Raw genomic sequence first — 51,313 nt, 5'->3', positions numbered from 1 at the left:
AATCCACCACTCATCCGGATGATTTTTTGGTACATATTGAGTTCAATTTTATTGTGGGGTAGTACATGCGGGGATATTTTTTTTGCTAGGGTTTAGTGTCAGATAAAAATACTCCTGAGAAAAAATCAGTGTTTGTGATTTATTTTTATATGAAGTTCGCTTTGTGCTGTATGTATCCTTGGCTATAAAAATATTTAAATAATATACCCCATCTTTTTGTTGTGTTTTTTACGTTGTAACCAACATTTCATCGTTTTTTCATCAGGATTGTGTGGAAGTGGGGCGTTATATTCCCCAAATGCAGCAAGGCTTTATGATCCGGTAGTGAATGGATGCTGAATGTCTATGGTGATTTGTTGGGAACATATTTTTTCTAAAAGGGTAATTCAATATGAAAGCTCACTTAGCGACATCTGTTGTAGTTATTTTGACTTCGATTGGTGCATTTGCAAATCAGGGATCTGGTGTTGTCAATTTTCAGGGGACCGTTATCAACGCACCTTGCGGTATTGATCCAACATCTGTCGACCAGTCGATTGACTTTGGTCAGATTTCTAAATCTCATCTGGCAGCTGGCGGCACCTCTCTGCAGAAAAGTCTGGATATCAAACTGGTAAACTGTGACGTCAGCGCCCTTGCAACGAAAGGAGTTGCCGTCACGTTTAGCGGTAATACGGTGACAGGAACGGCCACTGAGCTGCTTACTGCCGGAACCACAAATACAGCGGTGGTGATTAACGGCTATGGCGCAGATATTATCTACGGATCCCCGACCGACAATATTAAGTTGAACGATGGTAATAACACACTGCATTTTACGTCATGGACCAAACAAGCCACTGGTATGGCTGTAGCGGAAGGTGACTTCAGTGCTGTGGCTAACTTCAACCTAACCTACCAATAAGACTTCTCAACGTAAGACGGGAATCAGAGGGCCTGGCTATGAGGGGATACAGAGGATGCCTGAGTCGTGTTATGTGGGGGGCTTCTCTCGGGCTGGTATTTTGTACCGCACTAGCCGCTCAGGCAGCCACGCCATCTTTCCCCACTCCGGGTATGTCAATACCGGACTATTGGGGGGAACCAAATGTGTGGTGGGATGGGAGAGCTACTTTTTCTGGGCAGGTGGTGGTACCGGCTTGTACCCTTGCAATGGAAGATGCTTGGCAGTCCGTGGATTTAGGGGAAACACCGGTTCGGGATTTGCAGGTGGCGTCAGCTGGACCTGAGAAGCATTTTCAACTCCGGCTGATGGATTGTGAGTTGGCTGGAACCGGTAAGTCAGTGCTGGCAGGTAGCCGTGTCCGCGTCACGTTTGATGGAGTCCAGGGCTCAGAACCTGACCATTTCCGGGTAGTTGGGCAGGCTACAGGGATCGATCTTCAGGTTATAGATAATCAAGGATACTCAGCCCGATCCGGAGAACCTTTGCCCGCACAGCCGCTATATGGCGATGGCCAGGGGCTTGAATACCGGCTGCGGGTGGTCCGTAACGGCCAACCGTTGAACGCTGGTAATTATTATGCTGCTCTGCGCTTTCGAGTGGAATATGAATAACATTATTGATTTTTATGTAGTAACCAAAATAAAAAAATAGTGTTAGTGCTGGGTAAATAAAATATTCAGCAGTTTGTGAATGACTGGCTATACCGCCAGGGGATTTTCTTACCTTGCGACAGATGGCGGACGAATGAAAATAATAAACAGTGCTTCTTTTATGACTGGAAAAATAACGACAGCAGTATTGATAGCTCTGTCTGTCGGAGACGTTTTCGCCGTGGATTTTAATACTGACGTATTGGATGCAGCAGACCGAAGAAATATCGATTTCTCTCGCTTTTCCCAGGCGGGTTACGTCATGCCCGGTCAGTACCAGTTGCAGATGATGGTGAATGGGCAAGCCATTGCGCCAACTCCCTTCATGGTCAGTTTTTCTGAGCGGGGTGACACGGTTGTCTCACAGGAAGACTCGTCTTTGCCGCAACCCTGCCTGACTCCAGAGATGATAGACAAGATGGGATTAACGGCTGATTCCCTGAAAAAAGTTGCCTGGTGGCAGGATGGGCAGTGTGCGGATTTTAGCTCCCTGCCGGGTGTGACCATCCGAGCGGATGTCTCCACTGGCAATCTGAATATCAATATGCCCCAGGCGTGGCTGGAATACTCCGACGCGACCTGGCTGCCACCATCCCGTTGGGACAGCGGTATTTCTGGTCTGCTACTGGATTACAATCTGAATGGTAACGTCACAAAACCGTCCCAAGGACAGCAGTCCCAGTCCCTGAGCTATAACGGTACCACCGGCGCAAACCTCGGAGCCTGGCGTCTGCGTGCTGACTATCAGGGTTACCTGAACCATACGACAGGAAGCAACATGGGAACGCAGAGCCAGTTCGACTGGAGCAGGTTCTACATGTACCGGGCAATACCTCGATGGCAGGCAAATCTCTCGCTGGGGGAAAACTACATCAATTCAGACATCTTCAGCACCTGGCGCTATACCGGAGCAAGCCTGGAGAGCGATGAACGGATGATTCCACCGAAACTGAGGGGCTATGCCCCTCAGGTTTCCGGAGTTGCTGATACCAATGCTCGGGTAGTGATTTCCCAGCAGGGCCGTATTCTTTATGACTCCACTGTTCCCGCCGGACCCTTCTCCATCCAGGATCTCGATAGCTCTGTGCGAGGGACTCTCGATGTGAAGGTGATTGAGCAAAATGGTCAGACTAAAACCTTTCAGGTGACTACCGCCTATGTCCCATACCTGACGCGTCCGGGTCAGATACGCTACAAGCTGGTCAGCGGCCGTTCACGCGGTCTGGATGCCCACGATACGGAAGGGCCGGTATTTGCTGGAGGAGAGGCCTCCTGGGGAATAAGCAACAGTTGGTCTTTGTACGGCGGGACGACAATTGCCGGGGACTATAACGCGCTCGCGGCAGGGGTGGGACATGATTTGAACCAGTTCGGCACGCTGTCGGCGGACGTCACACAGTCATTAGCTAAATTTTACGGTGTAGCCGGAGCCCCCCATGAGCGAATGCAGGGTAAGTCCTGGCGTCTGAGCTATTCCAAGCGCTTTGATGCACAAAATGCAGACATAACCTTTGCAGGTTATCGCTTCTCTGAACAGAACTACATGACGATGCAGCAGTATCTGGACGCCCGATACCGCAACGACTGGAGCGGGCGTGAGAAGGAATTTTATACCGTTACGCTGAACAAGAATATCGAGGATTATCAGACTTCAGTAAATCTGCAGTACAGCTACCAGACCTACTGGAATCAGGTATCGGAGAACTACTATACCCTGTCAGTGAACCGCTACTTTGAAGCATTCGGTTTTCGCAATGTGTCGGCCGGATTGACAGCGTCCCGCTCACAGTACCAGGGGCGGAGTAATGATTCAGTCTTCATGCGCCTGTCGATTCCGTGGGGAACGGGGAACGCAAGTTACGGTGGCAATCTCAGTGACGGCCGGTTCACCCAGACGGTGGGTTACAGTGACAAACTCAATAATGGACTGGACAGCTACAGCATCAATGCCGGGATAAATACTGGCGGAAACAGCGGGCAAGAGGATGGCGGGCAATTCAGCGGTTACTACAACCGCAACAGCCCTATAGCGAATCTGTCAGTGAATGCATCGACGGTACAGAACAGTTACAGCTCACTTGGAATAAACGTGGCTGGTGGGATGACCCTAACTGCGAAAGGCGCAGCACTCCATGCGGGGGGAATGAATGGAGGAACCCGATTGCTGGTTGATACCGATGGCGTTGCAGAGGTACCTGTCGATGGAGGGCGCGTTTATACCAACCAGTGGGGGATCGGGGTGGTGACGGATATCAGTAGCTACTATCGGAACACCACCTCGGTAGACCTTAATCGCCTGCCGGATGATATGGAGGCGACCCGTTCGGTAGTTGAATCGGCATTGACTGAAGGTGCGATTGGTTACCGAAAATTTGAGGTACTGAAGGGCGCGCGGGTGTTTGCGGTACTGAATCTGGCTGATAGCCGTAATCCACCGTTTGGTGCAGTTGTCACCAGTGCAAAAGGACGGGAACTTGGGATGGTGAGTGATGGTGGTCTGGCATGGCTGAGTGGGGTAAATCCCGGCGAGCGGCTTAATGTGAGCTGGGATGGCCAGACACAGTGTGCCGTAGACATCCCAACGGAGGTGGCTACTCAGCAGCAATTGCTGCTGCCATGCCAGACGGTGATGACGAAATGAAAAGAACAGACATACAGAGTACAGACGCGGAGATGAAGACAATATGTTAATGAAACAGGTATTCGTAGCGGCAGCGTGCCTGAGTACCGTGCAGATTGCGCATGGTGCCGTATCACTGGATCGTACTCGGGTGATTTATAACGGTGGTGACAAGTCTATGACACTGAACATTGCGAATGACAATAAACAGTTGCCATATCTGGCCCAGGCCTGGATTGAAAATGCGCAACAGGAAAAAATCACCGCGGGTCCTTTGGTAGCAACCCCTCCAGTTCAACGTCTGGAGCCTGGAGCCAAAAGCATGGTGCGTCTGATGTCCACGCAGGATATCAGCAGCTTGCCCCAGGATCGGGAATCCCTATTTTACTTTAATTTGCGTGAAATTCCTCCAAAAAGTGACAAGCCCAACGTGCTGCAGATAGCACTGCAAACCAAAATCAAGCTTTTCTATCGCCCGGCGGCGATCAAAGCGAAGCCCAATGAAGTGTGGCAGGACAAGCTAGTTCTAAACAAAGACGCTGGCGGCTGGCGTATAGAGAACCCGACCCCGTACTACGTGACGGTGATTGGTCTAGGGGGAAGTGAGAGGGGGGCTAAAGAAGGGCTGTTTGACGCAGTCATGCTGGCACCAAAGTCAACACAAACGGTGAAGGCCGGGGTATACGACTCGCCATGGCTAAGCTGGATTGATGACTACGGCGGCCGACCAGCCCTGCAATTCATGTGCGAAGGCGGCCGCTGCACGGCGCTGAAAAAATAATACCGTATTCAAGAGCAACCGTCGGTACCGGGGGAGAACAGATGAAAAAAATGACAACGGTGCTGGCAATGGCAGCGGTGGTTCTGGGGGCAGGAATAAACAGTGTAGACCTGCTTGCCGATGAGCTGCTAACCCGTCAGCAGGTGTCAGTGCCAGACACCCGGTCCCAACAGTGGATTAATGAGCGTAATGGCCATGATGGTGTACTTGAGGTGCACGGTGCGTTGTTATCGTCACCCTGTACGCTACAGACTAATGAGATAGCACTGCCGTTAGCAGCCTCAGTCACGGGAGAGCGAGTGCAAACTCTGCTGAGCCTGATGCTGACGGGGTGCGGTTATGGTGATGACCTGACGGTCATGAATGCGCCAGAGGCTCAACGTTCGGTCACCGTTCTGGGCTACAGCGCCCTGCTGACAGGGGACAAAGGAGGACAGCTGCAACCAGCCCAGCAGAGGCCAGCAATGGTACGGCGCGGCGGTTCGGTAACGTTAACCTGGCGACTGACTGACGCGCAGCGCCAGTTTCTTACCCCCCCTGTACTGGGCACGCTACTGCATCTGAGGCTGAACTATGAGTAAAGAAGAGCATATGTGGGAGATTCGTGGGGCGCGAGCCTTCGGGGTTATCCGGACGGTAATGCTGGGGATTATAATGATTTTGCCACTGGAGGTACGGGCTGACGTGATGTTTCAGGGCAATCTGCTGGACCGGCCCTGTAAAGTTGATCCGGCATCACAGATGCAGGACGTAACATTTCTGGATACCGCGACACCACTGTACTGGGTTTGGCCGGGGAAAAGCGCACTGAAAACGTTTCAGGTGACACTGGTTAACTGCTATGCCTCGACTGTCGGAAAAGTGGTGAAACTGACCTTCAGTGGCGCGGAAGAGCGGGCGCTACCGGGTTATCTGGCGACCACAGGAGCGAATGCAGGGCGTCTGGCAATTGGTTTTCTTGACACAGATGGCAGTACGTTACTAAGACTGGGAACCTCCCACCATAATGGTGCCGGTGATGTAGTGACAGGTAGCTCACTGACGCTGAAATTCAAAGCATTTGTACAGGCAACACCGGATGCCATTTCGAAAAAAAGTGTGGTACCGGGTGACTACAGCGCTACCGCAACCTTTGAAGTGAACTACCAGTGAGGAACAGACAATGACAGCAGTAAGATCTGGTATTTCAGCGGCAGTCATCGTGTTGACAGGGGGATTGTGCACTCTACCGGCGCTGGCGGATACGACGATTAACTTTCACGGTAACCTGGTTATTCCAGAGTGTGTTGTAAACAGCAATAACGATATTACTGTGGATTTCGGTGACGTGGATATCCAGGCGTTGCCAGTGTCCAACACGCTGTATGAATTACAGATGTTCTCCGTACCGTTGGAATGTCCGTATACCCAGGGTATTCCGAAGCTGGCAGTGACGGCAGTTTTAGCAACCGGCAGCCAGGCCCGGGACGGGACTATCAAAACCAGCAAAGACAATGAAGGCTTGGTGGTGTACTTGCGTGAACAAGATGGCATCACGCCAGTTCAGCTAAATTTAACCACCGGAACGGATATAAGTGGTTCAATATCCGGCAGCGGCACAAGCAGAACGCTGAGTCTGGGAGCCGGGATTGGTCAGATGAATGGTGTAAGCAAGCTGACGGCGGGTAGTTTTACGGCCACTGCGAGCCTGCAGGTGCGTTATGAATAATGCAGGGGAACCCTCTGGAATGAAAATATACTTATTACTGTTTACCGTGATGCTGGTATCAATGAGGCCGGTAAATGCGGAGGACGTAAATATCACCATTACTGGCGAGATTGTCATCCCACCATGTATTGTGAATAACGGTGGCAATATTGATGTCGATTTTGGCAGCGTGTCTGTGACGGATGTGACGAATGCACGAAATGTAAAAACCCTGAGTGTGCCAGTGACCTGTACATATTACCAGGGCACACCATACGTCCGGGTAAGAGGAACGCAGTTGAGCGGAGCCGCGAGCAATATTCTGGCAACTGACGTCAGTCGTTTCGGGATAGCCTTGTATCAGGGAACCAGTGCAGATCCTTCGGCAGCAATGATGCTGGGGGATGGACAATCCGGTAGTAACGGCAGTTATCTCGGTTACCCAATACAGTCAGGTTCTCTGTCTGGTGTCAATCAGGCCAACGGGCAGTTCACCTTCACAGCCGTACCTTTTCAGTTGGGTTCCACTTTGCTGGCCGCTGGGGCTTTTTCCGCATCGGCCAGTATGAGTATCAGTTATCAATAAAGGAATAATTTACGTGCCTATTTTAACCAGTATGCGTAACCTGTTTAAATACCTGGGACCCATCACACTTGCTGTCTTTTTTTCTTCATCTGCACACAGTGCAAATACATATTCATACCTGTGGAAAACCACTACATCCGCAACGGGAAGTCTGAATTATTCAGGGAACGCTTTTGGCATCATTAGCGGTCAAATTGACCAGCTCAACACGGGCACAATGTCTGTCGCATACGTAAGCTGCAGCAGACCTAGCGACGGTTGGGTGAATTTCGGTTCATCAGACTCTTGGGTATTTATTTCTACTTCAATCAACGTGGGTGGAAAATCAGTGCCACTGACAGTATCGACACCTGTTGGATACGTCAATGCAGGGACTATGAATGGGTACACTATTTTGGTCAGACGTGGTGGAATCAATGCGGGCCAGACATGGGGGGGGTGTTCCACAGTCGGTAGGACATACCCCATCAACTACATATATCCGAATATCGACATCACTATTGCTGCATCAGATATTCCCGTTGGATTATCGGCAGGAACTATTCCTATCCGCTTCGCATTTGCTGAATATTTTGGTGTTAACGCTTCAGATATAACGAAGTTTAATGATAGCCTTGCCTTTAATTACGCTACACTCGACGACATTCCCTACAACATTAACATACTAAATAAATGTTCACTGATATCGTCATCTGATATCACTATCGCACATGGTCAACAATCAATAGCGTTGGCCAATAATAGTGTGCAGTCTGCTATGGTGACAGTAAATTGCGATCAACCGGCGTCTGTCAGTCTCTCGCTAACCGCCATGACACCACCCACTAACAAATACACGGACGGGGTCGGAGTGGGTTTGGGGCATGGCTGGGATTCCTCTTTGACTGTCAGCAACAGCGGTATTTCTGATACATCATCATCAGGCATCGTCAATATCCCCTCAGGTAGTAGTAATTTAATGGTTACCTCAACGCTGAAAACCACTAACGTCGCTGCCGCAGGCCTGTTACAGGGAAGTGCAGTGCTCACTGCTACAATTCAATAAATAGTATTCAGGCCCACCTCCATGAAAGCAATATCGATTGCATTATGGAGGTGGGCACCCGGGGGTACCGGCTAGTACCAATATCAGTCATCAGTAAGGATAATCAAAATTAAAGATAAGCATGAGTCATATTCTGTTTCTGGGGCTTTTGGGTGCCTATCTCCTGTTAAATTCATGGATCTAATTACTATTATAAAAATTATGCGCGATGCAAAAGAATGTATAATTATTAGCATCAGCTGTTTTGTGTTCGTTGGTGTCCTTGCAACGTTTATGTTACCGCAAAAATGGACCAGTAAATTGGAATTATTACCCATCAGAAAAAACAGCATGTTGCCTGACTGCATCTTAATGCGACATAACCATCCTTACGGTCACCTTTAATGAGCAATTTTTAAAAGACCAAAAAAATAATTCTGATAGAATTAAAAAACATTAATTGTTATTAAGGATAACTATTAAATGATTTATTCGACTGGTGGCGTTACTTCTAATTATTTAACAAGAACGGTTTCTAACAGTAATGAAGCGCAGGATCAGCGCGTGAATAAACTGTCTGAGAAGGTCGTGTCTGTATTTAATCGAAGTAATAGCTTTCATGAGCTTCGGCAAGTGGCGGTTTTAAAGGATCCTAGGGAAATAGAGTCGCTAAATAATGAAGAAAAGAAACTGTTGCTTGCAGAGGTTATAAACAAGCTTGCTGTAAATGCAAGTCCAAAGGAAAATCCGGTGACGCACATAATAACCGGTCAAATGGGGGCAGGAAAGTCGACGGTTACGCATAATATTTCGGCAAAACTTGAAGGTGATTGTCTTATTATCGACTATGATGAACTCAAAAAGTACATACCGAGATATACAGAAGAAGCATCAAAGGGTTATCCAGGCACTGTACCTGGTTGTAAGGAAGCGGCGCGTTATCTGGTCGATGGTTTAAGGGAATATGGGCTCAATAATAGACTCAATATGGTAATTCAGGAGTCTATAAATAGTCGTGATGCAGAAATGCTTAAGCTGGTTGAGGCCTGCAAAGAAAACGGTTTTCGTGTTTCGCTAACTGTTCTTGCTGTCGATAAGGCTACCAGTAATATAGGGATACTCTCAAGATATGAATCTGCATTAAAAAATATAAATTCTGGGGAGCACACGCCTGGAGGAGCAAGGAGAACGCCTGCGACATATCATGAGGACGCCTATCAGAGCCTAACTAACCCGGCAAAGTTTGAAGAATTGGCATCGAATTTGGATGAAGTGATAGTTAGTGGTAGAAATGGACATTTGTATTATAAGTCTTTTTCCGGCTTTTCGTCAGAAGAAATTGTGAAGGCGATTGAGGCGGGAAGAAAAGATACTCAGAGTTGTCGCGTAGGGTTATTTGAAAACTTATCAAGAGTTGTTAATTTTAATTTAAATTACAGTAACCCAGAGTTGAGATAGTAAAATATCTGTGACCACTATATTTAACTGTAGTGGTCAACTAAAACTGGCCACTGCGAGACTGATAATTAATACGAAACCGTTAACTTGGTAATGGAAGTTGAGTTGTATATTTTATCTCCTCCATGGAAAAACTGGATGTTACATCACTCAACGGTAATGCATCTAATTAGTTGAATTGAGTTATAATGCCCGCTTTTGAGGTTTACTCATGGCCAGTGTTACCGTTCATTGGTAATGATTCCAATTAGTAGAACATGTGTTTTTCAAGAGAGGATGTTATTCGCTTCGGCGCGAGTTTTTTAAGGTGCGAATGACGGTGTTAATGCCGATTTTGAGCATCCTTGCGGTATCCCGGACACCGGCACCGTTGAATGCCATTTCGGTAATTTGTTCTTTGATACCGGGCTTGCGAGCTTCATAAGTATAGGTGAGCAGAAACACGCGGTGGCAATCCCGGTAACGGAATCGCTCATGTCCTTTCGGTTTTTTCCCATGACGATAAACCTGAGTAGACTGACAACGGGGACAATGAACGGTAACGCTGGCCATGAGTAAACCTCAAAAGCGGGCATTATAACTCAATTCAACTAATTAGATGCATTACTATCGTTTACTTGTTTTGTTTAATTTGATATTTATCTTTTTTTAGTTTGTTTTTTATTTTATTACTCTATCATATTTACTCGCATTACACATTAAGGGAGAGGGTATGTTGCGTTGTTCTGGAAATAATACAAGTAAAGGCATGTTGATTTCAGGCGAAACTTTAGTCCATAAACATAGAAGTAATGATTTAACAAATAAGCTTAAATCTGTCAGTAACTCTATTGAGAAATTATTGATTTCACATCCAGTGGATGTAAAGCACTCTAGGGTTCTCTTAAATAATTACAAGGAGGCTTTTATCGTTTCTCCTCATACTGTTGAATTTTGCGGTGGAACAGCGAACAATAAAACACCAGTTGACGCAAAATATATTTATGATTTTTATGGTGATGTCTCAAATAGAAAAGCGGGTAAAGTCCCTGCTGATTCGGCACATACTGCGGAATTTTATGGAAAAGCACGGCATGATACTTATTTCAATGATATTGAAAAAGCTAAGTCAGAAAGCCTATATGCTGCAAAAATAATTCGTAACCCTAAAGAGATTATTAATGTTATTAATCATATTTCCAATAGCTTGCATGGTATCCTTGCTAACTCGAAAAATGCAGGTGATATTGGCGTTAAATTTAATGAGTATCTCACCAGGGTTACCGGTAGAAACGGTCAATTTGGCAAGATATCTGGCGGAATCGAAGAAATAAATAGAATACTTTCTGATAAGAACTCTCTACCTTTAAGCTTTATCCAAAAAGTACTCCTGATCAAAACTTTTGGTGCATATGTTATTGATATTGCGTCAATCTCACCTGAGGAGCATAGTATATTATTGAAAGGTGTAACTAGCGAAAAAATAACAGCGGCTATCGAGAAATACAAACCTGAAGCATTGTTTTCCATAAGAGGTCGAAGTGCCATCATTTCGGAAGAAGTTAGGGAGGATATTGGTATCCTTGATAAGAATACGTATAAAACACTCTCTGATGCAGAACGTCACTTTCTTAAAATTGATGAGCTAGTTAGAAAACGTCCGTTGTTTCGAACTTTCATTAATGAAGTAAAGAATGGTGGTAAAGTAAAATCCCCGTTTATCAACCGTACCTTTGATGCGGATAATCCATTAATAGCCTCAATTTCGGGTAGCGCTGCCTGCATTATGGTTGGAGCAACGCTTCTGTATCCCGGACTAAATAATGATGATAAACTGTCTTTATCTAAAGCAGCTATTGCTTTTCTTGTCGGTGGTGGTTATCACTCTGCAACGGAAGTATTGAATGTTACATATCCGGAATTATCATTTAACAAGTTAGTCCGATCAGACGAATAATGGTTCTGTCGCTTCAATCAACTGGTCAGAAGTGTATAGATTATCCGTGGCGATTCAATGCCTATAATATTCAGGAGGCGTTTAATAAAGATATCTTTCCGTACATTGGTCGGTAGCCCGTCAACGAAATTAAGCCTCTGGTTCTGCTGAATGTACTGCGGCGAATGGAAAGTCGCGGCGCAACGGAGAAGGCTAAAAATGGTGAGTCTGGGCCGCCTCTTTTATCAATGGTTATGCAATTAAAAGACACAACATAGTCATCTTATCAAAGTGGTCAGGATGTGCTCATCACCTGGAACTACCGTCACACCCGCGTCATCAGTAATCGCGGCCTCGATGCAAAGCATGGTGTGATAACCATCGTCGGCCATATCAGCCATAGCGCGCGCACCTTCAAGCCAGGGGGTCCAGACGACCACACTGTCATTGTTGCCATTTACCACCTGAATGCAGCGCTTACCATCGTTGACGATGACCCTATCTTCTGGCTGGTGATAGATACGATCTATGGCACCATTCAACTCCAAAGCCCCCAGTTGTTGCCCTTTCTGAGGAATTAAAATACCGGTGTAAGGCTCCCCTAGCCCAGTCACGCTGACGTTCTCGGGGGCGCTGATTTGTAAATAGGAATGCAGAGCCGCATTGTAGATAATAGGAGTATTGCCGGTGTTGCGGGTGTTCAGTACCAGTGAGAGTGATTGGCCAACCAACACATCAAGCTCCAGTTCGAATCTATGGGGCCAGAGCGCATAAGTCGCGTCGTTATCACGCAGTGAGAGATGCACCAATGTGTTATCTTCGTGTTCTGAAACATCTTCAAGAGTCCACAGGGTGGTACGGGCAAAACCGTGTGCAGGTTTACCCAAGCCAACGCGGGAAGGTGAAGGACCAAACCAGGGCCAGCAAATCGGAATCCCTCCCCGGATAGGTTTACTGCCATCCAGCACAGCCTTGTCACTCAGCCAGATAGAGGGGCTGGCATTGTGGCGCTGGTAGCTCAACACCTGGGCGCCAAACAAGCTTATTTGGGCCCTTGCATAGTTATTATCAATAGAAAGCAGGGGTACTCCAGCTACATCGTGGCTGAGCGAGCAATGTGGAGGAAGCGTCTTTGTCAACGGCATGAGAACTCCTGTTCTCTTTGAGATTTATTGTTATAAGGCGGTTTTGTACAAGTGTAGCCAAAGCAGGGGGGGCTCATGTTTCAATGACGCCACAACCCCTTATTATCTCTGCGTTTATTGGTTAATTTAGAACGTCAGAATTGCTTGTGATTACCACCAGACTTCGGCCTGGGCACCAATTGTCCAGGTATCATCTTGAGGATCGCCATTGGCATTTTCACGGAATACGTCATCTTGTTGCAGATAGCTTGCAAAAATACGGATCTCCGGGCGTGCCCACCAGTCACTGCTTGGGGACCAGGCCTGAGCCAGCGTAATTTTAGAGCCATCCCCTGATTCGGAGGGTGACCCTTTCTCGGTCCAGCTATCTTTGAAGTAGCCGACTTCGAGGTAAGTCTTCATGTGCTGATTCCAGCGATATGAAGGACGAACGACGACCGAAAACGACTGCTTTTCATCAAAATCAGTGGTCTCCCGAGTATCGTTATCGAACTCGCTATAGTTGTTCGCTTTCGCATAAACAATCTGGTGGCCAATCTCAAAACCATTGCCTAATGTGATGGCGCCATGGTTGAGTAAGCGAAAACCATTACCGCCGCCCGAGGTCATTTCCAGGCCACTACCACTGCCATTACCATAATTGACAGCCTGTCCGCTCAAACCATCCTGAAAATATTGCACGGCCGTTTTATTCACCCCGCCCATGACATTCCAGACCACCTGTGCCGTGAGCATATGACCATCGGAAAGGTCATCAAGGTTGGCTTCCTGGGTGTCAGTAGGGTTGACGTGGGCAAAGTTATACCCCAGCTCTAACGTTGCATCCTGCCATACCGGAATGCCTGCATAACGAATATCAAAGGTATTTACGTTAACGTGCTCATCACCCATGGTATCGCCATCGCTATCGAGTTCATCGACTGGATCGTTGCGGATAATAGCCAGCGATAGCTTGCCTGGGCCTGCGTCGATTTGTTCAACCCCGACACCGGCACCAGAAATATCCCAGTAGGCGAAGTCGGTGAGATGCACATCGTGAATCTGGTAATAACGTTTCCCGGCCCAGAACGTTTCATTCGCACCAAACAGGTTTTTAGCCTTCACATTCGCCTGTCGCAATGCAAATTCGGCTTCATTGGTCGAAGCGGCTTCCCAGTCACGCTGCTGGCCAGATGACATTGTCATCATGGTATCAAAGGAGAAAGTCTTACCATCCTGGTTATAGACTTCCTCACCCAGGCTCATTTCCGCATAGGTATCCATTTCATTACCAAGACGCCCGACACGCTGTTTGCTCATGGTTTGCATATCACCATTATCAGATGAGCCGATGCCTGAACGTAAATAGCCATGGAAATCTAAAGATAAAACGGAGAAAGAAGCCAGGCTAGTGGCAACGATTGTAGCCAGCTTTAATTTTTTATTATTCATTAAAATATTCCTTTCACGGATGAGATGTTTGTTTTTGCCTTGTAGGGTAATTAACGGCTGAACGGTGTTGCTAAAAAAAGCGTCTCTGACGCAATGTGTAATAAAATAGATAGAGATAACTCAATAATGGAATTAAAAATCCATATGCCACACCAAAATTATCCGATGCTAACGCCTGGATGGAAGGTATAATGGCACCGCCAAATCCAGCCATTATCAGTACCGCAGAAGCAATGGGTGTTAATTTTGCTATAGTGTTATTGATAACTAGTGCGTATATTGCGGGGTAAATAACTGAGTTGGTCAACCCAATAAATAACAGCAAATAACCACTCTGCCTACTTGACCACAGTATAACGATAAGAATGATTATTGATGGCATGATGGTACAAACTGTCATCAGTTTGGTTAGTCTTATTTTATTTGCAACGCAGCCATACAATAGCCGACCAATCATGGCCCCAGCCCAATACAATGATATTAGTGAGGAAGCGCTTTTTATTGATAAGTTACCCAATGTCGATTCTGTCAGATAGATAACAGTGTTAACAGCAACGGAAACCTCGGCGCCGACATAACAAAATATACCCAGTACGCTCAAGGTAAATAATTTATTGCCGAAGAGTTCTTTGATGTCTTCAAGAAAATTCGATTTATGCTCTTTAGCAATCTCTACATCTGGCAGCTTTATCACATGAACCAGAAATATCAATCCGGTGACAAATACCAGCAGCATTCCATAGATGAGGGTTAGCTTCATGCTCTGTTCTTGCACAGAGAGTTGATAAAATCCCCCCAAAATTAATGCAGCAGATAACGGTGCAACAACAGTCCCAAATGAATTGATGGAAGATGCCAGACTCAACCGACCAGATACCGATGATGCGGTTCCTAATGCCGCGAGGTAAGGGTTTGCTACCACTTGCATTGCCACAACCGCCAATGCAATAAGCGACACCCCAGCACAAAGCATCGGGAAACTGTGGGCCTGATATGCAAGTATTATGATGCCACTGCCTAAGATAGCCAGCCAGTAAGCACTCTTAAGTGCGCCTTTATATCCGAATGTGGTAATTACTCTGCCAATAGGAATTGACGCTAATAATGGAACACAAAAAAATATCAATGATATAAAGCTAGAGCTTGTATTTGTCAGGGAGTAATGTTGTTTAATATAAGGGACGGAAACTGCTGTCAGTGCCGTGATTACACCCCATATAAAAAATGTTGCATTCAATATACACATTGAATAAAAATTGCTTTGTTTTTTCATGTTGCCGTCAATAAAACTTATAAAACATAGTTCAGATATAGAGGAGGCACACCTCCTCTATTAATGGCTTTTACTTGAGTAAGTAAGAGTTGATCTGACCCGGTGTCAATACTGAGATATCACCATCTTCTTCTTGTCCAAGCATATTGGCGGAGGATATGACTCTCATACCATTATCTGACTGTAGCTCACCAACCTTTATGGTGCTTTCTGTACTGTTGTACATTCTCAATAAATAATTACCATCGCGAGTTTTCAATAAAGTGCTGAATGCCGCTTCGGAATCTGTTAATTCACACAGACTGAAATGGTTCGGGACTTTGAAATTCAATGGGTTAGTATGGAAATAACTAATATTGAATTCACCCGTACGCGATAGCAACTGCTCGTGGTAATAACCATCTAACTTGGCGAAGTTGACATAATGATGTCGAATTGCATTAGCCTGATATGACTGACCAAGATGCAGTGCCAGATTAAACGACAGAGTTTTCAGCAGTTGGCTATCCGGCGTTGGGATAATCTTTTCTGCCAAACCGCTGGCACGACCTGGCCTGCGAGATAAATCAGGTAAACCAAAATGTCCACAACTGCGGAATAGCGTGATGGCGAGTGTGTCAAACTCGTCTCCAATGACCTGGTATTCTTTGCAACCGTGCGTCAGTACGCTGATGTAATGGTCGTCACCTATCAATGAAACATAGTTCAGCAACGGCGACGTGGTTGTAGGCTCTTCAACGAATCCTTTCTCACGCCAGTCTTTCAACTCAGCAGGTTGTGTCTCGCGCGATACCTCGAAGAAAGGTGTACCCGCACGGGAGAACAGGCTCGCTATCTGGCTATTGACCCGCATGCGCAGGCGATGGTTCTTGCTCTTATTATCAACCGTGATATTCAGACCGATAAGCTCAGAACCCTTCTTGAGTACCATTTCAATCACAAACGGCAGCGTTTGATCGGCTTTTTGTTCAGCACGGCTCTCAAGATTATCAGGTATTTGCCATTGCCCGCTCAGCGTCATTACCTGAGAGTGGGAATGCAGCACAACATCCACATCAGCTTTGTCGAGAGCCAGCGCGAGGCACCAATCCTGCTCTGGTGGACAGTGATCATAGTTATCACCAGCATCACCGTCATTCTCAAACGACAGGATATTGGTGAATGTTTTGCCAAGACGTAAATCTGTCAGCGCCAGTGCACCATCTTTCATCGCCACTTTATAGAAGGCATTCTCGATAACCTGATCGGGAGTGACCGTCGGCAGAGTTCGGCAATCAGATGCAATATTGTCATCAACTTCCAATACCTTGTAACCAAAGGCAGGAAGATGAATCTCAACTTCTATTTCAGTTAAGAAATAGTATTTATTTTTCTCATGAAGGCTTTCATCTTTACGCCAGATGCCACCATAGTCACGATTTTGATTAATCACGCAATACGGTACTTGCTCATTGTTATACCAAAGGCTGAAATCTTCACCTTTAGTGAATACGCGATATCTGGCAACCAGATTACTGTGTTCTGGTAGGCTATTGAGTACAATAAGCGGCGAACGACCGGCTGGAATATCACAGCTCAGCGCCAACTTGCGCAGCATGTAAACATGCGTGCTTTCAGCAAGTTCGTGCGCCATTTTCAGTCGTTCAAATATCCGGGCATTGGTTCGGTCTGTGTTGGTGCATACACTGTGTGTCTGAGCACGAGCAAGCAAACGCCAGATTTCGTCGATAAGACCCTGTTCCCAGGGCAACCCGAGTTTGTCGGCAATTGCCATCAACGGTTGTACGTTGTAGGTCATCAGACGTTCGATTTTATCGTGCAACTGTTTGATATCGTAACGTACTGAGTTAATCGACTTGTGTACACGTGAGTACTGAGTATCAAGGAATTCACCGTAATAAACCGGCAAGGTGTCTCCGCATACGGCTTGTAGACGCTCAAAATATTGATCAAAGGTCGTCTCAACGAAGTGGTATTCGTCTGATTCGGCATTATATTGAGCCAGCTTCTCTTTGAAATCAGGGCGGATTGGTGTTTGATCATTCCCCATGGTCAGCAGGAACTCTTCAAACGGCGACTTACTGGCGATCAACTCGAGCGGAGTCATGGCGTTTGTTTTGCATTCAGATGCCAGATCTTTAGACAGCAGTTTTCCGCTAAAAAATGGATCATAAGACCAACCGTAGCCATCGATCAGGACATTGGTAATCACCCGGCTATTGCCCGGCCCATTCCAGAAAAACTCTGTCGGCAATTTATGTTTGTCGCCCATACCACGGCGGAATGAAAATTTGGTGATACCGACACCGTTAAAAATTTGCGGGAAATCTACTGGATGACCAAAGCTGTCTGGCAGGTAAGACACCATGGAAGAGCCGCCAAGGCTATTGGCGTATTCAATCCCCAGACGAAGGTTGTTGATCATCGCCTCGCCACTGACAGCAAAGGTTTCTGTCTGTGTGTGCCATGGCCCAATAAACAGATGCTTTGCCTTGATTAAGGCTTCAATCCGGCTTCTGTCCTCCGGACAGACAGAAAGATAATCTTCAACAATGGCAGTCTGCCCATCCAGCAGAAAATGATCAACGGCCCCATTTTCCAGCATCGAAAGCGTTTCACGCATATGGTATACAAGCTGAACCTGGGACTCACGGTCCGTGAAATACCACTCGTTATCCCAGTGAGTTTGATAAACAACGTGGCCAAGCTTCTTCGTCATAATAATCGCCAAATAATTTGTATGGTATTGAGCCCTTTTCGACAGATCGGGGCAATCATCGCTAATTCTCAGAAATCCTGGTGCAATGGGGTTATCACTTATCCCCATACTCAACGGAGCCGGAGCCAGGATTTCTCATTGGATTACGTTACGTCGCTAAATTGTGTTGTACTTGATGACGGGGCTTAGCCCTGAGTCGCGATGTAATCTTCAAGCTTAATTCTCAGTCTATCGACGCTTGCGCCATAAATGGCTTGTACACCGCCTTCCAGCACCACTACTTCCATAGCACCCAACTTCATCCATAGCTTTTTATCGCTATTAACGATTTGGTGATCTTTCACCTCTATGCGCAGGCGAGTGAAGCAGTTGCCAACGGAGATAATGTTCTCTTTCCCGCCGAGTGCTTCGACGATCCTTGCAAACTTGGATTCATCACTACTAACCAGATTGCTCAGCGCACTCTCTTTCGCTGGTTCATCCGTTTCGCCATCCGGCTCGCGCCCCAACACAGTGATGTCAAACTTGACTATCAAATAGCGGAATACAGCGGCATAGACGGTGGTAATGCCCAGGCCAATGACAAACCACAGAGCCAGTTCCCACCAGCGCCCGAGCACGCCACCGACCTGGAGGATGCCGGAAGCAACCACGTTTACCAGACCAAACAATTTCCAGGTGAAGATCTGCTCGCCAAAGAGGGTGCTGAGTAGGTCTGGGATCATCGCAAATGTAGACAGCATCAACACATGCACGCCGTAGAGGATTGGTGATACCAGAACGAACATGAATTCCAGTGGCTCGGCAAAGCCGGTGAAGATAACGGCGGTAGCGGTACTGATGTACAACGCTTTTACTTTCTTGGTGCGCTTCTCTTTAGGAATGGAGAAGAACATGCCAATGGCGGCACCAGGCAGGGCAAAGAGACCCGTGATGTCCTGGGCATAGTAAATATTGCACATGTTCGGGGTATCGAAGACACGTTGTGCCATCGCCGGTTGCCCCTGGTTGACCAGGTTTACAATCTCATCCAGGCGTGCCGGGCAAACCTGCGCAACACCAATCAAATTAACCTGTTGCAGGGTTGAATAGAGTGTACCTCCGACCGGAGTGTATTCAAAAACATAGTTGGTAATGTGGTGCATGCCGATAGTTCGTAAACCGACTTCCAACAGTGTTTTCACAAATGGAACATAAAATGCTCCTGAGTTTTCTACTGCACGTGCAAGGTGATCCAGACCAGTCCCGATGATAGGCCAAACAACCATGACCACGAGTGCCAGCGCCAACGCATAGAAGAACGTCACCAGCACGGTAAAGCGTTGACCGTTGAAGAAATCCAGCCACATCGGCAGCCGTTCAAAGTTTTTGAATTTTTCCCACAGATGCGCCGAAAGCGCGCCCACGATGATGGCGCCGACCACGCCGACACGCATGGTCACCACGCCAAATACTGACTCAAAGAGTACGTGGTAATTAGGGTTCTTTTCAGGTGACAGCAGGTCAGTTGCGGTGACTAAACCCGCGACGTCTTTAAAGTGGCTGAAGTAGACGAGGGACAATTCACCTAAGAGCTTATTGAAGGTCAGGAAAAACAGACCAGCAATCACCACGACACCAGCTTGCTTTTCTTTTGTCAGGGCCGCGGCAACGCAAAGTGCAAAGAAGAATGGCAAATTACCCAATATCACCCAGCCTGCCAGGTTCATGTATTTCCCCATAAATGAGAAAAATGAACCGATTACTGGAACGCCGCCGAGTAGTGATTCGTTCATGCCGACAGAGCCAATTGCGATCATCATTGCCGCAAATGGCAAGACGAACGTGGCGGCATATAGCATTGATTTTGCGAAAAATTGCAACTTACCTAATAAAACCTTATTCATGTTAAGCTCCAGCAGGGAGTCTGCATTGAAAATATTGTTTTCTGCCCCAGTGGCTTGGGGCAGTTAATTATTTTTATTCACTGCTTGTTTGATGCTTCAGGGTTTATGTTCTGACATATGCCTTGATGGTTGCGATGGTATGATTTTGGCTCTCACCGCTTGGGCGAATCCGGTAGCGCCCTACCGAGGCTGGGATAATAAAGGTCTCGGCATAGTGCACGACGAATGGTTCAAACGCCTGATCCAGGCTTTCCACTGTGGCTTCACGTCCTTCTATCAAGTTGAGTACCTGAACAGTGCCATGAGTATCATGCTCTACCGGTACGCTAAACCAATGTCGGCGAGTTTCGATAAATTCGCGCTCATGTAAGCCGGTGCGCTCCTCACGCCATCCTTCTCCTTCAGCGATGAGTTCAATGCGATTGACAAGATTCTGCTTAGTCCACTGAGTATCTCGCTCCCACTGGATTACCTGGCGGCCGTGCTCAAGGTGGATAGGTCTTGGTAGACCATCAAGACCCAGACGGTCCCAATCCCACAACTTGAAGGTGAAGATATAAGGAGTGGCGCTTATCTCAAGCACCATGGAACCCGCACCTGAGCAGTGCACTGTGCCAGCAGGGATAAGAAAGTGATCATGCTTACGTGCCGGGAAGCGATTGACAAAACGCTCATCGTCAAAGGACTTCTCGCCACGCTGGGCGGCAGCCAGATCACTTAACATGTCTTCTGGCTCAATACCGCTTTTAGTTCCGAGATAGACGCATGCATCAGGTGTTGCATCTAGCATGTAGTAACTCTCATCCTGCGTGTACGCCATGCCGAATTCTTGCTGGATATACTCGGTTAATGGATGTACCTGTAGGCTAAGAGGCTGGCCGCCCATGGTGTCCAGGAAGTCGAAGCGAATGGGAAACTCCGCGCCAAAGCGGGCATGCACTTGCTCACCAAGCAGTGCTTTAGGTTCACAAAGCACCAGGTTCTGCGATGGAATCTCGACACGTACAGTACCAAAACGCAAATAGAGGCTATTTTCCTCCGGTACACAATCGAAGCACCAGGCATAGTTATCAGCAGTAGGATCAAGATCGCAGACTTCTTTCATCCACTGACCACCCCAGACACCAGGGTCGAAGAATGGCACGACACGTAATGGCTGGCGCGCCGCCTGATGTAGGCCTGCGCGTAGAGCATGGCCTTCGACCAACGCAGGTTCCCCTTTGCGGTTGGTATCAAGCAGAAAATCGATGGTCGGTATCTGAGTCAGTTTATGGCGATCAAATACTCGCCATTCGATGAAGAAGGCGCGCTTGTATTGACGCAGAATATCTTCATGCTCGTTATCAGCACCCCAGTTGCCGATTTCTTTGCGACGCAGGCGTTGCTGGATTTCCCAGCGGGCAAGGTCTGCATACACTCGCACATCGCCCTCGCACACGAGGGAGGCTCCCGTCCCTATTACGACAACCAGACCACTGTTAATGGTCTCAACCTCAGCTTGCAGGCGAGCTAAATGATCAGGATCGAAAAACTCCACCAGTTTGTGAGGAGCGCGCACACCGAAGACGCGATCGTCGGTGATAAAGCGATCCAGCATCTCGAGGACTCGTTTTTCTGGCCAGCGCGCCTGCTCTACATCAATCAGATGCAGTGAACCGAACTGCTCCAACAGGCTCTGGCGTAATTCGTTTTGATCGACGCCGTGGTAGCAGTCGATAACCAGTACCACTTTTTCTTTTTGCAGGTTTGCCAGCGCGTTTTGCAGGCGCTGGGCAATATCGTCCCACCCTTGACATGCTGCACCATCATGGCCAGCAACCCGTACTTCCGGGAACTTGTCGTAGTTGGATACATAGTTTGGATTGATCATTGGCTTACTTTCTCACTGTAAATTTCTGGCGAGAAAATAAATCGATTAACCTCATGAATCAAACTGGTAAACGAGATTAATCTCACCAAACAGGTCAAAATGGTGTCGTTATTTACAGTAATGTAGAGATTAATCCCATTTAACCAAACAAGAGATACACAAATTAAGTTAATCGATATACCTTGTAATGATCATAATCACAGGACGCAAACAATGAGTAATGTCACCGTTGCCGATATTGCCCGCCACCTCGGTATTTCTACTGCCACCGTCTCGATGACGTTACGCAATAAGGGGCGAATTTCGGAACAGACGCGCCAGCGGGTACTCAAGGCGATTGATGAGCTCGGTTATGTCTATAACCAGACTGCCGCCAATCTGCGCAACAGAAGCAGCAATCAGGTTGGCCTGCTGCTTCACGATATCACTAACCCGTTTTATGCCGAGATGACGGCAGGCCTTAGCCGGGAAATGGAGAATCACGACCTGATGCTGTTTCTTGCCAATAGTGAGGAATCAGCCGATCGGCAGCAGCAATTCATGGATTCATTACAGCGCAACAATGCTGCGGGCATGGTTATCTGTGCCGCCCAGCCTACTCCGCACCGCTTCTTCGAGAGTCTGCAGCGCCGTTGTATGCCTACTATTCTGGTGGTACGACCGGTGCCGGATGTGGCTATCGACTTTGTGGGGACCGATAACTTTCTCGGCTGTCAAATGGCGACTGAACACCTGCTCCGGCTCGGCCATCGCCATATTGCCTTCATCGGCGGGCAAACCGTGTCTATCAGCCGTTCCCGGCGTCTTGGGGGGTATATGAGCAAGTTGATAGAACACGGTATCGCGCCTAATCAGGAGTGGATAATCTCCTGTGGCGCCAACCGTAACGATGGGACTCAGGCAATGATGACCATACTGGAGAAACATCCTGAGGTGACGGCCGCTGTCTGTTACCAGGATGTGGTAGCGCTCGGCGCTATGCTGGCTTTGCGTAAACAGGGGAAAGTCGTTGGGTGTGATTTCGCGTTGGTGGGTTTTGACGATATCCCAGAGAGTGCACTGGCGGAATCCGGTGTCACTACCGTCTCAGTTGCGGCACGCGAAATCGGCCGCAAAGCGGGTGAACTGCTGCTGGAGCGTATTGCGGGGAATGATGAACCAGCCAAGAGTGTTATCCTCGTGCCTACTCTGGTAATCCGTCAATCCTGCGGTAGTTAATCAATTCAGACGCGACAGGCTATCGTCAAGGATAGCCTGTTCGATGTCCTCGGAACTGACACCTCCGAGGTGGTTGTGGCGCTTGATCCGATTTTAGAATACGTCAATACAACCACCGCAACGGCACACTCAGGAAAACACTACCGTAAATCGCGCCCCTCCCAGTGGTGAGTCATCAACACGTATCTCACCGTTGTAGCTATGCACAATCTCGGCGACCATGGCGAGGCCGATGCCCTGGCCGGGCGAGTTGTTGGCGCGTCTTCCGCGCTGAAAGATCTGCTGTGAGTCGTCCGGATGAATACCGGGGCCATCATCTTCAACGGTAATTCTGAGCAGGCCATGGTTACCGCTCACCGTCACGCGAATATCGCTGATGGCGAACTTAAAGGCGTTATCGAGCAGGTTGCCCATGAGCTCCATTAAGTCGCCTTGCTCACCGGCAAAGAAAACGTCGTCATCGAATTGAAAGCGCGTCTGTAGCTTTTTGTGGCGATAGATCCTCGCCAGGCTCGCCAGCAGTTTCTCAATGAGCGGCACAGGTTCGGTGCCTTTGCCTGCAAGGCGTCTGTGGCCGGTGACGGCGCGACGTAACTGATACTGGATGATTTGATCCATCGTGACGACCTGCTCGTTGATGTTGTCATCGATCGCGTGCTTGAGTTTGAGCTCTTCGGCGGTGAGCTGAATCAGGGCCAGACGGGTCTTCAGGCTGTGAGCCAGATCGTTAAGCGCATGTTGGTAGCGCTGGGTCTGTTGTCGCTCGTTGTTCAGTAACTGATTGATAGACCGGGTCAACGGCTGGAGTTCCCGTTCATAGTCGCTGGAGAGCGTATGTCGTTTGCCTTCGCGAATATCATGCAGATGGTTGGCGATGGTTCGCAGTGACGAGAGGCTCCAGAAACTGGTGAACAACAGCAGGGCGCCGAGCAGCGCGTAGGCCAGCAGGGCCTGGCGAATGCACCGGTAGAGGTAGGCGCGGGTCTGCGCCTGATAACGCTCGGTGGAGTCGATCATCACCACATAATAGGTGGTGGGGATATCACCATGGTTGTGCGTAAAACGCAGTCTGTAGATGAAATAACTCTCGCCGCTGCGGGTGGTATAGCGTTCAAAAAAGTAGTCCTGGTCGACGCCCCCAAGAGAGGTCTGCAGGTCCTGGCAGAGGGTATTCCTGGACTTGATCAACGCTGGCATGTGCAGGCTGGACCAGCTCAGTTGGCCATCGGCGCGGCAGATAAGCGTGTCCAGTTTGAGGGCGATAGCCTCCGGCGCGATAGCGCTGAACTCCACACTGTCATCGGGGTCCGGGCGCTGCGAGGAAAGTATCCTTGAGAGATCCTCCTGTATGCGGGCGCTGGCCTTCTGGGACTGCTCCTCAAGATGGCCCCGGTAGAGGACGTAGACTGAAAAGGCCATGATGACCGCGATGACCAGCATAGAACTTAACATCAGCTTAAGGTGAAGGGAGCGGAGGAACCGTTTCATGGTGTTCTTAACGCAGAGAAAGAGAGCCGGCAGCCGTCATTAGCTACAGGAGAGATTAAAGATATAGCCCTGACGGCGAATGGTAGAGATAGGCTGGATGGTGCCTTCTGGATCCAGCTTTTTACGCACTCTGCTTACCATGACTTCAACAATATTGGGGTCTCCTTCACCGTCGCCGTAGAGTTGATCAAGCAACTGTTGTTTGGAGACGACCTGACGGGCGTTGCGCATCAGATATTCGAGCGTCTGATACTCAAAGCTGGTCAATACCGTGGGTATCCCGGCGATAGTCAGTTCTTTACGGGAGAGATCCAGTTCATAGTCCCCGGCGACCACCCTGGGGGAGATGAAACCGGCGCTGCGCCTGACCAGCGCATTAAGCCGCGCCAGCAGTTCGTCCTTCTGAAAGGGTTTTACCAGATAGTCATCGGCCCCGGCTTCCAGCCCCTCAACCTTGTTTTGCCAGTTGCCGAGCGCCGTCAATACCATGACAGGGAAGGGGATCTTCTTCGCCCTTAGCGCCCTGATAAGCTGCAAGCCGCCCATATCCGGCAGGCCCAGGTCGATGATCGCGACATCAATAGGGTAATCCGCCGCATAGTGCAGCGCCACCTGAGCACTGCCCGTGCTGTAGACCTGATTATGGGTCTCGGTCAGCAGGGTTGTCAGATGATGATTAAGCAGCTTGTCGTCTTCGACCAGAAGTATTTTCATCAGATTTATCAGTATTGGAGGCGAATTACTCAATTAGAAGACGTCGACCATGGGAGTGTCAATAAAGACATAGGATTGTTCTGGATCAAATAACGGTTGCAGAATGAGCGAGTTTTGTACCTCGCCTGGGCGTCTGCCCTTGATTCCCCAGAGGAAAAAACCGTATCAGGACATCAGGTTGCGGGTTGGTAAAAGTCTTCTTGGGTATTAAGCAGTCTGCGTATTAATAGCTGTTGGTTAGCCAGTAACCGGCCATTGTGATCGTTGAGTTTCTTGCAGCGAACGACGCTGCGCTCCAGCCGGTGCCACTGCGCGAGCAGCGCGTCGGAGGCGGCGTCCGGCAGTTTGCTGGCCAGGCGCTTCAGATCGTCGCTATTGGCCTTCAACCCTAAAGAGTGAAGCAGTTTAACCCGAAGTTCGGCCCGGCCGCGCAGGGTGTGCAGCAGCTGTACCTGCTGTTCATTGTTGTGGTGGATGGCCGGGTTATTACGCCGAATCAGGTTGCTGTTTTGCTCCGTAAGCAACTGCTCCATTTGCTCCCAGGAGACCACATCCTGATTGATGCCTGTAATCAACTGACGCACGCGATCGATAGCTTTACTCAAAACGGCTTATCTCCCACTTTGGTAGAAATTCATCATGTCCGCCGCCAGATCCTCGCTGCTAACGGCAAGCTTACCGTTGTTGAGCAGGGTCATGACGTTAGCCACTTTGTCATGGTCAATGTCAGGGTATTGGTTAAGCTCATTGGCCAGCGCGCAGGTCAGCGCCGAGGACACCGGAACATTAATCGGCACTTCGACAGGAAACTCTGCGGACGGCAGGGTGAACTGCTCGTTAAACGTTTTCTTCGCGCCGTCCTTTTGCGCGAGCGCGACCTCTGCCGATGCATTGACCTGCTGAGGTTTGTTGCTTTCGCTCGCGGCGATCTCCGACGCGGCCTGAGTTTGCCGGGCATACGCGCCCTGCAGAGAACTCTCGGTAAGGTTACCGTTTGGTGACGTAATATTCATAATCAAACCACTCACAACAAACTGACAAAATGACATACTTCCCGCCATTTCGATGGCTAAGGTAATACGTGACTAAGGTTAGATAAGCGACCGTTATGGCGCCGGACTTTAGCCATCAGCGTATTTTTTACGAAAAATGTTCAGCGTCCTGCCTCCCGGGGTCTGCGAGGGCATGGCACAGCTCATACTCCAGCCAATCGGCAAGACCGAGCCAGTCTTCCCGCTCCTGACAGGCGAGGATAGCAGACATTATCTGCGGTAACTGGCGTTGCGTCTGCGCCGGGAGCGTGGGCAGTAAGGGTAGCAGCAATTTCAGCAGAGGTGGAAGCGCCAGTGCCGCATCCAGGGATAACCCCAGGCGAAATTGTTCGGCAAGCGTCGTGAACTGAGCGGAAAGGGTCATAGGGTGAACTCCGGATGATAGCGGCAGCCCGCGATGGCGGCGCCTTCCCGGCTGCCGTTGTAAAAACGGACCTCGGGATGCGCGGCAATATAGCGCTCAAGCTGGATACGATAGCCCGTGAAGCTGATATTGGTGCTGATGCGCCTCTCGTGTCCATCCATCGCCCAATGCCTGGCTTGCTCAAGCGTCGTATTCAACGCCCCCACCGCCCAGCCGGTATGGGTTTCCCCTCCAGGAAAAGCGAAATCTGCGCCCAGCAGAGTGACCTCATGGCACCCCATCTGTACGGCCAGATCAACGGCGGGATGGATGACGCTCCCGCCGGAATAAAGCATGGCTTTTGGCTGCGTTTTGCACAACGTTTGGTACAGCGGGCTACTGGAATAGGCCGCCAGACGCTGGCCGCGCCAGGCCTTTAACGTTCGGGTAGGCACCAGAGGGAAATAGACGAGCCCGCAATCGGCGGGCGGAAGTTTTTCTTCATCAATAAGGTGGTCGATGGAAACGACCCAGTCTGGCCGGATGTCGTGCGCAAACAGCGCCCGGCAGGCGGTATCGACAGCGATCAATAGCGGCCGTGCGGGATGATGCTGCAAGGCGTGTAAGCGGGATAAATGCACTTTCAGCGTCGGACCGGCCCCGATGACGAATGCCGCACGACCCGGGGCGCTGCCGAAGAGCGCGGCGACATCGCCGTCCTGCCGCAACAAAGAGTGATTATCGGCAAGGCGCTGGCGCAGCTGGGGAAGATGCTGTTCATAACGACGATTGGTATGGGGAAGCGTCATTTCCCTGATGAGGCGGTCGCGTATCCGGCTCGCTTTATCTTCCGCCAGACGCAATTCGGCGGGTAACGCAAAGAAGGGGAGGCGGATTTCCTCTTCGTCGGCAGCCAACGCCAGACAGACTCTGGGATCCTGTAACCAGTCCTGATTCTCCAACAGCGAAAGCGTGAGTACGAACAGCTCGCGGTTCATGATGAAGACATCAAGATGCGCCAGCGCGGGGCGGCGCAGCAACTCGCGGGGTAGATCGCCAAGCCCGGCGCCATAGAGACTCAGGTGTGATTTTGCCGGCAGGCTATTGGCCTGCTGGCGCGCTTCTGCGGCCCGGTCATGGCGGCTGGTGAGCTGGATGCCGTCGATAAGCAGCGTGCCGCAATGCCCCTCCATGATGCTGGCGGCTGACAGAGGCTGAGTCTGCGCGAGCGTCGTTGCCAGCGTCGGCCAGCGGCGGGCAATGATGGCAAGGTGTTGGGTCAGACGTTCATCAGACATCGTGTGGGCTCCCCGTCAAAATCGGGAAGCTAAGCAAGAACCATGCCGTTTTTTATTTTGACGCAACCGCCGCCGGGGCTTCATTGGAAATCAGCAACTGACCGGGAGCGGATACCGCAGCGGAAATAACTTTTCCGCTTTTTTCATTTTTCACGCCGATGATTTCCCCCTTCTGCCCATCCTGCAGGGCTATCCCTGCCATGGATATGGACATATCCCCGTCGGCCAGCGTCAGGTGCACTTTATCGCCTTTGCGCACGAGCATGGCCGCTTCGAGCAGTCTGTTACGCACGGGCTGACCTGCCCGCAATGACCTCAGCGGACGCCGACCGATGGCCTGAGCCGGATCGATCAGGACATCGTCCTGTTGGGCCGTCAGCAGAATTTGGGTGACCGCGAGGTCGCTCGCCTGCAAAACGTGGTCCTGGCTGAGCGCGTTCCTGGTAACCACGACGGGCATTAAAACCGAGATCTGGCTACGGGTCGTTACCAGCCAGCCGGGGGAGTCTGGGCAGCGTACGCGCAGGGGTTGTCGACCAATGGGCAGATTCGTCTGGGCATCCTCGGCCTGGTAGGGCTGACGGCAGGGAGGAAGCTTACTGACCGCATCGGGGATGACGACCTCAATCTGCCACTGGTAATCGCGCCAGTTGACGCGCCCGGCGTGCTGGAGGAAACGCTGTTGCCAGTAGGCGCTGACAAATTGCTTCAGGGCTCCGGTATCAACGCCGGGCGCCGGCGGCGGATTTTGCGCCGCTGGCGTCGCAGCGGCCACCACGGCTGGCGAGACCAACAGACATAACCACACTGCGAGACTGCGGCACAACAAACCCGCCTTCCGCCGTGTCGTTAGCCGGGAGAAGCGACAGATAAAATTTGTTGGCACGAGAATTGCTAAGAGTGGTGGTGTATGTCGTTTCATCTCTACTGAACTGTAAGGAGGAGGATGGATGGGAATAAGTTTCGAAAAGGCGCTTGGCATTCATCCAGAGGCGCTCAATTTTCGCGTTGAGCGTAGCAGGGTCCTCGCCAGTAATCTAGCCAATGCTGATACCCCTAACTACGCGGCGCGGGATCTGGAGTTTCGTCTCGCGGTTCCCGAGGGCCGTGGTTCCTCCCCTGATGACATTGTCGCGCCTGTCCCGGCAATGAGCATGACCCAGACCGGGATGAACCTGAAATATCGGCAGCCCTGGCAGGTGAGCCGCGATGGCAACACGGTCGAAGCCGGTATCGAACAGGCGCGGGTTGCTGAGAATTCAATGGATTTCCAGACCAGCCTGGAATTCCTCAACGGCAAGTTCAACGGACTTGCGACTGCCATTGATGGCAAGTAATCACTCCACATTAACCAGCAAGACGAGACAGAAATACGCTATGTCCTTCGGAAAAATTTACGACATCGCCGGTACTGCCATCAACGCAAACAGCCTGAGGCTTAACACCATCTCGAGCAACCTGGCCAATGCCGACGCCATCAGCGGCAGCGAAGCCGGGGCTTATCGCTCCCTGAAGCCGGTTTTTAGCACCATTTACAACGATCCTACCCTGAGCGTCACCGAACGCGCCGCGTCGGCCGGGGTGACGGTACAGGGGATAGTGCAAACGGATCAGCCCGTACAAAAACGTCACGAGCCGGATAACCCGTTGGCAGACAAGGAGGGGTATGTCTACTACTCCAACGTCAATGTGGTCGAGGAGATGGCGGACATGCTCTCCGCCTCGCGTAACTATGAGGCCAACGTCGAGATGCTCAACCAGGCGAAAAGCATGCAGCAGAGTCTGCTGCGCTTAGGAGACAGGGTCTGATGAACCTGGCGGCTCTCAATCCCATGAGTACCTATCCGGGTAACCGCCTGCCGGGCTCACCGAACATGCTGTCTCAGGTCAACAGTATGGTGGCGCCGGCAAGCACCTCCAGTCCCCAGTCTGCGACGCCGCCGCCCACGGCGGCGGTGACCGAGTCCACCCCAGAGGAGCCGGAAGACCCGAGCGATGGCTCTGATTCGGGGGAAAGTACCGCGCCGCCTCAGGTGGCCAACGTGTTTGTCGAGCTGATGCTGGCGCAGTTGACCTATCAGGACCCCACCAACCCGGTCGACAGTACCGAGTTTGTGACCCAGATGGCGATGTTCGCGCAGGTGACCAGTATGGAATACATGCGCATGACGATGAATGCCCTCTATGCCGTCGAAGAGAACAACCTCGTGGTATCGACCGAGCAGTTGATCGGCAACACGGTGACCGCGCCGGATGACTCGGTCACGCTGGGCCCTGATACCTTACTGGAAGGGGAGCTGGTGCTGGATAAGGACTACGACAACGTCAGCATTCGGATCTATGACGAGTTCGACGCAGAAGTGGGCACCGTCACCCTGGGGCCGCAGACGGCAGGCGAGGTCAGCTTTACGCTGGATGGCAATGTCCTGGGGCTGCCAGCGGGCGAGTATCGCATTGAGGCCGAGACGGTCATCGGTGACGAAATTGGCACCACACCGACCTATTTCAGCGGCGTTGTGAACTCCGTGACCCTCAAAGGACAGGAAGGTCTGATGCTGGATGTCGAAGGGGTCGGCATGGTGCCGTTGTTTGATATTTCGAAGATCAGTGCTCCTCCGACACAAGGAGGGGACGATACCACAGAGGATACGAAACTATGAGTTACGCAATCTCGGTAAGCGGCCTGAACGCCGCCAGCCAGAGCCTGAACACCATCAGTATGGATATCGCCAACGCCGCAACCGTTGGCTACATGGAGTCGACCACCACCTTCTCGGCCCTCTATGCAGGCGGTCAGGCGGCAGGGGTATCGTCGGGCTACACCACCCAGAACTTCTCCGCACTGGGCACCACCACATTCACCGGGCGCGACCTCGATATGGCGATCACCGGGGATGGGTTCTTCATCACCCAGGGCAGTGATGGTCAGACGTATTACACCCGCGCCGGTAACTTCCATCAGGATGAAGACGGCTACATCGTCGACAGCAATGGCAACCGGGTACAGGGGTATCCGGTCGACGCCAACGGCAACATCATGACCGGCCAACTGGGCGATCTGCAGCTGAAAAGCGGCTCCATGCCGCCGCAGTCGACCAGCGATATCGATTTGGGGATGAACCTGGATCAGAGCGAAGAGGTGATTGACCGCACCACCGTCCCGTTTGATCCGGCCGATCCGAACAGCTATCACAGCACCAACTCCACCGTGGTCTATGACTCCATGGGCAACCAGCACACCGTCTCCCAGTACTACACCAAGACGGCGGACGGCACCTGGGAAGTGCAGGTGTATGTCGATGGCCAGGATGCAAACGCTTATTGCACGCCTGCTGGACCGCAACAACTGGTATTCGATGCCAACGGCAACCTGGTTTCCGGCGGCAACTTCACCCTGAGCATTCCTGAAGGCGACCCTCTGCTTAGTGGCGCCAGTACGCTGACCATTGATGTCGATCTGACGCAAACCACCCAGTATGCAGCGCCGTTCAGTAACCAGCTGAACTCCTCTAACGGTTACCCGGCAGGCGATCAGACCGGCGTGACAGTGGATGAGTACGGCAACATCTATGCGACCTACTCCAACGGCGAAACGATGCTGCAAGGGCAGATCGTGCTGGCGACCTTCCCGAACCCGGAAGCCCTGGCTGTCGCAGACAACACCAGCTGGACCCAGACGTCCACATCCGGGATGCCGCTCTACGGCACGCCAGGAACCGGGGTATACGGTGAGATTGAATCCCAGTCGCTGCAAAACTCCACGACCAACGTGACCGCCGAAATGGTTTACATGATGGAAGTACAGCGTAACTACCAGGCGAACACCAAGGCTATCGCGGTGCAGAGCCAGCTTGATCAAGTGTTAATGCAGGCCATCTGATGGATAAGTTGATCTACACCGCCATGAGCGGTGCGAATCGCAGCATGTTGTCCCAGCAGGTGCACGCGAACAACCTTGCCAACGTCAACACCACCGGTTTTCGCGCCGATTATGAGCGCGCCCGCAACTATGCCGTCGGAGGGGACGGCTTTGCCACCCGGCAGATGGCCGTGCCTATGGGGATCGGCAGCAGGTTTGCGCCGGGCGCGCTCGAGCATACCGGGAATGAACTGGATATTGGCATCCGCGGCGAGGGCATGCTGGCGGTGGAGGTCAACGGTCAGGAACGCTATACCCGCGCTGGCGCTCTGCATATCAACGAGCGGGGCACCCTGATGCTGGATCAGTACCCGGTTCTGGATATGGATGGTCAACCGATTGAAGTGCCTGATTTCCGGTCTGTCAACATCACCGAACAGGGGCGGGTCAGCATCGTTCCCGACTCCGGCGGCGAGGTGCTGTTGGAAGTCGCCACCCTGAAGCGGGTGAAGCCCAATGCCGCGGATCTGGTCAAGGATGCAGATGGTTTCTTCCGTCCCCGCACCGCAAATGCCTCGCTGCCCGCGGATGACAGCGTGGCGGTGGCGAGCGGTTTCCTGGAAGCCAGTAATGTGAATCCGGTTGAAGAGATGGTCGCCATCCTGAGCACCAGTCGTCAGTTTGAACTCCAGGTCAAGATGATGAAAACAGCGGAAGAGCTCAGCCAGGCGTCGACGCGTCTGATCCGCCCGGTCTGATAACGAATGAAGTGAGAAAATTATGCAAGGTACCCTTTTTGTTAGTCAGACAGGTCTGACTGCCCAGGACGCCAAGATGACGGTCATCTCCAACAACCTGGCGAACGTTAACACCATTGCCTTCAAGAAAGACAGGACCGTTTTCAACGATCTTTTCTATCAAAAGCAGTTCCAGGCAGGCGCGCAGATGGATGCGCAGAACCAGCGTCCGAACGGTTTGCAGATTGGCACTGGCGTCCAGGTGATGGGCACCCAGAAGATGTTTGTGCAGGGCTCCGCGCTGACCACAGGCGCTGAGACCGATGTCTCTATCATCGGCAAAGGTTTCTTTCAGATAGAGATGCCGGACGGCACCACGGCCTATACCCGTGACGGGCAGTTCCATATCAACAGCGACGGCATGCTGGTCAACGCGGCGGGTCTGCCTTTGATTCCCCAGATAACGATTCCTGAGAATGCGACGGGGATCAGCATCGGGACTGATGGAACCGTCTCCGCCGTGGTCGCAGGTTCGGCTGAACCGGAAGAACTGGGCAACATTACGTTGGCCAGTTTTATCAACTCCGGGGGGCTGGAGCCTATCGGCGGAAACCTTTTCCTTGAAACTCAGGGCTCCGGCGCGCCGACTGAAGGGGTTCCGGGTGAGGACTATTTCGGCACCGTCAAACAGGGAACGCTGGAAGGCGCTAACGTCAACGTGGCGCAGGAGATGGTCGACATGATAGCGACCCAGCGGGCCTACGAGATGAATGCCAAGGTGATGACCGCAGCCGATGAGATGCTGCAGACCCTCAACCGGATGCTGTAAGGAATAACATGAGTAATTGGCCCAAAGGGTGCGCCCTGGTGGTGATGGGGCTGTTGATGCAGGGGTGCGCGCCGCGCGCGCCTGAATCGCAAAATCCGCCGGAAGAGGAGAGTTTTGCCCCGCCGCAACTGGAGTCCCAGCCGGTCACCTATGCAAGCCAGGGAACCTTGTATAACCGCAGCTACGTCATGACCCTGTTCCAGGACCGGCGTGCCTACCGGGTTGGCGACATGCTGACGGTTTCCCTGGATGAAAAAACCACGTCCAGCAAGCAGGCGGACACTCGCTATGGTAAGAGCAGCGATGCCTCCATTGGCGGGGATTCCAGCACAAGCTCAGGCACCCCGAAGAATTTTTCCGGAAACATCAACGCCAATCGTGATTTTGATGGCAGCGCTCAGAGTTCGCAGAAGAACTCATTACAGGGCGCGATTACCGTGGTGGTGGCCAGTGTGCTGCCCAACGGCAATTTGCAGGTGCGGGGCGAGAAATGGCTCAAACTCAACCAGGGCGATGAGTATATCCGTCTCAGCGGACTGGTGCGGGTCGAGGATATTGATGGCCTGAACCGGGTTTCCTCCCAGCGTCTTGCGGATGCCCGTATCAGCTATACCGGTCGGGGAACCATGGCGGATAGTAACAATCCGGGTTGGCTGACCAAATTTTTCTACAGTCCTTTGAGCCCGATCTGATCATGAGGCAAAGCATGCGCATTGTGTTGATATGTTGGCTGGCCCTGCTGCCTGCGTTCGTGCAGGCCAAGGCGACGCCGCTGCTGAACCTGGTGGAGATCGGCGGAGAGCGGAAAAACCAGTTGGTGGGTTATGGGCTGGTGGTCGGGCTGGATGGCTCCGGGGACCGTAACCAGGTGACCTTTACGGCGCAGTCCATGAGCAACATGCTGCGCCAGTTCGGGATCCAGGAGGAGAACCAGGCCAAAACCAAGAACGTTGCGGCGGTCTCCATTCATGCGGAAATCAGCAATGTGACCTCTCCGGGTCAGGTGATTGATATCACCGTCTCCTCCGTCGGCGACGCCAAGAGCCTGCGCGGCGGCACCCTGTTGCTGACGCCGCTCTACGGGGTGGATGGCGAGGTGTATGCCTTCGCCCAGGGCAACCTGGTGGTGGGCGGCGCGTCTGCCCAGGGGAGCGATGGCTCCAGCGTGACGGTGAACGTCCCGACGGTCGGCCGGATCCCGGGCGGCGCCGTGGTGGAAAAGGCGGTGCCTTCCCACTTCACGGAGAACGCCTACGTCAACCTGAACCTCAAGACGCCGAGCTTCAATTCGGCGCGCAATATTGAAAGGGCGATTACCGCCCGGTTCGGCGGCGGGGTCGCCTCGGCCTATAACGCAGGCTCGGTGCGGGTCAAGGCACCGACCGATCCCAGTATGCGGGTGAATTTTCTCGCGATGCTGGAAGAGTTGCAGATTCAGGAAGGGCGTCTGCGCCCGCGTGTCGTGCTGAACAGCCGGACGGGCACTGTCGTGATGAGCGATACCGTCTATGTGAGAAAAGCCGCGGTCACCCATGGCAACCTGACGGTGGCGATAAGTGAAGATACCCAGGTGAGCCAACCGAATGCGCTGGCCGGGGGGACGACGGAGAAAGTTCGCCGTTCAACGGTGAATATGACGGAACAGCAGGCGCGAATCACCGTCATGCCAGAAGGCACCTCTCTGGACAAGATAGTCAAGTCATTGAATGAGCTGGGCGCCACGCCAAGCGATCTGATGTCCATTTTGCAAGCGCTGGACGAAGCGGGCGCGCTGGATGCTGACTTAATCGTCATATAACACGGGAACGGAAATGAAGCCTATTGAGCGGCCAGAGAGAGCCTATTACGACCTGCAATCCCTCAACAAGATCAAGATGGAGAACCCGCAAGAGGCGCTTGAGCAGGCCGCGGCCTTGTTTGAAACGCATTTCCTTAAAACGGTGCTTAAACATATGCGCGATGCCACGGATGCCCTGGCGGCAGAAGAGTCGCCGTTTTCCAGCGATACCCAGCGTTTCTATCGCGATCTGAACGATGAACAACTCGCCCAGCGGCTGAGCGGTCAGGGGTCGTTTGGCCTGGCGCACATGCTGGTCAAGCAGTTCAGCCAGACCCCCTCCCAGGGGGAACCGACAGGGGCATTTAAGTCTGGAGAGAATAAGGTCGCTCTTAAAGGAAACGAGGACGCACCTGGCAGAGCGGTACTGGAGGAAGGGATAAACGGTTATGCCAGTTTATCTCCCCAACGCGGCAAGTCAGGACAGTAACCCTCATTCACCGAGTTTGTAGCGAGAGTTGAATACCATGAGCAATATGATGCAGATCGGGATGTCGGGCTTGCAGGCATCACAAGCCTGGCTGAACGTGACCGCCAGTAACGTCGCCAACGCCAACACGCCGGGCTACAGCCGACACACCTTAGCGGTGACCACCAATGCCGACGGTACGGTGAGTATTGATGGCGTGCAGCGGATTTCCGATCAGTACCTGGTGGCCCAGGCGTGGGATGCGGGTACTGAAGTGGGCTACTCCGGCGCCTATGCGGGCTATATGATGGCCCTGGAAAACACCTTCGCGACCGATGGCGGCAACCTGGGGATGGGGCTGGACGGGTATTTTGCAGCGCTTAGCGCCTGCATGGCGGACCCGGGAAATACCTCCCTGCGCGAGGATGTGCTTAACGCCTCCCGTGAGCTGTGCAACCAGGTGAACAACATCGATGGCAACCTGGAAAACCAAATCGATCAGGTCAACAAGTCGATGCAGGCCATGGTGCAGGAGGTGAACTCCCTGACCCAGCAAATCGCCGATTTGAACATGCAGATCCAGGAAGGGATGGCGTCAGGGCAGGACGTCAGCGCCTTGCAGGATCAGCGCGATGTCGCCGTACTGCAGCTGTCTGAAATGCTCGATATCAGCGTGATCGACTGCGGCGACGGCACCATTCAGGTCACACTGCCGCAGGGGCAACCGCTGGTGAGCCAGGGAGAGGCCGCGACGCTTGGGTTCTCGTCCGGCTCACAGCCGTCGGACGGCAAGCTGGAGCTGCATTTCGGCGAGGACGTTTACTACCTTAACCCGGATATCGGCGGCGCGCTTGGCGCCACCTACGAATATTATCAGGAAGAGCTGATTCCGGCGCAGGCCTATGTCGATGAGTTCGCCCAGGAGTTCGCGGATGCCATGAACAGCTGGCAGGTAGTGGGCTATGACCTCAATGGCAACCCGGGTCAGCCGATGTTCACCTATGACCCGGCGGATCCGGCGGGTACCTTAGCGCTGGCCGAAGGGTTCACCAATGCGAATTTGGCTTTCGCCTCCTCGCCGACCAGCGGCGCAGGCGACAACAGCAACCTGCAAAACATGCTCAATGTGCAGAACCAGGCCTTTGTGTTTGAGTCGCTCGGCGGAGGTTCTTTTACCTTCAACGACAGCTATAACGCCGTCTACAGCCATATCGCCAGTGCGGCATCCAGTGCCCGTGAAGCCTATGAAATGGCGCTGACCACCATGGAGCAAGCCTACTATTCCTGGTCATCGGTCAGTGGGGTCAACATGGACGAAGAGGCGATGAACCTGATGACTTATCAGCAAAACTATGTCGCCAACGCGCAGGTGATTGCTACCAGCGATGAGCTGTTTGCCGTCATCATGGACATGTTCTAACGACGCGCTCCCCGGCCTGACGGCGGGGGAGCTGTCTGACTATCTTGTGAGAAATTGCGATGCGTGTAAGTACCAACATGATGAACACGACCATGTACAGCGCCATGGTCAAATCGAACGTCAGTTACTACGAGACGGCGGCGAAAATGGCGACCGGCAACCGTCTGTTGCGCCCCTCTGATGACCCGCTGGCGGCGCGCGCCATTCAGGATCTGCGCCACAGTGAAAACCAGATCAACACTTATATGGACAACCTGAATAACCTGGAGTCCATCTTCATGTCGGCCGATAGCTACCTGACCCAGATGAACTCCATCTGCGACAGGGTCACCGAGATAGCGATAAGCATTGGGTCCGGTACGGCGTCGCAGGAAGAGCTGGCGGCCTATGCGGCTGAGCTTGATGAGTTAAACGAGGCGCTGGCGTTACAGTTCAACGGCACCTCGCCGACCGGTTTCTATATGTTTGGCGGCAACGTGACCGATCAACCGCCGCTGGTGGAAGAGACCGATCCGGTGACCGGCGAGACCACCTGGGTGTATCAGGGCGATGATGGTACGCGTCCGGTGCCGGTTGGAGAAGGGACGACGATTGATGCGGCCTTCAGCCCGTTCGATCAGCTCTTTGGCACGGGCGATGACATCTTCAACACCATTGACGATACGGTCGAAGTGATAAGCGATCCTAACTCTACGCCGGAACAGATTGCGCAGGCGTCGGATGATCTGCTGACCGCCGTCGGTGACTTTCAGGACGCCATCAACATGCAACTGGCTGAGCTGGGCGGACGGATGAACATGGTCGACGATCTACAGCTCTCCCACACCGATGTGCTGATGTTCAACCAACAGCTGCAAGGGCAGTTTGGCGACCTGGATTACGCCCAGGCGGCGATGGATCTCAGCGAATCAGCCGTTGCGCTCCAGGCGGTACAAAAGACCTATCTGGACATGTCCCAGATGAATTTATTCCAGATGATGTAATGCATGAAGGTTGTTAACTCACCTCAACGCCCCGGTTCTCTCGACGGGCTTCAGCGGCGGCGTTATGCGACGCCGCCGGGGGCTCCCGTGGTGGAGCCGGGCAAAACCCTTGAACTGGAACAACTGCCGGCGCCGTTGTTGCGCCCGCTTCCCGGGCGCTACGATCTCCATCGCTTTTGGGCCCAGGTCGGCTCTTTACAACAGCAGGCAACGGCAGTGCAGATAACCCTGCGCGCCCTGCTGTTAGTTCGCCAAGGGCTTCGCGACATGTTGCGGCTGTTTGCCGCCGTCAGGGAGGCCGGATCGTTCAAAGGGTGGACGACCCAGTTGCAGGAGCAGAAGCGGCTCGTCGCCCGAATCCCCTTGCAAACCCACTATAATAACCGGCGTCTGTTGACCCAGGCGTTTCGCCCGGCGCTGCTTGGGTATCAGGATATTCGCGAGTTTTCCATCGTGGGTCTGAACCTGCTGGCGCCCGCCGGGCGCGATGAGCACCTCGAACTGATATTACTGGGGGGACGCCCGGTTCGCGCGGGTCTGAGCATTAAGGGCGATTCGTTTCAGGATACCCGGGTCCGTCAGGTCGGGCGCGCCTTTGCCCGGGTGGGGATTCGGTCACGCGTGGGCGACACGGGCAGTTTGATGTTTAGCGTGCCCATCGAGCAGTGGAAGGCGGTGAACGGGCAGCTCTATATCCGGGGTGGGGGTGTGCGAATCCCGACGGGCGAGCCTATCAAGTTACAGCTGGAGCCGGACATCTCATGGCGAGAAATCGGTCTGTGGAAGTTAGGCAACGAAGACGACCTCGAACTGGCCGAGCGGCGGATAGTCAATCTGGATCGCGAAATCGATTCACACTTCTTCTTGTTGCAGCAGATGCAAAGTCAATGGATGGGGCAACTGCAGGCGCAACCCAACGATCTGGGCACGCCAGAGCTGGAGGGGCTGATGGGCAAGGTGATGTCCTGCTTTGGCAAAGCCGCCGCCCACCCTCTGACGCTGTTCACGACGCAGGCGAATGTACAGCGGGGGACGGTCCAGAGCATCCTGGCGCAAACCGAAGAGCGCCAGGAAGAGCTGTGAGACGAGTATCCTGTGGGAACCCTTATCGGTTCCCACAGTGGTTTCTGACCTGACGTTCGGCCCTCAGCGCCAGGGTTAGCGCTTTGGTTCAGCGGCCGGTGCCTGTGCGGCGGGCGAAGATGTCTCAGCGGCGGGGACAGGGCTGTTTTTGAACATCGTTTTCAGCTCCTTTTCCCCTTTTTCAGTCAGGATCAACATCTCAATTCGCCGGTTGACCGGGTCCAGCGGGTCTTTGCCCTGCAGCGGCATGGTATCGGCATAACCCGCCAGTTGTAGCACGCGTTCTGACGGCATCCCATTTTGCACCAGCACGTGACGTGCCGCGATAGCGCGCTCGGTTGACAGCTCCCAGTTCGAGTAGAACGCATTGTTGAGCGGCGTGGCGTCTGAGTGACCGCTGATAATGACTTTGTTGTTGATTTTGGCGAAGGCAGGGGCAAGCGAGCGCAATATCTTGACGAAATAGCGGCTCAGTTCACGGCTGCCGCTGGCGAACAACGGTTTTTTGGCCTGATCCTGAAAGCGCACCCGGACCCCTTGCTCAACCACCTCAATCACGACGCTGTCGCTAACATTCATCGCCTGAATTGTTTTGGTGAGATCGGTGGCCAGTTGACCGAGCTGGGCCTGTGATTCGTACCAGGCGGCCAGCCTGGAGAGGGCTTCCTTGTTCTCTTCCTCTGTGGAGCTCGTCGGCGTGTCTTCTTCCTGTTCGGTGTCGGGAATGGCGGCGGTTTCGGTCTCCTCCAGCACGGAGTTGCCGCCTTCGCCCTCCAGCAGCGAAGACGCGCCATCCAGTTCAACAATCTGCCTGGAATGGATCGCCTTAGCCATCTGCTGGCGCTCTTTCTCTGTTGTTGCCCCCATGATCCAGAGCACCAGGAACAGCGCCATCATCGAAATGGCGAAATCGGCAAATGCCACTTTCCAGGCGCCGGTATGACCGCTGCTGCTTACCCGGGTGATTCGCCTGATAATGACCGAGTTCTTACGTTTCTTCTCGCTGCCGCCGTTGTCGCTCATCGCGCTTTGCCCTCTTCAATCCAGGTTTCCATCTCGGCAAAGGTCGGTTTGTATTTTTCCGGGATCATACGACGACCGGCGTCGATCGACATCAGCGGCGTCTTGCCCGCCGCGAAGTTGATCAATACCTCGCGACAGGCATTAAGCAGGGTAATATCGCGCTCCACCGTCACCTTCATGGCTTCGGAAAGGGGGCTGAGCACGCCATAACACATGAAAATGCCGAAGAACGTACCGATCAGCGCGCCAGCGACATGCAAACCCACCACCACGATACCGGCATCGATCCTGCCCATGGTGATAACGATGCCCAGCACGGCCGCCATGATGCCAAACCCCGGCATCGCTTCGGCAGAGGTGCCGACTGCCTGGGAAGCGGAAAGCCGTTTCTCGGACATTGCGCTAATCTCTTTATCGAGAATGGCTTCCAGCTCGTATCCTTCTATTTTACCCAGCGACAACAGGCGCAGGTTGTCGGTAAGAAAGGTCATCAGTTGGAGCTCATCCAGGATCAGGGGATACTTGGCAAAGAGGGGACTTTCCTGAGGATTCTCAATATGTTCATCCAGATATTTGAGCCCCTGACGCTTGGTGTTCTCCAGTACCTCCATGGTGAGCAGGATGAACTGCTGGTACAGGTCTCTGTCATCGTGCTTCACGAATGCCCGCTTGCATTGGACGCAGATATCTTTCAACACCTCTTTATCGTTGGCCAGTAGGATGGCGCCGAGCGCCGCGCCCAGAATGATGACGAATTCAGCAGGCTGCCACAGCATTAAGAGCGAGCCGCCAGCAAATATGTAGCCGCAGGTAACCGCGATCAGCACCACCAGGATACCCATGATTTTTAACATTAATACGACTCCATTTCATTTTGTAATAGCGTCTGCAGGCGGGAGACGGCCTGCTTGTGCAACTGGCACACCCGGGCTTCGGTTCTCTGCATGACGGCCGCGATTTCTTTCATGTTGAGCTCATGCTGGTAGTAAAGGCTCAGCACCAGGCGATCGGATTCGGGAAGTTGCGCCAGGGCCTGCGCCAGCCAGCGTTGTTTTTCCAGGGCTCCGTTGGCGTCGTGACCCGCGGGATGAAAATGCGACCCCTGTTCCAGCAAGGTTTCCAGGCTCTGCAGGGCATCGGCGTGGGTATCCTGCTCAAGGGTGCGCAGCTCATCGAGGGTGACTCCCATCTCCCCGGCCAGTTCATCCGCTTTGGGCGCGCGCCCGAGGCGCTGGGTGAGTTTGCGGGTCACATCGTTCAGGCGATGCGCCTCCTGGCGGACGCTGCGCGAGCGCCAGTCCAGACGCCGGAGTTCATCGAGAATGGCGCCCCGAATTTTCTGTTTGCAGTAGAGCAGAAACCCGTCATCTAGCTGCCCCGGATAACGGCGCAGCGCATCCAGTAGCGCCATTAGCCCGAGCTGGATCATGTCCTCCCGTCCCATCACGGGACCGGCATGCACGCGTAGCTGATTGACCAGCTTATGAACGAGAGGAAGGTACTGCCGAAGCAGGTTGCTCTCAATGTGCTTGCGCTCCTGGAGCTGTTCAAAGAGTGCAGTATCGCGAGTGGCAAACATCGGCGTCTCAGTAACCAGGTTATTGCAAGACCAGCTTGCTCAGTTTCACATCCAGCAGCGTGATATTGACCTTGTACTTGACAAGGGCCGCCTCGAAAGCACGTTGAACATCGCTTTGCAATTCATTGAAATTTTTCATCTCTTTGAGTTGGCTGAATGTTTTATCCGCAAAGCGCTCGACGATGATATTGCGCAGCAGGGGATCCAGCTTCTTAAACGTCTCAACGGCTTTGGGATCGAAGCTGGTGAGCACCACGTCAAGCTGAGCGTGATGCAGTCGGGTCTGGCCGGGCTCCGGCAGCGTCAGCAGAACCTTTTCGATGGTGTAGAGCTGCAGCTCGGGTTCGGGCTCGTTTTCGCGGGTTGCAGAGGCGCCGATAAGTTTCTGCACGCCCTCGGTCCCACCGAGGTAGAAATAGCCACCACCGCCAGCCAGCAACAGCAGGAGAAGGGCGATAATGATATTTTTTGCCATGGGTATAGGTCTCATTACAAAAGGAAAAAAGGATACTCAGACATAGGTATCAAGGTGATAGTCTGAAGAGGCCGTCCGTAAGTCTGACGCGGGCTCTTCGTGGTTTTCGGCAGCGCTGGCGAGACGCTGCTCGTCGCCGTTATCCGGCTGACCGCCAGCGGGTTCGCCGTGCTGACCAATGTCGATATCGACCTGGCTATAGGACTGTCCGAACAACAGGTCCTGACGCAGTCGATCGCTGAGTTGCAGCAGTTGATCTCTGACGGCGGGGTTGGTGGCCGAAATCTGGATAAAGACCCGGTCATCCTCCGTACGCACCTGGAGATCGAGTTTGCCCAGATTGGGCGGATCAAGTCGCAGAGTTGCCTGTTTCACGCCCAAATGACTCTGTACCCGCAGACGTTCCGCAAGCGGCGCCAGCATCTGCTCGGCCCACAGGGAAGGTTGCCTGTCCAGCGTCAGGGGGGAAAATTCATATCCGCTGGCACCCGGCAGGGCGCGAGTGACGGTTCCGGCTGCGGCGGGAAGTTGCGGCTGCGCCTGACGCAAATGCGCCTGGAAGGTCAGCTCGCCCAGTTGTTCTCCGCTGAGGGCGGCAGTACTGATTTGCGAGAGTAATTGCGCATCCACGTGCGGTTGAGTCAGCCGCGCCTGGGCCTGTAAGGGGGCCAAAGGAGCGCCGTTTGCGAGTTTGCCAATCTGCTGAGGCGCGCTATTTTGCAGGCTGCCAACGGTCAGGCTGGCGGCCTGTTGCAGCGGCGTGGGGCGCATCTGCTGCATTCCACGTATCTGCGCAATCAGCGATTCGCTGTTGGGTTGCGTTGCCAGCGCTTTTTGCAGGGCGGATAAAAACGCCTGCATCTGCGCCATCACGGCGGGTTCCTGGGGTTGGCGTTGCCACATCTGGCTTACCGTTTCCAGCAACTTCTCTGCCGACTCTTTGCTGCCCTGCTCATGGTCGTGGAGCGCGGCCAGCACCTCGTCAAGCTGTGCCTGCCAGTCGGTGTGCTTTCCTGATGTCTGGCGCAGTTGCTCAACCGCCTCCTCCAGCGTCTGCGCGGAGGGGGACCCGGTACTGTCCTCAAGGCTGAAAGACGCGCCCTGAGTTCCCTGCGGCATGGCGCTGAAACTGCCGGATGCCGGGGAAATCATTTTTCCGGATGCAGGGGAAGCCTGATTTCCGTGGGGCAGGGGTGGGGTGGGTTGCATCACTACTTTTCTCCTCCGTACAACTGAACTTCGCGGTAGGCCCGTTTGCCTTCCCGCAAATCACTGTCTCCGCGCAGCCGCTCGCCCAACCAGTTCTGGCGTGCTTCCAGCAGGGTGATGAGCTGGCGGTGGCGGTTTTGCCACTCGACCATTGGTAACTGTTTTTTGAGCATGGGTTGCGGCTTGAGTCGGCGCAGCAGCTCGGCCAGCTGAGCATCCAGCTGGATAAGCGTCTTCCATTGCTGTCCGGCGGCTGCCTCTTCCATGGCGCAGAGCAACTGCTCACCGTGTCGCCTGATGAGCGCGATCACGTGGTACCTTCCCAGCCTTCCTTGAGCGGGATAAGCACCCGGCGCACGTCGACCAGCGGTTCTGGCTGATTGCGCAGGTTGACGGTCAGCAGGCGGCGGCTGCAAAAGTCGTAAAGCTGATGTAAGTTTTCCGCCAGCTCCCCGCCGTTCTGAGTGTCCAGGCTGGCATCCAGCACATGCAGGATCTCAAGGCACTTGCTGATGCTGTCGCCTTTGCGGTTGAGCTGCATGGTGGTGATGTAGTTTTCGATAGCGTCCAGCTCGTCGAGCAGGTACTCGAGCAATATCACGACCAGCTGTTGCGGGCTGGCGGCGGCGATACGGGCCGCCCCTGCGTTTTGGCGATAGGCGACGAGCGGGTTGTCGTTGTTAAACATAGCGGCTCCTTCCGGGTTACTGGAACATGGCCGAGGTGGCGTTCATGATGTTGATGTACTGGGCCATCTCGGTGAATTCTTTGAGGTATTGCTGATAGACCTTTTCCATACGGCGATCGAGCGCATCCATGTCCGATTGGATGCTGGCTTTTTCTTTATCCAGCGTTTGCTGGGCGTTGTAGATGGTGCCGCTGGTGGCCGTGTAGCCGTAGACGAGGTTGTCGATTTGCGTCGCCACGTCTTTAAACAACGCCGCCACATCCTCGGGGTTTTCGGTAAGCGCGGTTTGCAGCGCTTCGGTATCCAGCGTCAGTTTGCCGGTGTAGGGGTCTGAGGTGATGCCGTAGTTGGCCATCATCATCCCGTCCGGGCTGATGGTATAGAACGTTTGTTTGATGCTGTTCTGGATGCCGCGCGCCGAGCCGTTGGCATACAGCGCGCCCTCGGGGGTGTTCACATGGGTGGTAAACACATCGATCATGGCGTTGTAGCTGTCGACAAACGCCTGCACGTCAGCGGTGATCGCTTCGGTGTCCGGTATGACATCAATGGTCAACTCGCCCGGCTGGGTGATGTTGATGGTGACGCCGGGGATCATGTCGCTGATGGTATTGCTCTGGGACTCGTAGCGGATGCCCGTATTTTGCCCGCCATACCAGACAACGGCGTTTTGCGCGTCACTCAGCGTTTTTTGCGTGACGCTCGGTGGATAGGTAAAGCTGAGGGTAAAACCATTGTCGAGGCCGGTTTCATCGCTGGTGATCACCAGGTTGTAGCTGCCGGTATCGTCTTTTAGTACCGAGGCAGAGACCCCCAGATCGTCCCCTTGAGCGTTGATCGCGTTAGCGAGGGATTCTACCGTCGGCGGGGTGAGGGTGCTGGTATCAATGGTCAGCGACGTGGCGCCATCCGCGCTGGTGATGGTCAGGGCGCCTGCGGGCACGTCTCCGGTGGTGCCGAAGTTAAGCGACTCCTGCTGCGCTTTCGCCACCTGCTCGACATAGAGTTCGTGGTGGCCGGGAATGGCGCCCGCGCCGGTCGACACGGTGGCGCCGGAGTCCTCCGGTAAGACGGTGGCGGTGGTGGTATTGAAACCGTCGTTATCGGCATACAGCGCTTTGGCCGCGGTCTGCACGCTGGTAATGGCGGTTTCAATCTCGCCCCAGGCGGCTATTTGGGCGTCGACATCGGCCATCTGGGCCTGATAGCGCTCATCATAAGGGGCCCGCTCGAGCGCGGTGAAGTAACTGGCCAGATAAGAGGGGTTGATCATAGTGTCTGCATACCTCGTGGTGAACAACGACTAAAGCAAGAATCGTGCCGATTTCGACAAGCGGTCACTGACAAGCGGTGGCGCCGTCTCCGTCACAAAAAAATGGACTGCCGGGGCAGTCCATTTTTGCGAAGGGAAACCGACTCGTTAGCCGATCAGGTTCAGCGCCAGACCGGTCATTGATTTGGCGTTCGCCATCACCATGGTGCCGGACTGTTGCAACATCATCTGCTTGGACATGTTGGCCCCTTCCGCCGCAAAGTCGGCATCCATGATCCTCCCTTTCGCCACCTCGGTGTTCATCTCGACGTTCATCAGGTTGCTCTTGGTGTGTTCCAGGGAGTTGATGTAGGCGCCGGTCGACGAACGGGCGGCGGAGATGCTATCGGAGGTTGTGCGCAGGCTGTCCAGAGCCGCCTGGGAGCCGCTGACGCTGGTCAGGCCCAGATTCTTCAGGTTGCTGATTTCACCGCGCATACCGGATATTTCGTTGGAGACATCAATGCTGATGGAGTCAGAAGAGCCGTTACGGCCGATCTGGACGTTGATGGAACCGGCGGCCAGGGTATCGAACAGGTTGTTGCCAGCGTACTGGGTGTCGGTCACGATACGGTCGGCTTCGTCAGCCAGCTTCTGGAACTCGGAGTCCATTGCGGCCAGGTCGGCGCTGGAGTTGGTGCCGTTCGAGGCCTGGGTGGCCAGTTCGGTCATACGGTCGGTGATGCTGGTCAGTTCAGCCATCGCCTGGTCGGCGGTTTGCAGCATGTCCTGAGTTTTTTCGATGTTGCTGATACCGGCGTTCATACCGACCATATCGGAGTTCATACGGTTAGCGATGGTCAGGCCTGCGGCGTCATCTTTGGCGCTGTTGATACGGTAGCCTGTGCCCAGACGTTCCATGGAGGTGTTCAGCGATTCCGTGGACTTAGCCAGGGAGTTTTGGGCCACCAGGGAGGCGTAGTTAGTTTGAATAGAAATAGCCATGACAAGATTCCTTAATAGGGTGCTAACTGAAACGTAAAACGCGATATCGCGTTTCATTCAATGGAGGGCCCGGCTGTCCGTGCTTCTCGTTCATCCCAATGAGATAACGACAGCGCGGTTGAGTAACTTAAACGCGCGACGAGGTTTTTTTTCTGACGCCGTTTTTACCGCGCACAGGCTGTCAGTAGTACTAGTTGGCACGCTATTTGCTAATTCTAGGGGGTATTTAGCGAAGACAGAGAAACTGTGTGATGACCCAGCCCCGACCTCATCTTGTCCGGATCTACCTCGATCCCTTTACGATGCCCATGTTGCAACAACTGCTGCATTTTTGCCGCCACAGCGAGGAGGAGAATACGACCTCGCTCACCACCTGGGGCCGCTCGACGTTGTGTGACGGGGAACAACTGCACCCGCAGCATCAGCATTTTCGCCAGGGGATCGCGCCCGTGCGCGCGCTCTACGAACGGCTGATCGCGCTGTGGACTCAGCATGGCGGTATTGAGGTTGAGATCCACTCGAACCTGATTTATAGCACCGATGCGCTGGCGCCCTTGCTGAATACGCTGCACTTTCTTCGCTATCCGGTGCGGATGCTTCATCTCTATGAGGACGGCACCTTTGATTACTGCGAGCTGCTCAAACTCAGCGACCGACCGGAACTGCTGGACCAGCGGGAGGCGGTGCTGTCCCGTCTGAAGCGTTATCTCTATGAGTCGCCTTGTAGTGCTGCTTTCGGTAGCCGGGGGTCGGATAAAATCCTGGTCGGGCAGGGCTGGCATCGCTTCTATCCCACCCGTTATCACATGGTGCGCCCGGATATTTTGACCCGCCTGCCAGCGTTAAAAACACTGGCCGACGAGCTGTTGCCCCATATGACCAGGACCGACTGGGGGGACTTTGCCTCCCTGGCCCCTCATCAGCAGGCGTGGTTGTTCCATGCCGTCGGGGTTGAAAGGGCCGCGCTGGAGGAGCTGCTGGCGCAGCACACGGACGCCGTCGTTGTGCTGGGCACATCGCAAAACGTCGCGGATGCGAAAGGGGTCGCCGCCAGAGGGCTCGTCCGTCTGCATCACGATTTGCTTAAATTTATCCGTAAGGCCGGGTCCCCCCTTTACCTGAGCGGTAAGCCGAACCTGTTGTTCAAAGGGCATCCGGCGGGACACATCGTCAATGACCTTGTCGTGCAAAAGCATCCTCAGCTTATCCCGCTGCCCGCTTCGATGCCGGTAGAACTGCTGTTGATGCTCAAGGCGCCCATCCGGGGCGTTTGCGGTTTTATGTCCAGCAGTCACCTCAGCCTGAGCAAAGAGCAGGTGTCTTTTATCCTCGCGCCGCCGGAGCAGAATGTCTCGCGTGAGGAGGCGTTGCGTCAGTGGCCGCTGTTGCGCCTGGCGCTGTTGCTCGACATTGTCGATGAACAGCAGATAGTGCTGTACAGCGAGCTCTACCGGCGGGGCGAGATCCCCCATCCCTATTGGGATCAGTACACCAGCACGACGTTAACCGGTAAGCGTGCCATGAACGATATCAAGGGCAAGGCCGGTCTGCCTTTGCCGCAGAAAAAGCTGGTGCTTGGCTTTCATATCGGCCGCCCGCAGGAGTTTATCGCGCTGGAAAAAAGCCTCGATAACCTGATTCTGATGGGGTTCCAGTGCATCCTGGCTATCGATGAGACCAGCCCCGATTTCCCCGCCGTGTGCGATCTCATGAGTACGGTGACGCGTAAGGATCTGCAAGCCTTTACCTTGTCGGCCATCAAAGAAGCGAATTTCCGCTTTGACTGTTTCGCCGCTGCCGCAGGGCGGGACGATCTGCGCGCCTATGGTTATCACTGGGCGGAGTATGGCCCCGTCGGCAGTCTGGGCTCTCAGCCCCAGCTGATCACGGGGATACTCAATGTTCAGAAGAAATATGTGATTGTGATGTGAGCCGAGGTAATCCATGGAATCGCAGTTGATGCTCTCTCTTATTGGGCGGACCGACGCCTTGTTCGCGCAGGATATGGCTCATACCGAAGCCGAGTTGAACCGGCGCGTCAGCGGGGCCCGTTTTCTGGTGCTGGGGGGCGCAGGCTCCATCGGTCAGGCGGTGGTAAAAGAGATATTCAGGCGCCACCCCGCGAAGCTGCATGTGGTCGACATCAGTGAAAATAATATGGTCGAACTGGTGCGTGATATTCGCAGTTCGTTTGGCTACATTCGCGGAGATTTTAAAACCTTCGCGCTGGATATTGGCTCCCTCGAATATGATGCGTTTATCGACGCCGACGGCGGCTATGACTATGTGCTGAATTTGTCGGCGCTCAAGCATGTACGCAGTGAAAAAGATCCTTATACCTTGATGAGAATGGTCGATGTCAACGTATTGAATACGGACAAGACCCTTCGTCAGTCGATTGCGGCTGGCGTGAAAAAGTACTTCTGCGTATCGACCGACAAAGCGGCCAACCCGGTCAATATGATGGGCGCTTCCAAACGCATCATGGAGATGTTCCTGATGCGCGCAAGCGAGCACATCACCCTTTCAACGGCGCGCTTTGCCAATGTCGCGTTCTCCGATGGCTCATTGCTCCATGGGTTTAATCAGCGGCTGGAGAAGGGGCAGCCGCTCGTCGCTCCCAATGATATCCGACGCTACTTCGTGACGCCGCAGGAGTCGGGCGAACTTTGCTTAATGTCGTGTATTTTCGGTGAAAACAGAGACATTTTCTTCCCGAAATTAAGCGAGACGCACCATCTCATCTCCTTTGCCGATATCGCCGTCAAATACCTCCAACAGCGCGGGTACGCGCCGCACCTTTGCCACGATGAAAATGAGGCGCGCGAACTGGCCCGCATATTGCCCGCGCAGGGGCGCTGGCCCTGCCTTTTCACCCCCAGCGATACCACCGGTGAAAAAGAGACTGAAGCGTTTTTTACAGCCGAGGAAACGCTGGATATGGCGAGGTTCGACACGATCGGCGTGATTCAAAACGCGCCGCTGTACCAACCGGAATTGCTGGCGCGCTTTGAGACCAGAATCCAGGCCATGAGGGCCGCCCGCCAGTGGCGCAAAGACGACATCGTTGCCCTTTTCTATGAAATGCTCCCTGACTTTGGTCATCAGGAGACGGGCAAATATCTCGACGGCAGAATGTAAGGGGACCCTCATGCACGCCTCCAGGCTGGTCGCGTTTATTCGTGACATTTATAAAACCAATGATGTTATCCCTTTGCATGCGCCGGTGTTTTCTGACCAGGAGCGGGTAAATGTGATGGACACGCTGGATAGCTCGTTTGTCTCCAGCGTGGGTGAATATGTCGATGAATTTGAACAACGCATAGCCGCATTTACCGGCTGCGCGCGCGCGGTGGCGACCGTTAACGGCACGGCGGCGCTCCATACCGCACTGCACATGGCGGGCGTCGCGCGGGGGGAGCTGGTGATTACCCAGGCCCTGACGTTTGTGGCCACCTGCAATGCGCTTCACCACATGGGCGCGGAACCCGTGTTTGTCGATGTTTCGCCCACCAGTTTGAGTTTGTGTCCGCGCGCGATGGCAAGGTATTTACAGGAACACGCCGAGTTAACCGCGCAGGGGTGCTTTCACAAACGCACCCGGCAGCGTATCCGGGCGGTAATGCCGATGCACACCTTCGGCCACCCCGCAGAGCTGGATGCGTTACTCGTGTTGTGCCAGCAGTGGGGGTTGATTTTGGTCGAAGATGCGGCCGAAAGCCTGGGGTCATTCTACAAGGGGCAACATACCGGAACATTAGGGGAATTTGGCGCCTTAAGCTTTAACGGTAATAAGATAATCACCACGGGTGGCGGTGGGATGGTGCTGTGCCGGACGGCTGAGCAGGGGGCGCGGACGAAGCATGTCACCACGACGGCGAAGGTGCCCCATCCTTACGAATTTTTCCACGATGAACCGGGCTTTAACTACCGTCTCCCGAACCTGAATGCCGCGCTGGGGTGCGCGCAAATGGCGGCGCTTCCCACCTTTTTGCGACAGAAAAGGGCGCTGGCGCAGCATTATGCAGGGTTTTTCCAGGATAAAGATTGCCAGTTTGTTCAGGAACCCGACTATGCGCAGTCCAATTACTGGCTTAATGCCGTCATCTGCGAGAGCGAAGCCCAACGCGACGCGCTGTTGAGCGCAACCAACCGCGCGGGCGTGATGACGCGCCCTGTCTGGACACTCATGCACCGTTTACCGATGTTTGCGCATTGCTTACGCGGTGAGCTGACCAATGCTGAATGGCTGGAGGCACATTTGCTCAATTTACCAAGCTCTCCGACCGATGTGTGAGCAAGACTCAACCTTGATAACAATACGAGAAATATATGTATAAATTGGAAGAAATTAAAGTTGGGATGGTTGAGTCCTACTCTCAGACAATGTCTGAGGCAGATGTGAAAAATTTTGCAAATATTTCTGGCGACAGAAACCCCATGCATATGGACGACCTGTATGCTGAAAAATCAAGGTTTGGGAAACGAATTGTGCATGGAATGTTTAGTACCAGTTTTTTTTCCGCTTTGTTTGGAACGAGACTCCCAGGACCAGGTTGCATATATGTCTCTCAAAATATTAAATTCAGAAAACCTGTTTATATAGGTGATACGGTAACAGCATATGTGGAAGTCAAGCATATCGATCCTGCCAGGAGGCGAGTTTACTTTGATACATATTGCAAAGTGAGATCTTTAAAAGTTATTACTGGCACAGCTGAAATATATATCCCGGAATGATTCTGGATATTCGGTGAGGATTGTTATGATGAATAACATAGAGTATCTGGATATTAATGACGTTAATCTTCTTAAGCGTTT

The 51,313-nt window shown here is 52.8% G+C and carries 51 protein-coding genes and 2 pseudogenes; 30 read left to right on the top strand and 23 right to left on the bottom strand.

The genetic code is table 11. The features are described 5' to 3' along the window. Positions 1-391 precede the first annotated feature (391 nt). From JO226_RS15510 to JO226_RS15465, 11 genes are all read left to right on the top strand, one after another. Complete coding sequence (locus JO226_RS15510) at positions 392-904, top strand: fimbrial protein (protein WP_293602439.1); 513 nt, start codon at positions 392-394, stop codon at positions 902-904. Between the two features lie 71 nt (positions 905-975). After that, positions 976-1,557: a fimbrial protein gene (locus tag JO226_RS15505; protein WP_293602438.1), complete on the top strand. Its 582-nt coding sequence runs from the start codon at positions 976-978 to the stop codon at positions 1,555-1,557. 133 nt (positions 1,558-1,690) lie between these two features. Continuing rightward, on the top strand, positions 1,691-4,237 hold the full coding sequence (locus JO226_RS15500; protein WP_293602441.1) for a fimbria/pilus outer membrane usher protein: 2,547 nt from the start codon (positions 1,691-1,693) through the stop codon (positions 4,235-4,237). Positions 4,238-4,280: 43 nt separating this feature from the next. Then, entirely contained in the window at positions 4,281-4,997 is a 717-nt protein-coding gene (locus JO226_RS15495; protein ID WP_293602437.1) for a molecular chaperone, read from the top strand. Positions 4,998-5,038: 41 nt separating this feature from the next. Next, a complete protein-coding gene (locus JO226_RS15490; protein ID WP_293602436.1) occupies positions 5,039-5,578 on the top strand; it encodes a pilus-assembly fibrillin subunit in 540 nt (179 codons plus the stop codon). Then, the gene (locus JO226_RS15485) at positions 5,571-6,149 is read left to right on the top strand and encodes a fimbrial protein (protein WP_293602435.1); all 579 of its coding nucleotides are present in this window, start codon (positions 5,571-5,573) and stop codon (positions 6,147-6,149) included. The genes JO226_RS15490 and JO226_RS15485 overlap by 8 nt, the downstream gene beginning before the upstream one ends. A gap of 10 nt (positions 6,150-6,159) precedes the next feature. Next, a complete protein-coding gene (locus JO226_RS15480; RefSeq protein WP_293602434.1) occupies positions 6,160-6,705 on the top strand; it encodes a fimbrial protein in 546 nt (181 codons plus the stop codon). Then, the gene (locus JO226_RS15475) at positions 6,698-7,270 is read left to right on the top strand and encodes a fimbrial protein (RefSeq protein ID WP_293602433.1); all 573 of its coding nucleotides are present in this window, start codon (positions 6,698-6,700) and stop codon (positions 7,268-7,270) included. Before JO226_RS15480 ends, JO226_RS15475 begins: the two co-directional genes overlap by 8 nt. Before the next feature lie 13 nt (positions 7,271-7,283). Beyond that, the gene (locus JO226_RS15470) at positions 7,284-8,315 is read left to right on the top strand and encodes a PapG chaperone-binding domain-containing protein (RefSeq protein WP_293602432.1); all 1,032 of its coding nucleotides are present in this window, start codon (positions 7,284-7,286) and stop codon (positions 8,313-8,315) included. A gap of 174 nt (positions 8,316-8,489) precedes the next feature. Further along, entirely contained in the window at positions 8,490-8,699 is a 210-nt protein-coding gene (locus JO226_RS23340; RefSeq protein WP_367273561.1) for a Wzz/FepE/Etk N-terminal domain-containing protein, read from the top strand. 78 nt (positions 8,700-8,777) lie between these two features. After that, a complete protein-coding gene (locus tag JO226_RS15465) occupies positions 8,778-9,752 on the top strand; it encodes a zeta toxin family protein (protein ID WP_293602431.1) in 975 nt (324 codons plus the stop codon). 271 nt (positions 9,753-10,023) lie between these two features. Here JO226_RS15465 and JO226_RS15460 read toward each other — a convergent pair. Beyond that, positions 10,024-10,304: pseudogene (locus tag JO226_RS15460) on the bottom strand (IS1-like element transposase); the annotation flags it as partial. 160 nt (positions 10,305-10,464) lie between these two features. On the opposite strand from JO226_RS15460, the gene JO226_RS15455 reads away from it, so the two are divergent. Together JO226_RS15455 and JO226_RS15450 are read left to right on the top strand one after the other, a co-directional pair. After that, positions 10,465-11,688: a hypothetical protein gene (locus JO226_RS15455; RefSeq protein WP_293602430.1), complete on the top strand. Its 1,224-nt coding sequence runs from the start codon at positions 10,465-10,467 to the stop codon at positions 11,686-11,688. 53 nt (positions 11,689-11,741) lie between these two features. Then, positions 11,742-11,885 (top strand): annotated as a pseudogene (locus JO226_RS15450) (integrase); the annotation flags it as partial. Positions 11,886-11,945: 60 nt separating this feature from the next. On the opposite strand, the gene JO226_RS15445 reads toward JO226_RS15450, so the two are convergent. The 6 genes from JO226_RS15445 to JO226_RS15420 form a co-directional block, all read right to left on the bottom strand. Next, positions 11,946-12,812, bottom strand: a complete 867-nt coding sequence (locus JO226_RS15445; protein WP_293602429.1) for a D-hexose-6-phosphate mutarotase — start codon at positions 12,810-12,812, stop codon at positions 11,946-11,948. Between the two features lie 150 nt (positions 12,813-12,962). Beyond that, complete coding sequence (lamB, locus tag JO226_RS15440; RefSeq protein ID WP_293602428.1) at positions 12,963-14,243, bottom strand: maltoporin LamB; 1,281 nt, start codon at positions 14,241-14,243, stop codon at positions 12,963-12,965. A gap of 70 nt (positions 14,244-14,313) precedes the next feature. Beyond that, positions 14,314-15,516, bottom strand: coding sequence for an MFS transporter (locus tag JO226_RS15435; protein ID WP_293602427.1), 1,203 nt, complete (start codon positions 15,514-15,516; stop codon positions 14,314-14,316). A gap of 70 nt (positions 15,517-15,586) precedes the next feature. Beyond that, positions 15,587-18,235, bottom strand: a complete 2,649-nt coding sequence (locus tag JO226_RS15430) for a glycoside hydrolase family 38 C-terminal domain-containing protein (protein ID WP_293602426.1) — start codon at positions 18,233-18,235, stop codon at positions 15,587-15,589. Positions 18,236-18,420: 185 nt separating this feature from the next. Next, complete coding sequence (locus JO226_RS15425; protein WP_293602425.1) at positions 18,421-20,121, bottom strand: PTS transporter subunit EIIC; 1,701 nt, start codon at positions 20,119-20,121, stop codon at positions 18,421-18,423. A gap of 103 nt (positions 20,122-20,224) precedes the next feature. After that, positions 20,225-21,991, bottom strand: coding sequence for a class I mannose-6-phosphate isomerase (locus JO226_RS15420; protein WP_293602424.1), 1,767 nt, complete (start codon positions 21,989-21,991; stop codon positions 20,225-20,227). Between the two features lie 213 nt (positions 21,992-22,204). Here JO226_RS15420 and JO226_RS15415 point away from each other — a divergent pair, with 213 nt between their 5' ends. Beyond that, on the top strand, positions 22,205-23,209 hold the full coding sequence (locus JO226_RS15415) for a LacI family DNA-binding transcriptional regulator (RefSeq protein ID WP_293602423.1): 1,005 nt from the start codon (positions 22,205-22,207) through the stop codon (positions 23,207-23,209). Between the two features lie 129 nt (positions 23,210-23,338). Here JO226_RS15415 and JO226_RS15410 read toward each other — a convergent pair whose 3' ends face one another. From JO226_RS15410 to flgA, 7 genes are all read right to left on the bottom strand, one after another. Continuing rightward, positions 23,339-24,697, bottom strand: a complete 1,359-nt coding sequence (locus tag JO226_RS15410) for an ATP-binding protein (protein WP_293602422.1) — start codon at positions 24,695-24,697, stop codon at positions 23,339-23,341. 39 nt (positions 24,698-24,736) lie between these two features. Beyond that, on the bottom strand, positions 24,737-25,411 hold the full coding sequence (locus JO226_RS15405; protein ID WP_293602421.1) for a response regulator transcription factor: 675 nt from the start codon (positions 25,409-25,411) through the stop codon (positions 24,737-24,739). 173 nt (positions 25,412-25,584) lie between these two features. Next, positions 25,585-26,016 carry a flagellar protein FlgN gene (locus JO226_RS15400; protein WP_293602420.1) on the bottom strand — a complete coding sequence of 144 codons (432 nt, stop codon included), beginning with the start codon at positions 26,014-26,016 and terminating at the stop codon, positions 25,585-25,587. A gap of 6 nt (positions 26,017-26,022) precedes the next feature. Further along, on the bottom strand, positions 26,023-26,424 hold the full coding sequence (locus tag JO226_RS15395) for a flagellar biosynthesis anti-sigma factor FlgM (protein WP_293602419.1): 402 nt from the start codon (positions 26,422-26,424) through the stop codon (positions 26,023-26,025). A gap of 127 nt (positions 26,425-26,551) precedes the next feature. Next, positions 26,552-26,827: a hypothetical protein gene (locus JO226_RS15390; protein WP_293602418.1), complete on the bottom strand. Its 276-nt coding sequence runs from the start codon at positions 26,825-26,827 to the stop codon at positions 26,552-26,554. Next, the gene (locus JO226_RS15385) at positions 26,824-28,104 is read right to left on the bottom strand and encodes a 6-hydroxymethylpterin diphosphokinase MptE-like protein (protein WP_293602417.1); all 1,281 of its coding nucleotides are present in this window, start codon (positions 28,102-28,104) and stop codon (positions 26,824-26,826) included. Before JO226_RS15385 ends, JO226_RS15390 begins: the two co-directional genes overlap by 4 nt. A gap of 52 nt (positions 28,105-28,156) precedes the next feature. After that, the gene (flgA, locus tag JO226_RS15380; RefSeq protein ID WP_293602416.1) at positions 28,157-28,930 is read right to left on the bottom strand and encodes a flagellar basal body P-ring formation chaperone FlgA; all 774 of its coding nucleotides are present in this window, start codon (positions 28,928-28,930) and stop codon (positions 28,157-28,159) included. A 124-nt stretch (positions 28,931-29,054) separates the two neighbouring features. Here flgA and flgB point away from each other — a divergent pair, with 124 nt between their 5' ends. The 12 genes from flgB to JO226_RS15320 are packed head-to-tail and all read left to right on the top strand — an operon-like array spanning position 29,055 to position 39,261. Continuing rightward, the gene (gene flgB, locus JO226_RS15375; protein WP_293602415.1) at positions 29,055-29,441 is read left to right on the top strand and encodes a flagellar basal body rod protein FlgB; all 387 of its coding nucleotides are present in this window, start codon (positions 29,055-29,057) and stop codon (positions 29,439-29,441) included. Positions 29,442-29,481: 40 nt separating this feature from the next. Then, positions 29,482-29,913, top strand: a complete 432-nt coding sequence (flgC, locus tag JO226_RS15370; protein ID WP_293602414.1) for a flagellar basal body rod protein FlgC — start codon at positions 29,482-29,484, stop codon at positions 29,911-29,913. A gap of 23 nt (positions 29,914-29,936) precedes the next feature. Next, positions 29,937-30,764, top strand: coding sequence for a flagellar hook capping FlgD N-terminal domain-containing protein (locus JO226_RS15365; RefSeq protein WP_293602413.1), 828 nt, complete (start codon positions 29,937-29,939; stop codon positions 30,762-30,764). Further along, positions 30,761-31,984, top strand: a complete 1,224-nt coding sequence (gene flgE / locus JO226_RS15360) for a flagellar hook protein FlgE (protein ID WP_293602412.1) — start codon at positions 30,761-30,763, stop codon at positions 31,982-31,984. Before JO226_RS15365 ends, flgE begins: the two co-directional genes overlap by 4 nt. After that, positions 31,984-32,721 carry a flagellar basal body rod protein FlgF gene (locus JO226_RS15355; RefSeq protein ID WP_293602411.1) on the top strand — a complete coding sequence of 246 codons (738 nt, stop codon included), beginning with the start codon at positions 31,984-31,986 and terminating at the stop codon, positions 32,719-32,721. Before flgE ends, JO226_RS15355 begins: the two co-directional genes overlap by 1 nt. 22 nt (positions 32,722-32,743) lie before the next feature. Beyond that, positions 32,744-33,529, top strand: coding sequence for a flagellar basal-body rod protein FlgG (gene flgG, locus JO226_RS15350; protein ID WP_293602410.1), 786 nt, complete (start codon positions 32,744-32,746; stop codon positions 33,527-33,529). An 8-nt stretch (positions 33,530-33,537) separates the two neighbouring features. After that, complete coding sequence (gene flgH, locus JO226_RS15345) at positions 33,538-34,221, top strand: flagellar basal body L-ring protein FlgH (protein WP_293602409.1); 684 nt, start codon at positions 33,538-33,540, stop codon at positions 34,219-34,221. A gap of 14 nt (positions 34,222-34,235) precedes the next feature. Beyond that, positions 34,236-35,327 (top strand): flagellar basal body P-ring protein FlgI, encoded by a 1,092-nt coding sequence (locus JO226_RS15340; RefSeq protein ID WP_293602408.1) that lies wholly within the window; start codon positions 34,236-34,238, stop codon positions 35,325-35,327. A 13-nt stretch (positions 35,328-35,340) separates the two neighbouring features. Next, positions 35,341-35,796, top strand: coding sequence for a rod-binding protein (locus JO226_RS15335; protein ID WP_293602407.1), 456 nt, complete (start codon positions 35,341-35,343; stop codon positions 35,794-35,796). 37 nt (positions 35,797-35,833) lie between these two features. After that, positions 35,834-37,195, top strand: coding sequence for a flagellar hook-associated protein FlgK (flgK, locus tag JO226_RS15330; RefSeq protein ID WP_293602406.1), 1,362 nt, complete (start codon positions 35,834-35,836; stop codon positions 37,193-37,195). A gap of 59 nt (positions 37,196-37,254) precedes the next feature. Next, entirely contained in the window at positions 37,255-38,178 is a 924-nt protein-coding gene (flgL, locus tag JO226_RS15325) for a flagellar hook-associated protein FlgL (RefSeq protein WP_293602405.1), read from the top strand. 3 nt (positions 38,179-38,181) lie between these two features. Continuing rightward, the gene (locus JO226_RS15320; RefSeq protein WP_293602404.1) at positions 38,182-39,261 is read left to right on the top strand and encodes a hypothetical protein; all 1,080 of its coding nucleotides are present in this window, start codon (positions 38,182-38,184) and stop codon (positions 39,259-39,261) included. A 75-nt stretch (positions 39,262-39,336) separates the two neighbouring features. On the opposite strand, the gene JO226_RS15315 is transcribed toward JO226_RS15320, so the two are convergent. The 9 genes from JO226_RS15315 to JO226_RS15275 form a co-directional block, all read right to left on the bottom strand. Continuing rightward, a complete protein-coding gene (locus JO226_RS15315) occupies positions 39,337-40,284 on the bottom strand; it encodes a flagellar motor protein MotB (protein ID WP_293602403.1) in 948 nt (315 codons plus the stop codon). Then, complete coding sequence (motA, locus tag JO226_RS15310) at positions 40,281-41,138, bottom strand: flagellar motor stator protein MotA (protein WP_293602402.1); 858 nt, start codon at positions 41,136-41,138, stop codon at positions 40,281-40,283. Before motA ends, JO226_RS15315 begins: the two co-directional genes overlap by 4 nt. After that, positions 41,138-41,863 (bottom strand): FliA/WhiG family RNA polymerase sigma factor, encoded by a 726-nt coding sequence (locus tag JO226_RS15305; RefSeq protein ID WP_293602401.1) that lies wholly within the window; start codon positions 41,861-41,863, stop codon positions 41,138-41,140. The genes motA and JO226_RS15305 overlap by 1 nt, the downstream gene beginning before the upstream one ends. Before the next feature lie 19 nt (positions 41,864-41,882). Next, a complete protein-coding gene (locus JO226_RS15300) occupies positions 41,883-42,338 on the bottom strand; it encodes a flagellar basal body-associated FliL family protein (RefSeq protein WP_293602400.1) in 456 nt (151 codons plus the stop codon). A 36-nt stretch (positions 42,339-42,374) separates the two neighbouring features. Next, the gene (locus JO226_RS15295) at positions 42,375-43,547 is read right to left on the bottom strand and encodes a flagellar hook-length control protein FliK (protein ID WP_293602440.1); all 1,173 of its coding nucleotides are present in this window, start codon (positions 43,545-43,547) and stop codon (positions 42,375-42,377) included. 2 nt (positions 43,548-43,549) lie between these two features. Then, a complete protein-coding gene (locus JO226_RS15290) occupies positions 43,550-43,813 on the bottom strand; it encodes a hypothetical protein (protein WP_293602399.1) in 264 nt (87 codons plus the stop codon). A 41-nt stretch (positions 43,814-43,854) separates the two neighbouring features. After that, entirely contained in the window at positions 43,855-44,235 is a 381-nt protein-coding gene (gene fliS / locus JO226_RS15285; RefSeq protein ID WP_293602398.1) for a flagellar export chaperone FliS, read from the bottom strand. Positions 44,236-44,251: 16 nt separating this feature from the next. Beyond that, positions 44,252-45,508 (bottom strand): flagellar filament capping protein FliD, encoded by a 1,257-nt coding sequence (gene fliD / locus JO226_RS15280; protein WP_293602397.1) that lies wholly within the window; start codon positions 45,506-45,508, stop codon positions 44,252-44,254. A gap of 147 nt (positions 45,509-45,655) precedes the next feature. Next, positions 45,656-46,492 carry a flagellin gene (locus JO226_RS15275; protein ID WP_293602396.1) on the bottom strand — a complete coding sequence of 279 codons (837 nt, stop codon included), beginning with the start codon at positions 46,490-46,492 and terminating at the stop codon, positions 45,656-45,658. A gap of 251 nt (positions 46,493-46,743) precedes the next feature. On the opposite strand from JO226_RS15275, the gene JO226_RS15270 reads away from it, so the two are divergent. From JO226_RS15270 to JO226_RS15255, 4 genes are read left to right on the top strand one after another with little or no spacing between them, the layout of a single operon-like run. Next, positions 46,744-48,423, top strand: coding sequence for a hypothetical protein (locus JO226_RS15270; RefSeq protein ID WP_293602395.1), 1,680 nt, complete (start codon positions 46,744-46,746; stop codon positions 48,421-48,423). Positions 48,424-48,436: 13 nt separating this feature from the next. Beyond that, positions 48,437-49,633 (top strand): UDP-N-acetylglucosamine 4,6-dehydratase, encoded by a 1,197-nt coding sequence (locus JO226_RS15265; protein ID WP_293602394.1) that lies wholly within the window; start codon positions 48,437-48,439, stop codon positions 49,631-49,633. A 10-nt stretch (positions 49,634-49,643) separates the two neighbouring features. Further along, complete coding sequence (locus JO226_RS15260) at positions 49,644-50,789, top strand: LegC family aminotransferase (protein ID WP_293602393.1); 1,146 nt, start codon at positions 49,644-49,646, stop codon at positions 50,787-50,789. Positions 50,790-50,824: 35 nt separating this feature from the next. Further along, complete coding sequence (locus tag JO226_RS15255) at positions 50,825-51,232, top strand: MaoC family dehydratase (RefSeq protein WP_293602392.1); 408 nt, start codon at positions 50,825-50,827, stop codon at positions 51,230-51,232. The last annotated feature ends 81 nt before the right edge of the window (positions 51,233-51,313 follow it).

It is taken from the genome of Pluralibacter sp., from assembly GCF_019237635.1.
GTDB lineage: Bacteria > Pseudomonadota > Gammaproteobacteria > Enterobacterales > Enterobacteriaceae > Enterobacter_B.
This window is presented reverse-complemented; position numbering and strand designations above follow the sequence as displayed.

Bases quoted from the DNA above. Each gene is read 5' to 3' on its own strand.
- JO226_RS15510 (WP_293602439.1), top strand. From the start codon at position 392: ATGAAAGCTCACTTAGCGACATCTGTTGTAGTTATTTTGACTTCGATT.
- JO226_RS15505 (WP_293602438.1), top strand. From the start codon at position 976: ATGTGGGGGGCTTCTCTCGGGCTGGTATTTTGTACCGCACTAGCCGCT.
- JO226_RS15500 (WP_293602441.1), top strand. From the start codon at position 1,691: ATGAAAATAATAAACAGTGCTTCTTTTATGACTGGAAAAATAACGACA.
- JO226_RS15495 (WP_293602437.1), top strand. From the start codon at position 4,281: ATGTTAATGAAACAGGTATTCGTAGCGGCAGCGTGCCTGAGTACCGTG.
- JO226_RS15490 (WP_293602436.1), top strand. From the start codon at position 5,039: ATGAAAAAAATGACAACGGTGCTGGCAATGGCAGCGGTGGTTCTGGGG.
- JO226_RS15485 (WP_293602435.1), top strand. From the start codon at position 5,571: ATGAGTAAAGAAGAGCATATGTGGGAGATTCGTGGGGCGCGAGCCTTC.
- JO226_RS15480 (WP_293602434.1), top strand. From the start codon at position 6,160: ATGACAGCAGTAAGATCTGGTATTTCAGCGGCAGTCATCGTGTTGACA.
- JO226_RS15475 (WP_293602433.1), top strand. From the start codon at position 6,698: ATGAATAATGCAGGGGAACCCTCTGGAATGAAAATATACTTATTACTG.
- JO226_RS23340 (WP_367273561.1), top strand. From the start codon at position 8,490: ATGGATCTAATTACTATTATAAAAATTATGCGCGATGCAAAAGAATGT.
- JO226_RS15465 (WP_293602431.1), top strand. From the start codon at position 8,778: ATGATTTATTCGACTGGTGGCGTTACTTCTAATTATTTAACAAGAACG.
- JO226_RS15455 (WP_293602430.1), top strand. From the start codon at position 10,465: ATGTTGCGTTGTTCTGGAAATAATACAAGTAAAGGCATGTTGATTTCA.
- JO226_RS15445 (WP_293602429.1), bottom strand. From the start codon at position 12,812: ATGCCGTTGACAAAGACGCTTCCTCCACATTGCTCGCTCAGCCACGAT.
- lamB (WP_293602428.1), bottom strand. From the start codon at position 14,243: ATGAATAATAAAAAATTAAAGCTGGCTACAATCGTTGCCACTAGCCTG.
- JO226_RS15435 (WP_293602427.1), bottom strand. From the start codon at position 15,516: ATGAAAAAACAAAGCAATTTTTATTCAATGTGTATATTGAATGCAACA.
- JO226_RS15430 (WP_293602426.1), bottom strand. From the start codon at position 18,235: ATGACGAAGAAGCTTGGCCACGTTGTTTATCAAACTCACTGGGATAAC.
- JO226_RS15425 (WP_293602425.1), bottom strand. From the start codon at position 20,121: ATGAATAAGGTTTTATTAGGTAAGTTGCAATTTTTCGCAAAATCAATG.
- JO226_RS15420 (WP_293602424.1), bottom strand. From the start codon at position 21,991: ATGATCAATCCAAACTATGTATCCAACTACGACAAGTTCCCGGAAGTA.
- JO226_RS15415 (WP_293602423.1), top strand. From the start codon at position 22,205: ATGAGTAATGTCACCGTTGCCGATATTGCCCGCCACCTCGGTATTTCT.
- JO226_RS15410 (WP_293602422.1), bottom strand. From the start codon at position 24,697: ATGAAACGGTTCCTCCGCTCCCTTCACCTTAAGCTGATGTTAAGTTCT.
- JO226_RS15405 (WP_293602421.1), bottom strand. From the start codon at position 25,411: ATGAAAATACTTCTGGTCGAAGACGACAAGCTGCTTAATCATCATCTG.
- JO226_RS15395 (WP_293602419.1), bottom strand. From the start codon at position 26,424: ATGAATATTACGTCACCAAACGGTAACCTTACCGAGAGTTCTCTGCAG.
- JO226_RS15390 (WP_293602418.1), bottom strand. From the start codon at position 26,827: ATGACCCTTTCCGCTCAGTTCACGACGCTTGCCGAACAATTTCGCCTG.
- JO226_RS15385 (WP_293602417.1), bottom strand. From the start codon at position 28,104: ATGTCTGATGAACGTCTGACCCAACACCTTGCCATCATTGCCCGCCGC.
- flgB (WP_293602415.1), top strand. From the start codon at position 29,055: ATGGGAATAAGTTTCGAAAAGGCGCTTGGCATTCATCCAGAGGCGCTC.
- flgC (WP_293602414.1), top strand. From the start codon at position 29,482: ATGTCCTTCGGAAAAATTTACGACATCGCCGGTACTGCCATCAACGCA.
- JO226_RS15365 (WP_293602413.1), top strand. From the start codon at position 29,937: ATGAGTACCTATCCGGGTAACCGCCTGCCGGGCTCACCGAACATGCTG.
- flgE (WP_293602412.1), top strand. From the start codon at position 30,761: ATGAGTTACGCAATCTCGGTAAGCGGCCTGAACGCCGCCAGCCAGAGC.
- JO226_RS15355 (WP_293602411.1), top strand. From the start codon at position 31,984: ATGGATAAGTTGATCTACACCGCCATGAGCGGTGCGAATCGCAGCATG.
- flgG (WP_293602410.1), top strand. From the start codon at position 32,744: ATGCAAGGTACCCTTTTTGTTAGTCAGACAGGTCTGACTGCCCAGGAC.
- flgH (WP_293602409.1), top strand. From the start codon at position 33,538: ATGAGTAATTGGCCCAAAGGGTGCGCCCTGGTGGTGATGGGGCTGTTG.
- JO226_RS15340 (WP_293602408.1), top strand. From the start codon at position 34,236: ATGCGCATTGTGTTGATATGTTGGCTGGCCCTGCTGCCTGCGTTCGTG.
- JO226_RS15335 (WP_293602407.1), top strand. From the start codon at position 35,341: ATGAAGCCTATTGAGCGGCCAGAGAGAGCCTATTACGACCTGCAATCC.
- flgK (WP_293602406.1), top strand. From the start codon at position 35,834: ATGAGCAATATGATGCAGATCGGGATGTCGGGCTTGCAGGCATCACAA.
- flgL (WP_293602405.1), top strand. From the start codon at position 37,255: ATGCGTGTAAGTACCAACATGATGAACACGACCATGTACAGCGCCATG.
- JO226_RS15320 (WP_293602404.1), top strand. From the start codon at position 38,182: ATGAAGGTTGTTAACTCACCTCAACGCCCCGGTTCTCTCGACGGGCTT.
- JO226_RS15315 (WP_293602403.1), bottom strand. From the start codon at position 40,284: ATGAGCGACAACGGCGGCAGCGAGAAGAAACGTAAGAACTCGGTCATT.
- motA (WP_293602402.1), bottom strand. From the start codon at position 41,138: ATGTTAAAAATCATGGGTATCCTGGTGGTGCTGATCGCGGTTACCTGC.
- JO226_RS15305 (WP_293602401.1), bottom strand. From the start codon at position 41,863: ATGTTTGCCACTCGCGATACTGCACTCTTTGAACAGCTCCAGGAGCGC.
- JO226_RS15300 (WP_293602400.1), bottom strand. From the start codon at position 42,338: ATGGCAAAAAATATCATTATCGCCCTTCTCCTGCTGTTGCTGGCTGGC.
- JO226_RS15295 (WP_293602440.1), bottom strand. From the start codon at position 43,547: ATGCAACCCACCCCACCCCTGCCCCACGGAAATCAGGCTTCCCCTGCA.
- JO226_RS15290 (WP_293602399.1), bottom strand. From the start codon at position 43,813: ATGGAAGAGGCAGCCGCCGGACAGCAATGGAAGACGCTTATCCAGCTG.
- fliS (WP_293602398.1), bottom strand. From the start codon at position 44,235: ATGTTTAACAACGACAACCCGCTCGTCGCCTATCGCCAAAACGCAGGG.
- fliD (WP_293602397.1), bottom strand. From the start codon at position 45,508: ATGATCAACCCCTCTTATCTGGCCAGTTACTTCACCGCGCTCGAGCGG.
- JO226_RS15275 (WP_293602396.1), bottom strand. From the start codon at position 46,492: ATGGCTATTTCTATTCAAACTAACTACGCCTCCCTGGTGGCCCAAAAC.
- JO226_RS15270 (WP_293602395.1), top strand. From the start codon at position 46,744: ATGACCCAGCCCCGACCTCATCTTGTCCGGATCTACCTCGATCCCTTT.
- JO226_RS15265 (WP_293602394.1), top strand. From the start codon at position 48,437: ATGGAATCGCAGTTGATGCTCTCTCTTATTGGGCGGACCGACGCCTTG.
- JO226_RS15260 (WP_293602393.1), top strand. From the start codon at position 49,644: ATGCACGCCTCCAGGCTGGTCGCGTTTATTCGTGACATTTATAAAACC.
- JO226_RS15255 (WP_293602392.1), top strand. From the start codon at position 50,825: ATGTATAAATTGGAAGAAATTAAAGTTGGGATGGTTGAGTCCTACTCT.